The 57,671-nt window shown below is 45.6% G+C and carries 34 protein-coding genes, 14 pseudogenes and 1 other annotated feature (1 of these 49 running past the window's edge); of the genes and pseudogenes, 17 read left to right on the forward strand and 31 right to left on the reverse strand.

The window, feature by feature from the left end; all coding sequences use genetic code 11:
- Positions 1-41 precede the first annotated feature (41 nt).
- The 5 genes and pseudogenes from UA76_RS20715 to rppH all read right to left on the reverse strand — a co-directional run bounded on the left by UA76_RS20715 (position 42) and on the right by rppH (position 5,343).
- Positions 42-892 (reverse strand): annotated as a pseudogene (locus tag UA76_RS20715) (thymidylate synthase).
- Between the two features lie 9 nt (positions 893-901).
- Positions 902-1,736: pseudogene (lgt, locus tag UA76_RS20720) on the reverse strand (prolipoprotein diacylglyceryl transferase).
- Positions 1,737-1,777: 41 nt separating this feature from the next.
- Positions 1,778-2,568: pseudogene (locus UA76_RS20725) on the reverse strand (sulfite exporter TauE/SafE family protein).
- A 7-nt stretch (positions 2,569-2,575) separates the two neighbouring features.
- Positions 2,576-4,822 (reverse strand): annotated as a pseudogene (gene ptsP / locus UA76_RS20730) (phosphoenolpyruvate--protein phosphotransferase).
- Between the two features lie 2 nt (positions 4,823-4,824).
- A complete protein-coding gene (rppH, locus tag UA76_RS20735) occupies positions 4,825-5,343 on the reverse strand; it encodes an RNA pyrophosphohydrolase (protein ID WP_047049767.1) in 519 nt (172 codons plus the stop codon).
- Between the two features lie 626 nt (positions 5,344-5,969).
- Here rppH and mutH point away from each other — a divergent pair.
- Entirely contained in the window at positions 5,970-6,635 is a 666-nt protein-coding gene (gene mutH, locus UA76_RS20740; protein WP_047049844.1) for a DNA mismatch repair endonuclease MutH, read from the forward strand.
- Between the two features lie 21 nt (positions 6,636-6,656).
- Here the strand turns inward: mutH and UA76_RS20745 are convergent.
- Positions 6,657-6,967 (reverse strand): annotated as a pseudogene (locus tag UA76_RS20745) (DUF6482 family protein).
- Positions 6,968-7,084: 117 nt separating this feature from the next.
- On the opposite strand from UA76_RS20745, the gene UA76_RS20750 reads away from it, so the two are divergent.
- Positions 7,085-8,119, forward strand: coding sequence for an NADP(H)-dependent aldo-keto reductase (locus UA76_RS20750; RefSeq protein ID WP_047049768.1), 1,035 nt, complete (start codon positions 7,085-7,087; stop codon positions 8,117-8,119).
- Positions 8,120-8,190: 71 nt separating this feature from the next.
- On the opposite strand, the gene UA76_RS20755 is transcribed toward UA76_RS20750, so the two are convergent.
- From UA76_RS20755 to brnQ, 6 genes and pseudogenes are all read right to left on the reverse strand, one after another.
- Positions 8,191-8,442, reverse strand: coding sequence for a hypothetical protein (locus tag UA76_RS20755; RefSeq protein WP_047049769.1), 252 nt, complete (start codon positions 8,440-8,442; stop codon positions 8,191-8,193).
- Between the two features lie 117 nt (positions 8,443-8,559).
- Positions 8,560-8,682, reverse strand: a complete 123-nt coding sequence (locus tag UA76_RS25315) for a hypothetical protein (RefSeq protein WP_272946042.1) — start codon at positions 8,680-8,682, stop codon at positions 8,560-8,562.
- 285 nt (positions 8,683-8,967) lie between these two features.
- A pseudogene (gene vpsR / locus UA76_RS20760) lies at positions 8,968-10,301 on the reverse strand (cyclic-di-GMP-binding transcriptional regulator VpsR).
- A 267-nt stretch (positions 10,302-10,568) separates the two neighbouring features.
- A complete protein-coding gene (gene lysS / locus UA76_RS20765) occupies positions 10,569-12,086 on the reverse strand; it encodes a lysine--tRNA ligase (RefSeq protein ID WP_047049770.1) in 1,518 nt (505 codons plus the stop codon).
- Positions 12,087-12,137: 51 nt separating this feature from the next.
- Positions 12,138-13,236 (reverse strand): peptide chain release factor 2 gene (prfB, locus tag UA76_RS20770; protein WP_157617703.1). Its coding sequence is split into 2 segments (ribosomal slippage): positions 12,138-13,160 and positions 13,162-13,236, totalling 1,098 coding nucleotides; the frame shifts between segments, so codons are not numbered across the junction.
- Between the two features lie 136 nt (positions 13,237-13,372).
- A pseudogene (brnQ, locus tag UA76_RS20775) lies at positions 13,373-14,681 on the reverse strand (branched-chain amino acid transport system II carrier protein).
- Between the two features lie 300 nt (positions 14,682-14,981).
- Between brnQ and UA76_RS20780 the strand changes: the two are divergent.
- On the forward strand, positions 14,982-15,701 hold the full coding sequence (locus tag UA76_RS20780; RefSeq protein ID WP_047049771.1) for a tRNA1(Val) (adenine(37)-N6)-methyltransferase: 720 nt from the start codon (positions 14,982-14,984) through the stop codon (positions 15,699-15,701).
- 89 nt (positions 15,702-15,790) lie between these two features.
- Positions 15,791-17,017, forward strand: a complete 1,227-nt coding sequence (gene srmB / locus UA76_RS20785) for an ATP-dependent RNA helicase SrmB (RefSeq protein WP_047049772.1) — start codon at positions 15,791-15,793, stop codon at positions 17,015-17,017.
- Positions 17,018-17,206: 189 nt separating this feature from the next.
- Here srmB and prfC read toward each other — a convergent pair whose 3' ends face one another.
- Positions 17,207-18,796 (reverse strand): peptide chain release factor 3, encoded by a 1,590-nt coding sequence (gene prfC / locus UA76_RS20790; RefSeq protein WP_047049773.1) that lies wholly within the window; start codon positions 18,794-18,796, stop codon positions 17,207-17,209.
- Between the two features lie 220 nt (positions 18,797-19,016).
- Between prfC and UA76_RS20795 the strand changes: the two genes are divergently transcribed.
- Entirely contained in the window at positions 19,017-21,068 is a 2,052-nt protein-coding gene (locus tag UA76_RS20795; RefSeq protein ID WP_047049774.1) for a putative bifunctional diguanylate cyclase/phosphodiesterase, read from the forward strand.
- Positions 21,069-21,096: 28 nt separating this feature from the next.
- On the opposite strand, the gene rimI is transcribed toward UA76_RS20795, so the two are convergent.
- The 4 genes from rimI to ubiT all read right to left on the reverse strand — a co-directional run bounded on the left by rimI (position 21,097) and on the right by ubiT (position 23,201).
- A complete protein-coding gene (gene rimI, locus UA76_RS20800; protein ID WP_047049846.1) occupies positions 21,097-21,543 on the reverse strand; it encodes a ribosomal protein S18-alanine N-acetyltransferase in 447 nt (148 codons plus the stop codon).
- A gap of 36 nt (positions 21,544-21,579) precedes the next feature.
- Positions 21,580-22,008: a DNA polymerase III subunit psi gene (locus tag UA76_RS20805; RefSeq protein ID WP_238322373.1), complete on the reverse strand. Its 429-nt coding sequence runs from the start codon at positions 22,006-22,008 to the stop codon at positions 21,580-21,582.
- A 178-nt stretch (positions 22,009-22,186) separates the two neighbouring features.
- Positions 22,187-22,690 (reverse strand): GNAT family N-acetyltransferase, encoded by a 504-nt coding sequence (locus tag UA76_RS20810; protein WP_047049775.1) that lies wholly within the window; start codon positions 22,688-22,690, stop codon positions 22,187-22,189.
- Positions 22,674-23,201 carry a ubiquinone anaerobic biosynthesis accessory factor UbiT gene (ubiT, locus tag UA76_RS20815; RefSeq protein ID WP_047049776.1) on the reverse strand — a complete coding sequence of 176 codons (528 nt, stop codon included), beginning with the start codon at positions 23,199-23,201 and terminating at the stop codon, positions 22,674-22,676. The genes UA76_RS20810 and ubiT overlap by 17 nt, the downstream gene beginning before the upstream one ends.
- Positions 23,202-23,398: 197 nt before the next feature.
- On the opposite strand from ubiT, the pseudogene UA76_RS20820 reads away from it, so the two are divergent.
- From UA76_RS20820 to UA76_RS20830, 3 genes and pseudogenes are all read left to right on the forward strand, one after another.
- Positions 23,399-25,434: pseudogene (locus tag UA76_RS20820) on the forward strand (EAL domain-containing protein).
- 137 nt (positions 25,435-25,571) lie between these two features.
- A complete protein-coding gene (gene ubiU / locus UA76_RS20825; RefSeq protein WP_047049777.1) occupies positions 25,572-26,585 on the forward strand; it encodes a ubiquinone anaerobic biosynthesis protein UbiU in 1,014 nt (337 codons plus the stop codon).
- Between the two features lie 34 nt (positions 26,586-26,619).
- Positions 26,620-27,498 carry a U32 family peptidase gene (locus UA76_RS20830; protein ID WP_047049778.1) on the forward strand — a complete coding sequence of 293 codons (879 nt, stop codon included), beginning with the start codon at positions 26,620-26,622 and terminating at the stop codon, positions 27,496-27,498.
- 128 nt (positions 27,499-27,626) lie between these two features.
- On the opposite strand, the gene UA76_RS20835 is transcribed toward UA76_RS20830, so the two are convergent.
- From UA76_RS20835 to rpsO, 5 genes and pseudogenes are all read right to left on the reverse strand, one after another.
- Positions 27,627-28,964: an MATE family efflux transporter gene (locus tag UA76_RS20835; protein WP_047049779.1), complete on the reverse strand. Its 1,338-nt coding sequence runs from the start codon at positions 28,962-28,964 to the stop codon at positions 27,627-27,629.
- 47 nt (positions 28,965-29,011) lie between these two features.
- A pseudogene (locus tag UA76_RS20840) lies at positions 29,012-29,421 on the reverse strand (MarR family winged helix-turn-helix transcriptional regulator).
- Positions 29,422-29,623: 202 nt separating this feature from the next.
- Entirely contained in the window at positions 29,624-30,547 is a 924-nt protein-coding gene (gene nlpI, locus UA76_RS20845) for a lipoprotein NlpI (RefSeq protein WP_047049780.1), read from the reverse strand.
- A 136-nt stretch (positions 30,548-30,683) separates the two neighbouring features.
- A complete protein-coding gene (pnp, locus tag UA76_RS20850; protein ID WP_047049781.1) occupies positions 30,684-32,810 on the reverse strand; it encodes a polyribonucleotide nucleotidyltransferase in 2,127 nt (708 codons plus the stop codon).
- A 326-nt stretch (positions 32,811-33,136) separates the two neighbouring features.
- Positions 33,137-33,406, reverse strand: a complete 270-nt coding sequence (gene rpsO, locus UA76_RS20855) for a 30S ribosomal protein S15 (protein ID WP_032551549.1) — start codon at positions 33,404-33,406, stop codon at positions 33,137-33,139.
- 322 nt (positions 33,407-33,728) lie between these two features.
- Between rpsO and mtnN the strand changes: the two genes are divergently transcribed.
- The 4 genes from mtnN to UA76_RS20875 all read left to right on the forward strand — a co-directional run bounded on the left by mtnN (position 33,729) and on the right by UA76_RS20875 (position 36,910).
- The gene (gene mtnN / locus UA76_RS20860; protein ID WP_047049782.1) at positions 33,729-34,424 is read left to right on the forward strand and encodes a 5'-methylthioadenosine/S-adenosylhomocysteine nucleosidase; all 696 of its coding nucleotides are present in this window, start codon (positions 33,729-33,731) and stop codon (positions 34,422-34,424) included.
- Between the two features lie 12 nt (positions 34,425-34,436).
- The gene (locus UA76_RS20865; protein ID WP_047049783.1) at positions 34,437-35,390 is read left to right on the forward strand and encodes a cobalamin biosynthesis family protein; all 954 of its coding nucleotides are present in this window, start codon (positions 34,437-34,439) and stop codon (positions 35,388-35,390) included.
- The gene (btuF, locus tag UA76_RS20870; RefSeq protein WP_047049784.1) at positions 35,391-36,212 is read left to right on the forward strand and encodes a vitamin B12 ABC transporter substrate-binding protein BtuF; all 822 of its coding nucleotides are present in this window, start codon (positions 35,391-35,393) and stop codon (positions 36,210-36,212) included.
- Positions 36,213-36,286: 74 nt separating this feature from the next.
- Positions 36,287-36,910, forward strand: coding sequence for a TRIC cation channel family protein (locus UA76_RS20875; protein ID WP_047049785.1), 624 nt, complete (start codon positions 36,287-36,289; stop codon positions 36,908-36,910).
- A gap of 95 nt (positions 36,911-37,005) precedes the next feature.
- Here the strand turns inward: UA76_RS20875 and thrC are convergent, their stop codons facing one another.
- The 3 genes from thrC to thrA are packed head-to-tail and all read right to left on the reverse strand — an operon-like array spanning position 37,006 to position 41,715.
- Complete coding sequence (gene thrC / locus UA76_RS20880) at positions 37,006-38,289, reverse strand: threonine synthase (RefSeq protein ID WP_047049786.1); 1,284 nt, start codon at positions 38,287-38,289, stop codon at positions 37,006-37,008.
- On the reverse strand, positions 38,286-39,242 hold the full coding sequence (thrB, locus tag UA76_RS20885; RefSeq protein ID WP_047049848.1) for a homoserine kinase: 957 nt from the start codon (positions 39,240-39,242) through the stop codon (positions 38,286-38,288). The genes thrC and thrB overlap by 4 nt, the downstream gene beginning before the upstream one ends.
- Before the next feature lie 13 nt (positions 39,243-39,255).
- Positions 39,256-41,715, reverse strand: coding sequence for a bifunctional aspartate kinase/homoserine dehydrogenase I (thrA, locus tag UA76_RS20890; RefSeq protein WP_047049787.1), 2,460 nt, complete (start codon positions 41,713-41,715; stop codon positions 39,256-39,258).
- Between the two features lie 32 nt (positions 41,716-41,747).
- Positions 41,748-41,867 (reverse strand) — a sequence feature (Thr leader region).
- A gap of 283 nt (positions 41,868-42,150) precedes the next feature.
- Here thrA and UA76_RS20895 point away from each other — a divergent pair.
- Entirely contained in the window at positions 42,151-42,609 is a 459-nt protein-coding gene (locus UA76_RS20895; RefSeq protein WP_047049788.1) for a hypothetical protein, read from the forward strand.
- Here UA76_RS20895 and UA76_RS20900 read toward each other — a convergent pair.
- Both UA76_RS20900 and UA76_RS25755 read right to left on the reverse strand, forming a co-directional pair.
- Positions 42,606-43,090 (reverse strand): annotated as a pseudogene (locus tag UA76_RS20900) (putative 4-hydroxy-4-methyl-2-oxoglutarate aldolase). The gene UA76_RS20895 and the pseudogene UA76_RS20900 overlap by 4 nt on opposite strands.
- Positions 43,091-43,117: 27 nt before the next feature.
- Positions 43,118-43,381 (reverse strand): annotated as a pseudogene (locus UA76_RS25755) (DUF3293 domain-containing protein); the annotation flags it as partial.
- A gap of 454 nt (positions 43,382-43,835) precedes the next feature.
- Between UA76_RS25755 and arcA the strand changes: the two are divergent.
- Complete coding sequence (gene arcA, locus UA76_RS20910; protein WP_047049789.1) at positions 43,836-44,552, forward strand: two-component system response regulator ArcA; 717 nt, start codon at positions 43,836-43,838, stop codon at positions 44,550-44,552.
- Between the two features lie 105 nt (positions 44,553-44,657).
- Here the strand turns inward: arcA and UA76_RS20915 are convergent, their stop codons facing one another.
- From UA76_RS20915 to mnmL, 4 genes and pseudogenes are all read right to left on the reverse strand, one after another.
- Positions 44,658-45,107 (reverse strand): hypothetical protein, encoded by a 450-nt coding sequence (locus UA76_RS20915; protein ID WP_047049790.1) that lies wholly within the window; start codon positions 45,105-45,107, stop codon positions 44,658-44,660.
- 4 nt (positions 45,108-45,111) lie between these two features.
- On the reverse strand, positions 45,112-47,448 hold the full coding sequence (gene arcB / locus UA76_RS20920) for an aerobic respiration two-component sensor histidine kinase ArcB (protein ID WP_047049791.1): 2,337 nt from the start codon (positions 47,446-47,448) through the stop codon (positions 45,112-45,114).
- Between the two features lie 97 nt (positions 47,449-47,545).
- Positions 47,546-49,293, reverse strand: a pseudogene (locus tag UA76_RS20925) (diguanylate cyclase domain-containing protein).
- A gap of 36 nt (positions 49,294-49,329) precedes the next feature.
- Positions 49,330-50,289: a tRNA modification radical SAM protein MnmL/YtqA gene (gene mnmL / locus UA76_RS20930; RefSeq protein ID WP_047049792.1), complete on the reverse strand. Its 960-nt coding sequence runs from the start codon at positions 50,287-50,289 to the stop codon at positions 49,330-49,332.
- Positions 50,290-50,822: 533 nt separating this feature from the next.
- Here mnmL and gltB point away from each other — a divergent pair.
- The 3 genes and pseudogenes from gltB to UA76_RS25320 form a co-directional block, all read left to right on the forward strand.
- Positions 50,823-55,369: pseudogene (gene gltB, locus UA76_RS20935) on the forward strand (glutamate synthase large subunit).
- On the forward strand, positions 55,369-56,838 hold the full coding sequence (locus UA76_RS20940) for a glutamate synthase subunit beta (protein ID WP_047049793.1): 1,470 nt from the start codon (positions 55,369-55,371) through the stop codon (positions 56,836-56,838). Before gltB ends, UA76_RS20940 begins: the two are co-directional and overlap by 1 nt.
- Before the next feature lie 504 nt (positions 56,839-57,342).
- Positions 57,343-57,671, forward strand: a pseudogene (locus tag UA76_RS25320) (glutamate synthase central domain-containing protein); its annotated part runs 1,794 nt beyond the window's last position; the annotation flags it as partial.

Genomic DNA, 57,671 nt, shown 5'->3' on the forward strand with positions numbered 1-57,671 from the left:
AAGAGACAGGCCCTAAGGCAGCCTTTCTAAAATTGGGAATTCTAAACTGAGAACGGATATTTGATCGCTTCGTGGCACTCATACCCTTCAACCCAAAAGTCATCCAACGAGACCCATGTTTCAAGATCTTCTAGGCTCTTGATCTCTGGGTTGATATGGAAAGTCGGTGACTTTAACGGTTCACGCTTTAATTGCACATCTCTCATAAGCTCTAGTTGGTCTTCATAGATATGAGCATTAACGATCTTATGATAAGCCACACCCGCCTTCTTGCCCGTAATCTGAGCCATGATCGCCAAGAATACATACACTTGAACCATGTTGAAATTCAGCCCCAGAGGAACATCGCAAGAGCGCTGAGTACTGTTCAGATACAAGGTGTCGCCCAACAGAGAGAAGTGATGACTGTACATACATGGACGCAGGCATCCCATGTGGAACTCACCTGGGTTATAGAAATTCAAGATTTCACCGCGATCATCAACGCCTTTGGTTAAGTCATCAACAATCTTACGCAGTTGATCAATATGACCGCCATCTGGCTTTGCCCATGCTCGACCTTGAACGCCGTACACGCGACCCATGTCGTCCTCACCTTTACGGTAAGGGTTGTTTAACCATGCATCGTTCAGGTTTGCATTCGCATCCCATGTTTTTGTGCCTAATTTGCGAAAGTCTTCTGCATTGTCGTAACCGCGGATGTACCTAATAGCTCAGCAACCGCAGCCTTCCAAAAGCTTTTTCGTGTGGTTACCAAAGGAAATTGGTTACTCGCTACGTCGTAAGTCAAATCCGCATTAATGACAGTTAAACAACGCTTACCCGTACGCTCATTTTCAACCCAAGTGCCATGATCAACAATTCGCTGGCACAAGTCTAAATATTGTTTCACACCAATTCCTTACTTCGCTTTTTTCTTCTTTGAAACAGTCTTCACTTCATCAGTAAACTGGCCGCGCTTGTATGCCCAAACCATCATGAGGATACCTCCGATGATCATAGGTAGTGACAAGATCTGTCCCATCGAGATGAAGCCACCGTACAACCCTAAATGGGCATCAGGCTCTCGAACATATTCTACCAAGAAACGGAAGGTACCATAACCCGCTAGGAATAAACCTGATACAGACCCTAATGGGCGAGGTTTTTTAATAAACCAGTTCAAGATTAAGAAGAGAGCAATGCCTTCCAGCGCCATTTGGTAAAGTTGAGATGGGTGTCTTGCAAGTGGTCCTGCGCCCGGAAATACAATGCCCCATGGCACTTCAGTTACACGGCCCCATAGTTCGCCGTTCATAAAGTTACCTAAACGACCAACACCGAGTCCGAATGGCACAAGCGGCGCAATGAAATCGGCAACGCCAAAGAAAGTACGACCGTTTCGTTTGGCATACCAGAACATCGCCGTAATCACACCCAACAGACCACCGTGGAACGACATTCCGCCCGTCCACACTTTGAAAAGATAAGTTGGATCTTGAATAAACAGATCAAAGTTATAGAAGATCACGTACCAACTCGGCCACCAACTACCACACCAAGAAAACCAGCAAACAGCAAATCAGAGACTTGCTCACGTGTCCAACACTACCGGGCTTATCTGCTCTACGATTGGCCAACCAAAGGGCGAATGCAAATCCAACAAGATACATTAGGCCATACCAACGAACGGACAGTGGGCCTATAGAAAATAGAACAGGATCGATATTTGGAAACTCAATAAATCCCTGAGACATAGATACTTTCTCTTAAAAATAGTAATAGATATGAGATGGCTTTAAAGCAACATAGTTCCTGCAACCACCATTAAAAACAGTGCAAAGATTTTCTTTAAAGAGGAGGTGGGTAAGGTTGAGGCCATTCGTGCGCCCACTTTTGTCGTTAGCATAGACGTCATGGCAATCGCTAATAGTGCTGGTATATACACATACCCCACCGTGTAAGAGGGCATCCCTTCTGCGTGATAACCATTCAAGATAAAGCCAATCATGCCAGAAAGTGCGAGTACACTGCCACAAACCGACGAAGAACCCACCGCCTTTCGCATTTCAACACCATGACGATTCAAAAATGGCACCGACAGTGAACCTCCCCCGATGCCTGCTAAGCTAGAGACCACGCCGATCCCCGTACCCCAACCTACCGTAACAGTTGGGCTAGGCATGCTTTTCTGTTTTGTCGATTTAATGGAGAACAGCATTTGAATCGAAAGCAGTAGTACAATGACACCAAACACTTTCGGTAAATACTCACTTGGGATCCACTCAGCGATGTAAGCACCAGCAAAGCCGCCGACCACTATTCCCGGCATCATCCACTTAATCGCATATGGTTCAACATTGCCCAACTTAGCGTGATTCAGCGCAGAAGAGCCCGATGTCACAATGATGGATGCAAGTGACGTTGCCAGTGCAACGTTCATTGAAAAGTCGAGGGGAATATCTGCCAATGGAAGTAGATAAAGTAGCGCCGGAACAATCACCAGCCACCACCAATACCCAGTAATCCGGCTAAGACACCCACTAGAGCACCCAGTGCTAACAGTACAGCAAAAAGTTCGATTGTCACGTTACGCCTATCTTTTACCTGCCCGGATAAATCCAGCAAACCCTTTCTGTTCGAAGTAGTCAGCCATCATAGTATAAATCGCGTCACCATAGGGCATTATCAAGGCTTTGTCAGCAAGTGCTTTCAAATCATCGGAGTCAGAGTGGCGCAGAAGGTATTTCACTTTCGCAACATTCGAAGTGTTCATGCTTAGCGTATCGTAGCCGAGCCCTACCAGCAGTAAAGCTCCCATAGGATCGCCAGCAAGCTCACCGCAAATACAAACCGGAATATTTAGCTGCGAACAAGTTTGCTCAATCTGTTTAAGTGCATTCACCACCGCAGGGTGCATCGACTCATACACTTCGGAAACGCGAGCGTTGTTACGATCCACCGCCAGCAAGTACTGAGTAAGGTCATTGGTACCGACAGAAACAAAATCAATTCGACCCGCGACCAGTGGCAGCAAGTAGAGCATGGATGGCACTTCTACCATCACACCTATCTGCGGTCGCTGAATATCTTCGTCCAACAAGGAAACTTCTTCATAGGCTTGATTAATGAAGTCGATAGCGTCATCGAGTTCTTGAACGCTTGATACCATTGGCAGAAGAATACTCAGGTTTTTATGCTTGCTGCTAGCACGTAACATGGCACGAATCTGAATCAAGAAAATATCCGGATGATCCAACGTGAAACGAATCCCGCGCCAGCCGAGGAATGGGTTATCTTCTTCAATAGGCAGATAAGGCAGAGCTTTATCGCCACCGACATCCAGAGTGCGCATCACAACGCGTTTGTCAGGGTAGCTCCCAAGTACAGTCGCATACTGATGCATCTGCTCGTCTTCTGATGGAAAGCGATGCTGTAATAAGAAGGATATTTCAGTCCGGTAAAGACCTACACCATCAACACCTTGGTTAATCGCAATGTTAGTATCTGCACTCAAACCCGCATTAAGCAACACTTCAATTCGCTTGCCATCTTTGGTGTGAGCGGGCTCTTTGCTGCCCTTATCAACCATCAAAGAAAGCTCGCGCTCTTCATTCGCAAGCGAACGGTAAACTCTCAGCAGTTGCGCCGTTGGCGACACCAATACTTTACCGCTGTAGCCATCTACAATACCTAACTTGCCGTTAAGTTTGGATGGATTAAGCTCACGCCCATAACCGCAGGAATGCCTAATGCTCGAGATAAAATGGCGGCATGGGAGTTCGCAGCGCCCTCTAAAGAGACCACGGCAAGCAACTTATCTTTAGGAATGGAAGCTAGAATAGAAGCCGTAAGCTCACGAACAACAAGAATCACCGGTGATTCAAATGCTGCGCTGCTCGGTTTCTGTATTGTAGAGAAAGAAAAGCAGCCTTTGACCAAGCTCACGGACATCTTGTGCGCGCTCGCGAAGGTAGCTGTCTGACATGCGAGCGAATCGGCTCGAGTAAGCTTCAACCACCTGCCTTAATGCCCAGTCTGCACGATCACCTTTCTGGATCTGTGCTTTCAGGTCGCTACGAAGCATGGGATCGTTCAGCAAGTGAGTAAACAGATCGAAAATCGCCAATGCGTCTTTATTGATCTCACGATCAAGTTTCTTGCGCATGCGGCGAAAGTCAGCAAGCGCCTCTTCGATCGCAACGAGTAGCCACTCTTGTTCTTTATCAACATCTAATGCTGACGCCGGTGACACGCTGGAAAGATCTGGATGAGTATCGTCCCACCAGAAGTGACCAATGGAAACACCTGATGAAGCGGGAATACCGACTATGGAGTGCTGCTTTTTCGAGATCTGCCAATGCCCTTGAGTTTGAGCATGAGCAATGATCACCGCGAGCTGCGCAGCGAGAGTAACAAGAAAAGACTCTTCCATCTCATCGAACAGTCGCGGTGTTTTTTGCTGAACCACAAGAACGCCGAGAACTTTTTTTCGATGAATGATTGGCGTGCCTAGAAAGCCTTGATAGACCTCTTCGCCTAACTCTGGAAAGTATTTAAAATTGGAATGTTTAGATGCTTCCGCCACATTAATGGGTTCAGCAGAACGTTTCACTAAGCCAACCAGGCCTTCATCAAAACGGATATGAATTTTGTCGCCTTCAAACTTAAGGCCTTGGGTGGCCATCAGCTCTAAGCGACTTGCATCTTCATTAGCAAGATAGACAGTGCAACACTCCGTACTCATCGCGCTGCACGTTTGCTTAACAAGAATAGACAATGCCTGGTGGACATCGTCTACTTTAGAGACCTGTTCAACTATTTCCCTTAGTTGAGAAAGCATGTCTATCCTCTTCTATGTTTGCGCTTACCTTTTACTTTTCGATCTTTAAAAGGCATCGCCATAGAGGCAAACTCTTTCATCGCCCGACGATAGACGTCACGCTTGAAAGAGACCACCTGTCTCACTGGGTACCAATAGCTTACCCATCGCCAACCATCAAATTCAGGTGAACTTCCACGCTGCATGTTGATACGAGATTCATCGCAATCCAAACGCAGCAAGAACCACTTCTGTTTCTGTCCGATACAAACAGGTTTAGAATCCCAACGCACCAAACGTTTTGGTAGTTTATACCTTAACCAATGACGACTTGTTGCGACGATTTTTACATCTTTCTTTGTAAGACCAACCTCTTCATACAGCTCTCGGAACATGGCTTGTTCGGGGGTTTCGCCCTCATCTATGCCACCTTGTGGAAATTGCCAAGAGTGTTGTCCGTATCGTTTTGCCCAGAAGACCTGACCATGGCTGTTGCAGATTACTATACCGACGTTTAAACGGTAACCATCGCCATCTATCACTGGCCAACCTCAAATTAAATCTTTAATAACAGTGATTTTTCCACATATCCCCAATATGAGCAAACTTACTAGTGTGATTAGCACGTGATTTATGGCCTATATTCCTTCAACTGGATAAGTTTGCAGCAAAAACGGGGTTATACACATAGAGATGAGACCTACTCCACATTTATTCACCTTTTCTGTGCATAAGTTTGTGAAGAATTCACTTAAACATGATCATCAAATGAACAACTTTACTCGTGAGCTTCAAAGTCACCTCATGAAACTCAAGCAATGTTATTTAAAATCAATACATTAGATAAAAAAAAGAACTAATCATAAAACTTAAATAGTCACAAATAATAAACCAAACTCAGATCGGTCAAAGATCCACCAAGTTGAGTTTTATCCACATTAATGGACAAAAAACACGCTACATTCACGTCAACTCTAACAAAAACCAGTAACAAACCTACTGTATATCCATCCATAATCACAATTTTAGCCTTATTCGACATTGCAGCTGTGGATAAGTTGTAAACTGAAGATCTTTTGATCAACTTGCGCAAGGGCTATGCACCTCAAATAAGAAATATGATCATTAATTTGATAAGATTTTGCTTTTGCAGCTACTAAAAGTCGTCATGAAACCTGAACCTAAATCCGAGCAAGAACTGATTGAACGCGCCATAGAAATCGCGGGAGTGACCTTCCAAGAGCTGGCAGATGAAGCAGAGATGGCTGTCCCGAAAGATTTGAAGCGAGACAAAGGCTGGGTGGGTCAACTGATCGAATGGCACCTTGGAGCAACAGCAGGCAGCAAACCTCAACAAGATTTCGAATCTTTAGGGATTGAGCTTAAAACCATCCCTATCGGTTATAACGGTAAACCTTTGGAAACCACTTTCGTGAGCGTGGCTCCCTTGATCGGTGTTCAGGGTTTAACCTGGGAAACCAGTCACGTAAAACATAAACTATCACGTGTTCTTTGGGTTCCAGTTCAAGGTGAGCGAGAGATTCCGCTTGCGGAGCGCCGCGTGGGCTCTCCATTAATATGGAGCCCAAGTATAGAGGAAGAACAGCAGCTTAAAGCTGACTGGGAAGAGTTGATGGAAATGATCGTTTTGGGGCAGGTTGGGCAAATTACCGCTAAACATGGCGAAGTACTGCAACTGCGTCCAAAGGCCGCCAATAGCAAAGTGCTCACTGAGGCCTATGGTGCCAGCGGTAAACCCATAAAAACCCTGCCGCGTGGGTTTTATCTCCGAACCCAGTTCACGGCAGCCTTGCTTGAACGGTATTACGCCTAACGAAAAACTGCCAACGTCTGGCTAATGCGTGACCAAAGGCAATTCCACATCACAAGTCATCGCACTACCGGGGGCACCACATTCATCATAAGCATTTTGAAGACGAAGATAAGCGCGCTCTACACCCAAACGGACGAGCGCCTCTTTGACCTGCTCTAGCGACTCAAAGTTCATCACCTCATCTTTTACTTTCAAAGGTTCCACTTGGTGTTTGTACTCCACCGCTAGCAGGTACTGATTTAGCTCTGAGCAACCAATAACAAACACTTTAGGGGTTGGTAAGTGTCTTTATGTATTCCATGAATCCACTTATCAAGTTGATGTTTCTGCATATTTGCACCTCCAATCTACAGTCTAGTCAATCACCACCGGTTTGCTAAATCTCTTCCCTTTTACCGTCGGATTCTCATATAGTGGATTAACAATCAAAACGACAATCAGGATGTGCGATGCAATATACAAAGCTACCTCACTCAACGTTAGAGCTAAGTAAGATATGTCTAGGGACAATGACCTTTGGTGCACAGAACTCTCAAGCCGAAGCGTTTGAACAACTTGATTACGCTCTCGAGCGCGGCGTTAACTTTATCGATACGGCAGAGATGTATCCGGTACCACCGACTGCCGAAACTCAAGGCCTAACGGAAACTTACATCGGTAATTGGCTGAAAAAATCTGGGAAAAGAGAAAAAGTCGTTCTCGCGACAAAAGTGGCGGGCCCACGTAATTTACCGTACATCAGGGACAATATGCGCCTTGATAGACGAAACATACACCTTGCAATTGATGACAGCCTTAGCAGGCTGAATACAGATTACGTCGATCTCTATCAACTTCATTGGCCACAACGTCAAACCAACTGCTTTGGCCAGCTAAACTACCCATATCCAGACGAGCAAGAAGAAGTATCGCTAGTAGAGACGTTAGATGCTTTGAGCGAACTGGTCAAAGCAGGGAAGATCCGTTACATCGGGGTATCGAATGAAACACCTTGGGGAGTCATGAGCCTACTCAAACTGGCAGAAAAACATGAACTTCCACGTATTGTATCGATTCAAAATCCATATAACCTGCTCAACCGAAGCTTCGAAGTCGGACTATCTGAAATCAGTCATTATGAAGGCGTACAGCTTCTCGCTTACTCGCCTTTAGCATTCGGTTGTTTGAGTGGTAAGTATCTCAATGGTGCTCGTCCAAAAGGTGCTCGTTGCACATTGTTTGAAAGGTTCGCTCGCTACTTTACACCACAAGGCATTTTAGCCACGCAAGCTTATGTCGATGTCGCCAATAAGCATGGGTTGGATCCTGCTCAAATGGCCCTTGCGTTCGTAAATCAAAGGCCATTTGTTGCTTCAAACATCATCGGAGCAACCAATCTTGAGCAGTTAAAATCCAATATCGACAGTTTGGATGTTGTTCTCACTGAAGAGTTATTGAGAGACCTGCAAGAGGTTGGGACAACTTACTCCAACCCTTGCCCTTAGTACTGAGATATCAGTAACAAAATATCTAGGGTGACGTTTCAGGGGTGAGCAAACTCACTCACCCCTTACTGTCACGTTGTTATTCGAGAGCTTAAGACACGACGTAAGTGGCGAACTCGACGTTCTACTTTGATGTGTTCAGGCATGGTGTGACCGATTGCTCGACCATCTGACTCCAAACCGATATCACGTAGAAGGTGTGGGTTATCCCATGGGATATCGTAAGCACTTCGACGCACTTTTCGTTTCCATTCGCGTTCTTCATGTCGCAAATCGGCACGTACTAATAGAGTGGCTAGTTTTAGGTATATTGAGTGACGCATAACATTTCTCCAGTCGCGTTGTATGCTGGGAAAGTGGTCAACAAAAGATAGGCTTGATATGGATTTGCTCTAAATTTGCTGCCAATTTCCGCAGCCTATTTAGAGGTTACGGATTAATTACTTTTTGGTTGCTGTAGGTTTTCGATCGGCCGAAATGGTTGAGGCGCCAAAAGCACCCGCCATAGCAGAGGCAGAATCGACAGAAGCACAAACGGTTTGATTCACGATGAAATGTTTCATTTGCGCCTCCTAGCAATGTTTCACAATGGATGTGTGAACGTAATTAATCCTAAAATTTGGGGTTGTTGAGCTTTAGCTCATGGTTAAATTCTATGCATGTAAGATTATATTTCAACCAATAAATCACCTACAAAATCAAAACAATTTTTTTACCTAAAAATAACTGTACGTGACACTAAATAACCATACATTTAGCTGTTGAATCAATCTATATAGCTATTTAATCTATCTTAGAAACAAAAAGCCGCATAACAATATGCGGCTTTCTGCTTTTTAATCAGTGAATTAGACAGCGCCCTCTGCAATGAGGTTATGTTTATTCAACAATCGATACATAGTTGCACGCGAGACGCCTAACTCTTTTGCTGCCATAGAAACTTGACCAGAGTGCGATTCAAGCACGAGTAGCAAAGCATCTCGCTCACTGCGTTCTCGAATACTCTTCAAACTTCGTTTACTGTCGCTACGCTTTGGTAAATCAAGTTGCTGCTCATCAATCATGACTGACTCTGACATCAGCACGATCCGTTTCACTTGATTCATCAGTTCGCGAACATTACCCGGCCAGTGATAACGAGTGAGATCTCGAATTGCCGTATCCGTGTAGCTTCTTGCCTGCGCATTAAACTCTTTTGAATACACCAACAAGAAATGACGAGCTAAAATCGCAATATCGCCCGCACGCTCTTTCAAGCTTGGTACATTGATTCTCAAGACATTAATGTAGTGATAGAGCTCTTCATTGAAGTCGCCGTTAATCAACGCTTTTTCAATATCAGAAGAGTTCGCAGCTAAAACACGAACATCGACACTCTTACGGCCTTCCGATGTTTCCACCATACCTTCTTGCAGGAATCTAAGCAGATTCAGCTGTTGAGATTTAGGCAGGGTAAGAATATCGTTGAGTAAGATGGTGCCGCCATCTGCGCGTTCAAGCATCGAGATTTGGTTGGAATCTTCTCGGTCGATACCAAATAAATCACATTCTAAGCGACGCTCCGACATCGCACGGCAGTTCACTGAGATAAACTCATTTTGCGCTCGCGCAGAGGTTTTATGCACTGCACGGGCCACTGTCTCTTTGCCTGTGCCGCTTTCACCATAAATCAGTATGCTTACATCGGTTGGACCAATGCGCTTTACCTGATCACGAAGGCGCTTCATTGGTACAGATTCACCAATAAGCCCCATATCATTTGTTGAGCCATAATGTGGCCAAACTTTTTTCTCTAACTTAAGCATCCCAAGCTGATGACCTATGGTGCTAAGTAACTGTGCATCTGGAATTGGAGCGGTGAAGAAATCGATGCAGAAATTCACAATAAACTGGCAGATAGTATCTGAGCTTAGTTGTGATTCTCTGATAAAGGCTAGCCAACGAACTTGCTTATGGTTGTCACTAAGTTCGCAATACCATTCAAACTAAATTCGTCATGACTTAGGTCGACAATCCCAATACACGGGCCTGTTTCAGCAAAAAGAACGTCTGCTTTACGTAAATCTGCACACTGAGTGCAACGCCAACCCACTTGCTCTAACACGTTGAGCCAAGGTTCGTATGTCCCACCAACAACGACAAGTGAACCAGGGACAGAATCCATTCGGAATTGAGTACCCATCTAAATGTTCCTTATATTGATTTTTTTGTACATGGAATTGGCTACATGAGAAGAATTACCAACTCCAATAACCAAACTATCCCAAAACCATTGTCTCAATACTAAGATTAGGCCGTGAATAATCTGTTTACCACACGTTTTAATGATCTACATTCATCAAATCAATGCAACAAATCAATCATTATTCAAGCTGGCACTCGGTAACTTCGAATTAGGCAACAAAAAAGCCACCCTAAGGTGGCTTTGCAATCATTTGTGCGAGGCAGATTACGCTTGAGGGCGCATTGCTGGGAACAAAATCACGTCACGGATGGTGTGAGTGTTAGTAAACAGCATTGCTAGGCGGTCAATACCGATACCTTGACCCGCTGTTGGCGGTAGGCCGTGTTCAAGTGCCGTGATGTAGTCTGCATCGTAGTACATTGCTTCATCATCACCTGCATCTTTCGCGTCAACCTGAGCTTTAAAGCGTGCATCTTGGTCTTCTGCATCGTTAAGCTCAGAGAAGCCGTTTGCAACTTCACGACCACCGATAAAGAACTCGAAACGGTCTGTGAAGAACGGGTTGTCATCGCTACGACGAGCTAGCGGCGAGATGTCTGCTGGGTAGCCGGTGATGAACGTTGGTTGGATTAGCTGTGGTTCAGCTGTCTCACCAAAGATCTCTTCTAGTAGCTGGCCGCATGTCCAGAATGTCTCAACTTCAACGTGTACCGATTTCGCGATAGCAACCATCTTATCACGGTCAGTTAGGTCCGCTTCAGTCAGTGCTTGGATCTCTGCGTGGTCCGGGTTGTAGTGCTTGATAGCTTCAAACATGCTCATGCGAGCGTACTTACCACCAAACTCAACAGTCTCTTCACCGTAAGGCATAGAGGTTGAACCTAGAACATCCATCGCAACCGTGCTTAGCATCTCTTCTGTCAGATCCATCAGATCTTTGTAGTCTGCGTAAGCTTGGTAGAACTCCATCATTGTGAATTCTGGGTTGTGACGTGGCGAAAGACCTTCGTTACGGAAGTTACGGTTGATCTCGAATACGCGGTCAAAACCACCAACCACTAGACGCTTCAGGTAAAGCTCCGGCGCAACACGTAGGTACATGTCGATGTCTAGTGCATTGTGGTGAGTGATGAATGGACGAGCCGTTGCACCACCTGGGATCACGTGCATCATTGGCGTTTCAACTTCTAGGTAGCCTTTTGAGCTCATGAAGTTACGGATTGCCGATACAAGCTTCGAGCGAATGATGAACGCTTCACGTGAATCTTGGTTCACGATTAGGTCAACGTAACGCTGACGGTAACGCATCTCTTGGTCCGTTAGGCCGTGGAACTTCTCTGGAAGTGGACGAAGTGCTTTGGTTAACAGCTCGTAAGACTCCATGTTCACGTAAAGGTCGCCTTTACCTGACTTATGAAGTGCACCTTTAACACCGATGATGTCACCAATATCTAGGCCTTGGTACTTCTCTTTAAGCTCTTTTTGAACATCTTTTGCAGCGTATGCTTGGATACGACCAGATGTTTCTTGGATAGCTAGGAATGGACCACGCTTAGCCATAACACGGCCAGCGATTGCAACCACGTGGTTTAGCTCTTCTAGCTCTTCCTTCGTCTTTTCACCGAATTCCGCTTGAAGATCGCCAGCTAGGTGCTCACGACGGAAATCATTTGGGTGACCGTTTGCTTTGCACGACTGGCGAATATGATCCAGTTTCGCACGACGCTCAGCGATCAGCTTATTTTCTTCTTGTTGGTTCTCGTTTTGAACAGCATCAGTCATTTTCGATGTATCCTGTTTTCGTTAGTAACGATAGTTTTTTCGGTGAAAAGCTTACAGACCTGATTTCAGGCTAGCTTCGATAAATTTGTCTAGGTCGCCATCTAGAACCGCTTGAGTGTTGCGGTTTTCTACGCCAGTACGCAGGTCTTTGATGCGCGAGTCATCTAGTACGTACGAGCGGATTTGGCTACCCCAGCCGATGTCAGATTTCGCATCTTCGTTCGCTTGCTTCTCTGCATTTTGCTTTTGAAGCTCATGTTCGAACAGTTTTGCGCGAAGCTGTTTCATCGCCTGATCTTTGTTTTTGTGCTGAGAACGGTCGTTCTGGCACTGAACCACAATATTGGTTGGAACGTGAGTAATACGTACCGCCGATTCCGTGGTGTTAACGTGCTGACCACCCGCACCCGATGCACGGTATACATCGATACGCAGGTCAGCAGGGTTAATGTCGATCTGAATGTTGTCATCAATCTCTGGGTAGATAAACGCAGAAGCAAATGACGTATGACGACGGCCGCTTGAATCGAATGGCGATTTACGAACGAGACGGTGAACACCTGTCTCAGTACGCAGCCAACCGTAAGCGTATTCGCCAGAGATCTTAACCGTTGCGCCTTTCAAGCCTGCAACTTCGCCTTCAGATACTTCGATAACCTCAGTTTTGAAGCCCTTAGCTTCCGCCCAACGTAGGTACATGCGTAGCATCATGTTGGTCCAGTCTTGTGCCTCTGTACCACCTGAACCTGATTGAAGGTCGATGTAACAGTCTGAAGCATCGTGGTCACCAGAGAACATACGACGGAACTCTAGTTTCTCAAGTTTGGCTTCTAAGTCAGCAAGTTCTGGTTCGATCTCGTCAAACGTTTCTTGATCTTCTTCTTCAACTGCAAGCTCTAGAAGACCATCTACATCTTCTACACCTTGGTCAAGTTGGTCGATCGTTTCTACAACCGCTTCAAGTGATGCACGCTCTTTACCCAACGCTTGTGCACGCTCAGGTTCGTTCCATACATCCGGTTGTTCTAGCTCTGCATTAACTTCTTCTAGACGCTCTTTCTTAGCGTCATAGTCAAAGGTACCCCCTAAGGACATCAGTACGCTCTGATACATCCTTCAGACGGTTTTTAATAGGATTGATTTCAAACATGTTTGCTCAACATTTTAGAATAGAATTTAACCGCAGAAGTTTACTCAAAAATGTGACGAAGATACAGAAAAAATTTGGTCCATAAAAAAGGCCAGTACCCCGTACTAGCCTTTATGAAGTCAGTATTTTGTACTGATTATGACTGCTCTTGAACCAGAACCGATTCTTCCTTGCCAATGAACATGACACAAATCATCGCGCTAATGTTGCAATGCCCAACCCATGCCGTACTCGTACAGAGGAAGCACTTCAAATGCAGACATATTGACGCCCATTACTTTTAACGCATCGATCAATGCAAATAGCAGCGATACCAAGATAACTGAGCGATAAGCCACTTTTGGATTTGGCAATTTACTGCGGATAAACGTCAAGACCACTAAGGCAATAGCCACCGGGTATAGAGCAAACAGAACAGGCACAGACAGAGTAATCAACTGAGCAAGTCCAACGTTAGCAACAACCGCACAAGCGATACCATTGATCACCACCCACTGCTTGTATGAAAGTGAAGTCAATGAAGCGAAATAATCAGAACACGCTGAAATCAGGCCAATTGCCGTCGTTAAGCAAGCCAGCAAAACTATGATAGACAGTACTAACTGACCATTTGCACCAAACAAAGCTTGAACGTAAGCACTTAATACTGCACCGCCGTTATCCGCGCCAGCAGCAACAGTCGCGCTAGTTGAACCTAAATAGAATAGCGAGATGTAAACAAACGCAAGACCCGCTGCGGCAATGAAAGCCGCACAGATAAGGTATTTCGTTTTGGCTTTTTGCTCAGTAATACCTTTACCACGCAGTGCATCAATGATCAGCATACCGAACATCAATGAACCAAAGGTATCCATTGTGTTGTAGCCTTCAAGAAACCCAGTAGTAAGCGGTTGAGTTAGGTAGTCACCTTGAGCCGCCATTAGCTCACCTTGCGGGTTTACCACGACAGCAATCGCCAATACGATTAACGCAAGAAACAGAGCTGGCGTTAAGAACTTACCAATCACATCAATCAACTTACCTTGAGACCAAGCAAAGAACATAGCAACTGCAAAGAAGAGGATAGAGAATAGGGTCAGTTGAAGTTGGCCAGCATCCACTAAAAATGGTCGAATCGCCATTTCATACGCTACTAAACCGGTACGAGGTGCTGCGAAGGCAGGGCCGATAATGACGAAGATTAGCACTGCAATCAAAGTGGCGGCTTTTACTGGAAGATCTTTCGTCAAGTGATTCCAAGTACCACCCGCAACTGCAACTGCAATAATCGTCACCAGAGGCAAACCTACTGCAGTGAGCAAAAATCCTGTCATTGCTGGCAGAACGTTTTCACCCGCAAGTTGACCGGCTAAAGGTGGGAAGATGATATTCCCGGCTCCTAAAAAGAATGCGAAAAGCATAAAGCCTACCGCGAGAATGTCTGTTATTTTTAAAGTTTGCTTCACAGCTAACCCTTTTTATCGTTGTGTAAATGTTGTATTTGCTTTGCCGCGCAGTGTGATCTGCGTAGTAAAATTGAGCGGATAATGGCGAAGATCACACAAACGTGCAACCTTTGAATACAAAACGCTATATAAATTTATTACACAAGCAAAAAAGCAGCATAATCCACTAGCTTGAATAAAAACATAAGATTAATTGACGTCATAAATAATCAACATATTGAGAACATAACAGAACAAATAACCAAACCAGACTTTAACAGCAATAAAAAATACAGACAGATGAGCATTTAATAGACAATTATGGCAAGTAGCACGTTGAACACTAAAGACTTTCGATTCAAGCAGTTCTCTGTTAGAGGTGGGCACTCTGGCATGCCAGTCAGCACAGATGGTGTGTTACTCGGCGCATGGGCAAACATTACCCACAGAGAGTCTATTTTAGACATTGGTACAGGTACTGGTCTACTAAGCTTGATGGCCGCCCAACGATCCAAATCTTCGCAAATCATCGCAATCGACATTGAACCCAATGCGATTGAGGCCGCTCAGTTCAACTTTGAGCAATCTCCTTGGGGCGACAGACTCAAGCTTGTTGACGGTGATGTTCTCACTCATGATTTCAAAGCAACTTTCCAACACATCATCTGCAATCCGCCCTACTTTACCTCTGGTGAGCAAACCAAAGCTCATCAACGAGCGATTGCTCGTCATTGCGATACTTTGGATCACCGCTCACTTATTCAAAAATGTCATACCTTGCTGACTGATAACGGCAAAGCGAGCTTTGTTCTTCCGATTACCGAGGGCGAAACCTTTATTCAAATTGCGTTAGAAGAAGGCTTTTTCCTTAGCCGCAATTGCAAGGTGAAACCGACCGAGCGTAAACCATGCCATCGACTCCTGTTCGAACTGTCTAAAACACCGAGCGACACACAGACAAGCGAGCTGGTTATCCATCAAAATGGTGTGTATAGCGAAGCATTCGTCGAACTGACCCAAGATTTTTATCTCAAGATGTAGAAATAACATGTGATCCTTGTCACCGATCACTTTATAATGTGCGACCTTATTTTGCCCTTAACTGCCAATAGGCTTGTGGAGATACTACTGTGATCAAAACTTTTGCTGATCTTGATCTAGACCATAACCTTCTTACTGCTATCAAAGAGATGGGATTTGATCGTCCAACTCAAGTGCAAGCGGAAGCCATTCCTCAAGCTTTAGACGGTAAAGATATTCTTGCTTCAGCGCCTACTGGTACGGGAAAAACGGCAGCATTTGCCATTCCTGCTCTGCAGTATTTGCAAGATTTTCCGCGTAAGAAAGCGGGTCCAGCACGCGTGCTGATCCTAACGCCTACCCGTGAGCTGGCGATGCAAGTTGCTGATCAAACCCGCGCTTTAGCCAAGAATACCAAGTTAAATGTATTTACGATTACGGGCGGTGTTCAATACGAAGAGCACGCTGATATTCTTAAGACAACCCAAGACATCGTGGTAGCAACGCCAGGCCGTCTCATGGAATACATTGAAGCAGAACGTTTTGATTGCCGAGCGATCGAGTGGCTAATTCTGGATGAAGCCGACCGCATGCTCGACATGGGCTTTGGCCCAACCGTAGATCGCCTATCTGCAGAATGTCGCTGGCGCAAGCAAACCCTACTTTTCTCTGCAACGCTTGAAGGCCGAGGTGTTGAAGGCTTCACCGCGGATCTATTAAAAGAGCCAGCCGAGATTGATGCAGAACCATCGCGTCGCGAGCGTAAGAAGATCACTCAGTGGTATCACCGTGCCGATGATATGGAACATAAGCTTGCACTGCTCAAACACATCATCACAGAGCAAGCAAAGCGCTCAATTGTGTTCTTAAAAACCCGTGAACGTCTTGGAGATCTGCGTGCCGAGTTAGAGAAAGCGCAAATCCCATGTGCTTGGATCCAAGGTGAAATGCCACAAGATCGCCGTAACAACGCGATCGAGCGTTTCCGCGATGGCACAGTAAACGTGCTATTGGCAACCGACGTCGCCGCTCGTGGTATCGACTTACCTGACGTTTCTCATGTCATCAACTACGACATGCCACGCACCGCAGATGTATACCTGCACCGAATCGGCCGTACGGCTCGCGCAGGCAAAAAAGGTAACGCTTTGTCATTAGTAGAAGCACACGATCAGCCAATGCTGGATCGCGTAGCACGCTACATTAAAGAAGACATTAAAGAGCGGTTTGTTAAAGAGATGCGCCCAAAACACAAAAAGCCTGTGTTTAAGAAAAAGAACAAGAAGAAAGTAGAGAAGAAAAACGCCAAGAAAAAAGTGGCTAAGAAGAAAAAATAAATTCTTTTGCCAATTCAGATCCAAAAATGCCACTTCATACGAAGTGGCATTTTTATATCCAGCAGATACTCAAAATAGTTGGAGCTCTAGCAAGGCAGCAATCGAATCCGACCCTAGGAGCATAGTCCACTATGTGACTAGGGCGGATGAGTGCAGCTAACGCTGCTAGAGATTCAAATATGAGGAGTATTAGTGTTCGCGAGTCGCTCGGAACTCCACATCAGGAAAACGCTCTGACGCTAGGTTTAAGTTAACCATGGTTGGTGCGATGTAAGACAGGTTATCACCGCCATCTAACGCTAGGTTCGCTTGGTTCTTACGCTTAAACTCTTCCAGCTTCTTCGCATCACTACACTCGACCCAACGCGCTGTTGCAACGTTTACGCTTTCGTAAATCGCTTCTACGTTGTATTCCGCTTTCAAGCGAGCCACTACCACATCAAACTGTAGGACACCGACAGCACCAACGATAAGATCGTTGTTTTGAAGTGGACGGAAAACCTGTACTGCACCCTCTTCTGAAAGCTGAACAAGGCCTTTTAGTAGCTGCTTCTGCTTCAATGGATCTTTTAGTCGAATGCGACGGAACAGTTCCGGTGCAAAGTTTGGAATACCAGAGAATTTCAGCGCTTCACCTTGAGTGAAAGTGTCACCGATTTGAATCGTACCGTGATTATGCAGGCCAATAATGTCACCTGCGTACGCATTTTCAGCACGAGAACGGTCACCCGCCATGAAGGTAACCGCATCTGAAATGCTCACCTTCTTACCCGTACGCACGTGATTCATCTTCATACCTTGCTTGTAGGTGCCCGATACAATACGCATAAAAGCAATACGGTCGCGGTGCTTAGGATCCATATTGGCTTGGATCTTAAAGACGAAACCAGAGAACTCTTCCTCTGTTGCTTCTACATCACGCTCAACCGCTTGACGCGTTTTTGGCGCAGGCGCCCACTTAGTCAGACCATCAAGCATATGGTCAACACCAAAGTTACCCAGTGCCGTACCGAAATAAACTGGTGTTAACTCGCCTGCTAGGAACAGCTCTAAATCAAACTCTGGACAAGCGCCCATGACAAGCTCTAGCTCTTCACGTACACTTTCAGCAAGATCTGCACCGACTTTCTCATCAAGCTCTGGGTTATCTAAGCCCTTGATGATACGTACTTCTTGAATCTCATGACCGTGGCCAGACTCATACAAAATCGTCTCATCTCGGTGAATGTGATAAACACCCTTGAACTCTTTACCACAACCTATCGGCCAAGAGATTGGCGCACACGCCATGCCAAGCTCGCTTTCGACTTCGTCTAGTACTTCCATTGGGTCGCGAACATCACGGTCCAATTTGTTCATGAAAGTCACGATTGGCGTGTCACGCAAACGCGTTACTTCCATCAGCTTACGAGTACGATCCTCGACACCTTTCGCAGCGTCGATCACCATTAGACATGAATCTACCGCAGTTAGTGTGCGGTACGTATCTTCCGAGAAATCTTCGTGTCCAGGAGTATCTAGTAGGTTTACTAGGCAGTCGTTGTATGGGAACTGCATTACGGAAGTTGTTACCGAGATACCACGCTCTTTTTCCATTTCCATCCAGTCGGATTTAGCGTGTTGCGCTGAGCCACGACCTTTTACCGTACCCGCCTTTTGAATAGCGTTTCCGAATAAAAGTACTTTTTCAGTAATGGTGGTCTTACCCGCATCCGGGTGAGAAATGATCGCGAATGTTCTACGTTTTGACACTTCGCTCATAAATGGACTATTTGACATGAAATTCGTCTTCTATTGGGCTAGCGTTACAGTCGGCGACAAAAAACTCACACTTCGCTAGCAGTTCGATTCAATTTTGCGCGGTATTCTCGCCTATATCGAAGCGTTCGGCAACTGAACTCAGTATATAGAGTCATAAAATAGACACATTGAAGTGAGAAATTAATAAATCGATCAATTTGAGCTATAACTAAAGAAGGAAAAAGTAACGAAGTTGACTATGCCAACAACCAATCGAATTAACTCTTTAGCCTTTCGCCAAGCGAAAACCGTATTCCTTGTATCTGTGATACTGGGTATCTGTTTTAGTTTCTATCATATCGTGGTCGACTTAACTCAAGAGCAAGAACGCATCGAGGAGCACTACAAATTTAAGCTCCTGCAAAACTACGCCAATGCCAGTCAGGCGGCGTATCACCTAAATCATCTTTTGGCAGAACAAGTCGCTTCCAGTCTGATGATGGATACAGCTATCTACAAAGTAAAAATCATTGATGACTTTGGGGATGTCCTTACCATGCAAGAGCGTAGCATTTCCCTTGATGAATCATTCGCTCAATCTCTTGCCCACTACTTAACTCCAGAATCGCCGATTTACCAGACGCCTTTGCATCAGCCCAACTCGGAAGTTGTGGTGGGTACAATGAGCTTTTACGTCAATGCCACTAGCATTGCCGAAACCTTCATCGCGAAAACCAGCAAAATTCTCTTTTTTGACTTGATCCGAAACATCTTACTCACGTCTATCTTGCTGTTCTTTTTCTACCACAAGTTATCAAAACCTCTGGTTACCTTGATTGAATGGGTTCGCTCACTGCAAGACAATCAGAAATCTCTACCAATACCAAAACTCAATCAACAAGACGAACTTGGCCATCTTGCATCTACGTTCCAATCACTTTGGAAAGACAGAGAAGAAGCCGAGGCTAAGCTCAATCAATTAGCTTATTACGACACGTTAACTGGCCTTGCCAATCGAAGCCTGCTACTTCAATCGCTTTCTGAAGCCATTGACCATGCGAGTAAACACTCGCAATCGGGCGCACTCTTCTATATCGATTTGGACCGATTTAAGACCATCAATGATTCATTAGGCCACACCATTGGTGACAATCTCATTAAAGCCATTGCTAAGCGCATCGATTCTTGGCAAAAAGAGGAGTACATCGTATCTCGAATCGGTGGCGACGAGTTTGCCGTCTTGCTAGCAAACCTGAAACCTGAAGACGCCAATGACGTAGCCCAGCAACTGCTTGCGCTGATTTCAAACCCCTACTCAATTGACGACCACCAGCTCTACTGTACGGCCAGTGTCGGTATCGCCATATTCCCGTCAGTCGGCAGCACCAATATTGATGTATTAAGACAAGCCGACACCGCGCTGTATCGCGCCAAAGTGGCTGGTCGCAATAAATACATGTTCTATGAGCCAGAGATGCAAGCTCAGGTGGAATCTGTACTGGAAATTGAAAAAGGCCTTCACGAAGCACTCAACAACAATCACCTTGAGCTTTACTATCAACCTCAGGTTAACTCAGACAATCAAATCATTGGGGTTGAGGCTCTGATTCGCTGGAATCACCCAGAAAAAGGCATTCTTCCTCCCGGGATCTTTATGCCTGTCGCCGAAGAAACGGGGCAAATTCTCCAAATCGGTAATTGGATTATTGAGCAAGCCTTCTACCAATACTCTAATTGGCTAAAAGATGGTTGCTTACCAGAAACGTTTCGTCGCTTAGCTATCAACATCAGTCCGCTGCAGTTTTCGCAAGATTCATTCGTTGATCACATCACTCAATCGCTCCAACAGGCTGGGATTACCGGTGACAACATTGAACTGGAAATCACCGAAAGCCTTCTTCTAGAGAATGTCGAAGGGGCGATCCAAAAAATGGCTCAGTTAAAGACGCATAATCTACAAATTTCCATCGATGATTTTGGCACAGGCTACTCTTCACTTCGCTACTTAAAACATTTGGCGATTGATGTGTTGAAAATAGACCGCTCTTTTGTCACCCAACTACACATGGATGAGAGTGACCAAGCTTTGGTTGATACCATCATCATGACGGCAAATAGATTGAACTTAGAAGTGATTGCTGAAGGTGTTGAGGATTGCAATGAACTCGCTGCGCTGAAGGAACTGGGGTGTAAACAATTCCAAGGATACTTATTCGATAAGCCGCTTCCGGAACAGGATTTGCGCCTACGATTTGCGGAGCCCGAATACGTTATCGAAAATAAAGCTCCTATCAAAATCGCCAACAAATAAAATCGTTGGCGATATCTTTACTCTGTTTTTAAAAGAACAGATAACTCATGATGATGGCATCTTCTTTGCCCGTTTCAGTTGGGTAATAATAGCGTCGCCTATCCACTTCATTAAAACCCGCCAGCTCATAAAGTGCATACGCGCCGACATTGCTCTCGCGCACTTCTAACCAAGCACTCTCCGCTTTAGCCTCTTCACAAACCTTTAAGAAGCCTTCGAGCAAGGCTTTACCGAAACCTTTTCGTTGATGATCTGGGTCTACCGCGATGTTTAACAGGGTGACTTCCCCAACAATGTTCTGAGCATAAAAGTAGCCCACCACGGCATCATTCTCTAATAAAGCGTAGTGACACGCACCGCGACTCGACAAATTGAGTAATAATGATTCTGCCCAAGGGTGACTATGTGCTCGTTGTTCTATTGAGATCACTTCATCAAGCAGGGCGTGGGTTAATGGGGTCAGTTGTATACTCATCATCTATTATTCAATTCGTTTGTTTAAATGCACAAATCACTTGTACGAGCAGATTTGCTGCCAGAGCTTACGCTTTTCATCGTTGTTACCATCCACCTTAGTCAAGATTGGCGACGTTAAGGTTTTGGCGTTCTTGATTTCAAGAGGGTCACAACCTGCGAACCACACCCACTCTAGTTGATGATGCATATCGGGTTCTAAGTCTTGCGCCGAAACATGCAGAGCGTCTTGTAAAGTCAAATCGATACTCTTTAATACACGTTCAAACATCACCGCTATCTCTCCCTGCGGACAGGCAGAAGAGACCAATAGCAAACGACAGGAACTGTCCAGTTCAGAAGCTTGATGTTGATAGCCCTGCAATCGCTCTGGATGAGCCAATTTCCATTGCTCAATGCCCATCTCTTGCAAATAGAGTGCGCTTAATTGAGGTGAGTTTGTAACCTTCATGGATTGATGTGACATTGCGATTTACCTGTAAATAGGCTGAGTATCGTAACAAACTTCATGCTCCCTCGCATTCAAAAAGCACGGTTACCCATATACCATCGAGAAGTGTAGGTATAAAAAAGCGAGTGGGAGGATATCCTCTCACTCGCTTTATACATATCTAAGTTAGAGTGGCTGCTAAATGAGTAGCGCTTTATAGCTCACTAAACTCAGAGCTGTACTCGATAAGGCCAAAACGCCCTTCGAATTGTCCGTCAACCAGTTCAACCATTTGGAATGCTCCCTCGGGTACTTCCCAAGGGCAACGGAATTGATAGTCGCTCGCTGGCTTAAAACCAAAGCGTCCGTAATAACTAGGATCGCCTAATACAGCACAAGCTGGATAGCCAAAATCCGCTAATGACGAGAACGCTTCTTTAACAAGCTCAGCGGCAATACCCTGATTGCGATGCCCTTCGGCTACAGCCAGTGGTGCCAGTCCTTGCCAGTTAAGATCTTCACCATCGAGCGTTACTGGACTAAACATCACATGCCCAATGACTTCGCCTTCGTCACTGCACGCCACTAACGACAGCGTCAATCGGCTGTTTTCTCGAAGTCGCATCACCAGATTGGCTTCAGCCTCTGTTTCGAAGGTCGATTTTAATAGTCGATCAATCGCTAAAATGTCAGCCGGAGCTTCAGTTCGAATAAGCATTACTTACCTCTATTTCTTCCTGCTGAGACTGTACGCCTTTTTGCACGAAGTCGGCAAGCTGATTAAGTAATATTTGCAATGGCTTGGGCAAAAGTTCGAGATCAACACTGTCCATTAGGTTTTTGACTTCCAAACCAAGCTCGGTGTCACCTTCAATCGACAATCGGCGCTGGAAGAACAAAGTGTCAGGATCTTCTTTACGACCAGCGATCAACACAAGGTCATTGAGATTCCCACTAAAGCTGACATCCTCTGCGATAGGCTTATCGGCAACCACCAGCTTTTCATCTTCGTAGCTGATGAGCCAACTTAACGCTAGGTCTTTCACCTCGACTTTTAGCCACTTCCCTTCTAAGAACTCAAAATCACCATCTTCCAATGCTTCTTTGAAGACCGATTTGAGCGCTTCGAGCAAGGCTTTTTTTTGTACAGCCTGAGGCAATAAGTGGATTGGAGATCGCAAAATTGATGCTGCATTGAGGACTAATTGAGTGCGAATCTTGTTAATCACGCGCGTTATCCGTTACTTTGTCATTAAGAATTGTTCATCATAATGGATGTGATCACAACGATTCCTGTTATGCATCAAAAAACTACGACTTCTGCACAAACCTTTAATCTCTTAGAGAACGCGGTTATAGTTATTGTATCGTCCTTTTTCACATCCTATGTGAACAGCTAAATTCAATGGAGAGTTGGTAGTCACGAATGGCACTACAGCTGCAAGATTGCTTCACAAAAATTACGGCTAACAGCCCGTTCTTTTTTGCTATTTTGGATGATCAGCACAAGTACAGTATGGTCAATGAGCGTTACTGCGACATTGCCGGACTGAGCGTTCAAGAACTGGTTGGCATGAGTGATTCGCAAGTGCTTGGCGAGCACTTCTACAACCACCTAAAACCCTACTACGAACGCGCCTTTAAAGGTGAATCTCTAGAAGCTGAAATTACGCTTAATGAGATCGATCTCGAGACGAGTCTTCACTTTAGCCTCTCTCCTATTGAATCTGGTAACAAGATTCAGCAAATCGTCTTTCACGCTATTGATACATCAGAGAAGCAGATTCTTATTCGCTCATTAGAAGAGTCAGAAGGTAAGTTTTCGACTCTGACCTCGCTCTTACCTGATGGTTTAATGCTAGTGGAAGAAGATTGCATTATCTCTGCAAACCCTTCTGCGGCTCGTCTGCTTGGTTTTAACTCTCCATCAGAGTTACTTGGCGAAGACTTAACTCGCTTATTCGTTGATGAACAGAGTAAAACGGTGTTTAAGACGCCACTCGGCGCTTTAATTGCAGATGAACCCATGACCTGCTTAACCGGCCCTCGCTGCGGTTTTGAACGTAAGGTACAGCTCAGCGCTGATGTCGCTATGGTATTAGGCAGTGAATCTCAGATTGTGCTGATTCAAGATGCCGAATCTGCTAGCAAAACGTTATCAACGAAATCCCACGAAGATGCTCATATTGATCAGTTAACAGGTCACTATAATCGCTGTGGCTTCACCAAGCGTTTAGAGCAATTCATTCACAATGAAACACCATTGCTGATGCTGTATCTGGATATCGATAACTTTAAGAACATCAACGACTCTTTAGGCCATCACATCGGTGATAAAGTCATTAAAGAGGTATCGTCACGTCTTAAGCGTCTTTTGCCGCAAGATGCGGTTTTAGGGCATTTAGGAGGGGATGAATTTGGTCTAATCGTACCGAAACCAGACAACCTTCGAATGGCAGAGATGCTTGCCGAACGTATCATCTCACTAATTAATCAGCCGTTCGACCTTCACCACTTCAGCAAGCGCCTCGCCTGCTCGATTGGTAGTGTAGTTTATCCAGGCGATGGTAACGATGCGCGTATATTGCTGCAAAATGCCGATACGGCTATGTATGAAGCCAAAGATCGCGGCCGTAACCGATTGATTAAATTCAACGATCAAATGAACAAAGAAGCGCGCATGCGCCTTTGGTTGGAGATCGAGCTACAAAAAGCACTGCAGCAAAACGGCTTGGAGGTTTGGTATCAACCTAAGGTGAACGCTCGCGATTTCAGCATTAACGGTGCAGAGGCTCTGATTCGTTGGAAGCACCCTGTTGAAGGTTACATTAGCCCAGCGGCTTTCATTCCCGTTGCAGAAAAAGCCGGCTTGATTGAGCATCTTGGCCGCGTGGTTATGCGTGAAGTCTTTGCCACGGTTAAACGTTGGAAGCTGCAAGGTATCTTGCCTGGACGCGTCGCCATTAACCTTTCTCCAGAACAGTTCGGTAACCCGAAGCTTATCGACTATATGGAGAAACTGCTGCGCACGACCGACTTAGACCCGAGCTGTATTACCTTTGAGCTAACAGAGAGCGCGGTGATGAGCGATAGCGAGCACACACTGCAGATGCTCAATGCGATTAAGAAACTCGGCTTTGCTTTGTCGATTGACGACTTTGGTACGGGCTACTCTTCGCTCTCTTACCTTGCTCGCTTCCCAATTGATGAACTTAAAATAGACCGTGCGTTTATCAGCGATATCGATACGTTACCTAAGCAAGTGACGGTTATCGAAAACATCATTAACCTTGGTAAGTCTCTTAACCTGACCGTGGTTGCGGAAGGTGTGGAAACGCAGCAGCAAGCGACCTTGCTCTCTAACCTAAACTGTAACTCAATCCAAGCTTCCACTTCTATCGCCCTCAACCAAAGCAAGAGGTCGAAGAGCTTTTTGCGCAAAATCGCCGTCACAAAAGCTAGTCCTATCCCCAAGTAACGGCTAACCCCAAAAGGTTAAATCCAAGCTTAACTCACCCAAACCTGCCTTACATCAAATTAGCCGTTCACAATTCTTCATAAAATGCCCGTCACTTTCGGTTTTATATTGGTACAGAGCAATGGAACTCTTATGCCCAGCAGGTAACTTACCTGCTCTAAAAACAGCGATTGATTGCGGTGCGGATGCTGTCTACATCGGCTTCAAAGACGATACCAATGCACGCCATTTTGCTGGCCTAAACTTTACTGGAAAAAAGCTCGATAAAGCGGTCCAGTATGTTCATAACCACGGAAAGAAAATTCACGTTGCTCTGAACACATTTGCTCATCCTGATGGTTTTCAGCGTTGGACAGATGCGGTCGACAATGCCGCTGCTCTAGGGGTTGATGCGCTTATCGTTGCTGACATCGCCGTGCTCGAGTACGCAGCAAGAAAATACCCAGAAATGGAGCTGCACTTATCAGTGCAAGCCTCTGCCACCAACGTTGCAGCCATTGATTTCTACAAGAAGAACTTCAATGTAAAGCGCGTGGTACTACCTCGCGTACTTTCGATTCACCAAGTGAAACAGCTTTCTCGCAACATCACCAGTGATGTTGAGTTGGAAGTATTTGCCTTTGGCAGCCTATGTATTATGGCAGAAGGCCGTTGTTACCTTTCCTCCTACATGACGGGCGAATCTCCAAACACAGTCGGTGCTTGTTCTCCTGCGAAATACGTTCGCTGGCAAGAAACAGAAAATGGTTTAGAGTCTCGCCTTAACGATATTCTAATCGATCGCTATAGTGCAGGCGAAAACGCGGGCTACCCAACTCTGTGTAAAGGTCGTTTCGAGGCCGAGATTGAAGGTGAACACAAACGCTATCACGCACTGGAAGAGCCAACGAGCTTGAACACTCTGTCTATGCTGCCTGAACTTTTCGCCGCCAGTGTTGCTTCTGTGAAAATCGAAGGTCGCCAACGCAGCCCTGCTTATGTCGAGCAAGTTACTCGTACTTGGCGTGCGGCCATTGATCGCTACCTTGCCAATCCTGAAGGCTACCATGTAGAGCCAGCTTGGAATGCGGCACTGGCCAATGTATCTGAAGGCACCCAAACCACCCTTGGTGCGTACCATCGTAAATGGCAGTAAAGCTTCAGTTGTGGAGAACAGCATGGAAAACAATATGAAATATGCACTTGGCCCGCTTCTGTACTTCTGGCCAAAACAAGATGTAGAAAGCTTCTACCAACAAGCAAAAGATAGCTCAGCCGACATTATCTATTTGGGTGAGGCAGTTTGCTCTAAGCGTAGAGAGATGAAGCCTGCTCACTGGTTTGAAATTGCAAAAGATCTCAGCGCTAGCGGCAAACAAGTGGTGCTTTCCACTATGGCATTATTGGAAGCGCCGAGTGAAGTCAATGTCATGAAGAAGTACATTGATAACGGCGATTTCGCGATTGAAGCTAACGATGTTTCTGCTATTCAGCTTGCGGCTGAAAATAAAGTCCCTTTTGTGGTTGGCCCTGCGGTAAACACCTACAACGCTCACACCTTAAATCTGTTTTTAAAGCAAGGTATGACTCGCTGGTGTATGCCGGTTGAGCTGTCTCGAGACTGGCTCACTAACGTAGCTGAACAATGTGAAGATTTGGGTATTCGCAATCAATTTGAAGTGGAAGTGTTCAGTCACGGTTATCTTCCTCTTGCTTACTCTGCACGCTGTTTTACGGCTCGCGCAGAGAACAAAGCCAAAGATGACTGCGAAACCTGCTGCATCAAATACCCAACGGGTTTACAGGTTCATAGCCAAGAAGGCCAAGCGGTGTTTAACCTCAATGGTATTCAAACTCAGTCTGGCTACTGCTACAACTTGATCAATGATTTACCTAGCATGCAAGGTCTAGTGGATGTGGTTCGACTCAGCCCACTTGGTGTCGATACTTTCAGTCAAATTGAGCAGTTCCGAGCCAATGAGCAAGGCGGAAATCCTATCATTATTGAAGATAGACAATGTAATGGCTACTGGCATCAGTTAGCGGGATTAGAAGTGAAAAACATCTAAGCGTCATCAAGCAGAAAATAAACCAAGCAAACAACCAAACTAAAAAAGCCAAGCACTCGATACTATCGTGCTTGGCTTTTTACTATCTACTGCTTGTGTTAATGGTATATGTTCACAACATTGCAGCGTTAGGCGGTTACCACTTCCCGACGCTCTTGCTCAAGTTTACTTAAGTCGCGCCAAAGTAGTAGGGCGACCACCAAACTCAAAGCAACATTAGAGATTGGGAAAGCTAACCATATGCCATTTACGCCCCAAATTTTCGGCAGTAAGTACAGGAATGGCAATTGGACAGCCATGTTGCCAATCGTGACAAACATCGCTCGGCTACCGCGATTAACCGCTTGATAGTAAGCAGCGGCGACCACTAAGAAACCGTCTAGGAACAAAGCAAACATGTGAAGGCGAATACCCAAGATAGCTCCGTCCATCAATGCTTGGTCTGTATCGTTAAACACTGAAACAAACTGCTGCGGGAATAGGTTAAGTACAACCACAAAGACCACACCTACTAACACAGAACTAAACATGGCAACTCGCAGTAACTTACGAATGTTTTCGTAGTGCTTGGCGCCATGGTTGAAGCTCACCAAGGGCTGCATACCATTAGCAATACCTTCAGCCGTGAGATAATAAACCGTGACGATATAGCCCAAGATCGCATACGCACCAATCAACACCGCACTGCCATACTCAGCAAACAAGGCGTTGTGCAGTGCAACCATAACGGAGCCGTAGGCGTACATGAAAAAGCTCGAAGCACCAATCATCAAGATCTGTGGTACATAGCTGATTCGAGCGGTAATCGATCTTAGGCTCAATTTTAATTTGGCTCGAGAGCTAAAGAAGTACGCGATACCTAAAACGGTCACCACCATCTGAGCAATCGCCGTTGCTAATGCAGCGCCTGTTAACTCCCATTGCAACGACACGATAAACACATAATCCAACCCGATATTGATAACCGCACCAATGATCATCAGTATGGTCGCTAAGTTCGGACTGTCGTCATTTCTCAATAAGAACGGTACAGCGATTGATCCCAGCATAAAGATCGAAGCAAAGATCAAGATTTGCAAGTACTGCATACCAAGCTCAAATACTTTCCCTTCAGCCCCTTGCCACAATAAGAAATCGTCAGCAAAGAAATAGAGGATAGTCGCCACCACTGGCGCAAGAGCGATCAGCAGTAACAAACCCGTTGTAAGTATGCCTTTAGCGGATTGCTGGTCTCCCTCACCTTGCTTAATTGATGCTAATGCTCCAGTACCAACGCCCACCAGCATACCAATACCCAATATGGTACCGATGACTGGCCAAGCGACATTAATACCCGCTAAACCTTCAGCTCCAACAAATCGCCCAATAAAAATGCCATCCACCACTTGATACAAGCCGTTGACCAGCATGGCAGCAACAGTAGGAATGGTATAACGCCAAAATTGGCGGTAAATCGATACGTTCATTATTCACACTCTCCAATTAGTTAGCCAAGCTAACTAATTGCATAAATTTATTTTAAAGCTTTGTTTAATAAATGATTAAGCAACTCTGCTTCGTTGCTATCTAACTGTGCGGTCAACTCACTGGCCATCTGCTGATACACTTCGATTTCTTTAATCAATAGTTTGTTCGCATGCTCAGTTAGCTGTACTCGCTTAGATCGGGCATCTTCAAGACATACCTTACGCTCTACAAGATTCTTGCGCTCCAAGCGTTGTACCATGCGAGTTGCCGAAGCTTAGTGACCAACATTTTGTCAGCCAAATCCGTCAACCTAATTGGCTCATCCGCCATTTGAATTTCTTTTAGATAGTCATACTCGTTGAAGCTAAGTGTCGAAATTGGATCTTCTAAACTGTGTGTTCTCCAAATGCGCGATGCATAGCGTTCAACTTTTTCTAAGTTTGTTATTAGATCCACACTAACCCCACTTCTAAATTTCGGACTCTCTGGTTATTATTTTAGTTAGCCAAGCTAACTAAATTCCAATTAGTCTAACCACATACTTTCCAACAAGCAATATTTTTTATCATGCCGTCTCTTTCAGTAAGCACTATCTTTCATCAAGCAATAAAAAACCGCAGTATCAAACTGCGGTTTATAGCTTTAAATCTGTAGCCCTTTACTCAGAAGGCAACGCTTGCTCTTTTTCTAGCTTAGCTTGAGCAAGATGTTCAGCCTTCACTTGCTGATAAATTCGGCTCAACTCTAAGAAAGAGTATCTGTGTTCAACGTATTCAAACACATTAAATGACACGGCAAGTTTATACAGAGATACAGCACTGGCAAAATCACCTTCTTGCTGATAACGCTTAGCAAGGTAAAAATAGGCTTCAGTCAGGCGCTCTGCTAACAAGGTGTTCTCGCGAGTTGCTGCTAAGATTGCTTTAAACGCTTGTTCTTCTGAGACTTCATTTAACGTAATCGCTACCAGAACCCATCCCCAATCTTCATCACGCTGATTGTAGCTTGCGATGAGTTCTTCACGCGCTGCTTCTGGTTCTACTTCAGACTTGATGATGTATAACCACAACGCTCGGAATGGGTCGCTCGGATCTTCTTGATAGTGCTTAGTAATGTCTTCCAGAGCCAGCTCAATGCGGTCACCGTAATACAGTGCAATCGCTCGATTTCGCGCTGCGTAGGAGTTAGCAGGATCAAGCTCTAATGTTGAGTCGAAGGCTTCATAAGCGGCGTCAAACTCACCAACTTGCGTGTAGTAGACACCTAGAAGATTGAAGATATCAGGTTGCGCCGGATTCAAGCTCAACGACTGATTGAAATCGAGCCTCGCTAAGTCACGTAAGCCCACGCTGTCGTAGTAGTTACCACGCTCAAATAGCATTTTAGCACGAACGTCATCACTAAGATCAGGTCGAGCAAGCAGTTGACTCAAACGTGCAATTTGCACTTCTTGCTGAACACTGGCTTGAAGAGGGATCGCCATTGGTGGGTAGATCCAATGTTCTTGCTCATCGGCTGTTGTTGCACAGCCCGCCGCCATTAAAATCGTTAAGCCTAACGTTGCAGCTCGAAACCATTTCACAAATACATACTCCTGTATTCCAACTAAGCTCTGCTGAGGGTGAGGTCAATAAAAAAGGGAGCTAAGTGCTCCCTTTATAACATGCTTTATGCATAAGGGGAATCTTACCCCCTTTAACATAGCAGTATTTGCTCGCTTATTCTGCGTCAGCAGCTGGTGCTGCATCTTCAGCTGGCTTTTCTACCGCTTCTTTCATGCTTAGACGTACACGGCCTTGACGGTCAATTTCAAGAACCTTAACAGGTACTTCTTGACCTTCAGTTAGGTAGTCAGACACTTTTTCTACACGCTTGTCTGCGATTTGAGAAATGTGTACTAGACCATCTTTACCAGGAAGGATTGTCACGAATGCACCGAAGTCTGCTAGACGCGCAACTTTACCTTGGTAAATACGGCCAACTTCAACTTCTGCAGTGATCTCTTCAATACGACGAATCGCTTCTTTAGCAGCAGCGCCTTCAGCAGAAGCAATCTTAATTGTACCGTCGTCTTCGATTTCGATCGTTGTGCCCGTCTCTTCAGTTAGAGCACGGATAACTGCACCACCTTTACCGATAACGTCTTTGATCTTCTCAGCGCTGATCTTCATTGTGTGAATACGCGGAGCGAACTCAGAGATATCTTCACGAGCACCAGAGATAGCTTCATCCATTACAGAAAGGATGTGCTTACGTGCACCTTGCGCTTGGTTAAGAGCAATTTGCATGATCTCTTTAGTGATACCTTCGATCTTGATGTCCATTTGAAGTGCAGTGATACCAGTGTTAGTACCTGCTACTTTAAAGTCCATGTCGCCTAGGTGGTCTTCGTCACCAAGGATGTCAGAAAGAACCACGAAATCGTCACCTTCTTTAACAAGACCCATTGCGATACCTGCAACAGAAGACTTGATTGGAACACCCGCATCCATAAGCGCTAGAGATGTACCACATACAGAAGCCATTGAAGAAGAACCGTTAGATTCAGTGATTTCTGATACTACACGTACTGTGTATGGGAACTCGTCTACAGATGGCATTACTGCAGCAATACCACGCTTAGCAAGTTTACCGTGGCCGATTTCACGACGCTTAGGAGAGCCTACAAAACCAGTTTCGCCAACACAGTATGGAGGGAAGTTGTAGTGTAGTAGGAAGTGATCTTTACGCTCACCTGTTAGCTCGTCGATGATTTGAGCATCGCGCTGCGTACCTAGAGTCGCAGTTACTAGAGCCTGAGTTTCACCACGAGTGAATAGTGAAGAACCGTGAGTACGTGGAAGAACGCCAGTACGTACATCTAGAGCGCGAACCATGTCTTTCTCACGACCATCAATACGTGGGTTACCCGCGATAATGCTGCGACGTACTACTGTCTTCTCTAGATCGTGGAAGATAGTGTGGATTTCTTTCGTGTTTGCTTCTGGATCTTCAGCAAGAAGAACTTCGTTTACTTCACCAGCAATCTCGTGGATGCGGTCGTAACGAGCCATCTTCTCAGTGATTTGGTAAGCTTCTACTAGCTTAGCCTCTGCCAGTTCAGCAATCTTGTTTACAAGCGTTGTGTTCTCTTCTGGAGCAACCCAATCCCAAGCAGGAGTAGCAACTTCAGCTTTGAATTCGTTGATCGCATTGATCACAACTTGCTGTTGATCGTGACCGTAAACAACTGCAGATAACATCTCTTCTTCAGTTAGGTTGTCAGCTTCTGACTCAACCATTAGAACTGCGCCTTCAGTACCAGCAACCACTAGGTCTAGCTTAGACATTTCGAGCTCAGTGTTGCTTGGGTTAAGCACTAGTTGACCATCTACGTGACCAACACGCGCTGCACCGATAGGACCGTTGAACGGGATACCAGAGATAGCAAGAGCTGCAGACGTACCAATCATTGTTGGGATGTCTGGTTGAACGTCTGGGTTCACAGATACTACAGTTGCGATAACTTGTACTTCGTTTTTGAATGCATCTGGGAATAGAGGACGGATTGGACGGTCGATTAGACGAGCCGTTAGCGTTTCGCCTTCAGAAGGACGACCTTCACGCTTGAAGAAACCACCAGGGATTTTACCCGCTGCGTAAGTACGCTCTTGGTAGTTTACTGTTAGTGGGAAGAAGTCTTGACCTTCTACCGCTTCTTTTTTACCTACTACAGAAACGAATACGGCTGTATCGTCCATAGTCACCATTACTGCTGCCGTCGCTTGACGTGCGATAACGCCAGTTTCTAGAGTAACCGTGTGGTTACCGTACTGGAACGTTTTAACAACTGGTTTTTCAAACATTGTTATTCCTTTATCTAAGATAATTCTTAGTGAGTATATTGGGACTCAAGGCATTACAAGTTAAACAGACTAGAGTTTAGTTTCTAGAGCCCTACTGGTATGGCTTATTTGCCACGAGGGCAGGACGCTAGAAACTAAATTCTATGACTGCATAAATTTGTGATTTGTAATGCAATGAGCAAATCTGCCATCTCAGGATGAGATTAGCGCCCGTAGTATAACGGTATAAATGGATTTTGGCTAAGCATACCAATTAAAATAAGTAACGGGCAACAAAAAAGGGGCTAGAAGCCCCTTTTAAACAAACTGTTCTATGCAGACGCTGATTAGCGACGTAGACCTAGACGTTTGATTAGCTCTTGGTAGCGACCTAGATCTTTACCTTTTAGGTAGTCTAGTAGCTTACGACGGCTAGAAACCATACGTAGAAGACCACGACGGCTGTGGTGATCGCCTTTGTGAGCTTTGAAGTGACCTTGTAGGTGATTGATAGAAGCAGTCAGTAGAGCTACTTGTACTTCTGGTGAACCAGTGTCGCCTTCAGAGCGCGCGTATTCTGCAACGATTGCTGCTTTAGTTTCTGCATTCAGAGACATAATTCTCTCCTAATAAAGAGTAGGTTAATATTTGTGCCAGCCAATCTCTGATTCAGCCGACACGAGGAGCGCGAATTATAGGGGATGTACAAGTGTTAAGCAACCGCTATTTCCTGCCCTTGTCACTCACCTTTCTCACACAGCCCAACCCAACAACCCAATAGGTCAATGCGAAACCCCAGATATTTGGCGCACTCTGTGAACCATCCATTGACTAATGCCAACCAAATAGCCGTTCTTGCTTTATCTCTTTCCTTTTTAGCGCAGCGATTTCTGTTACAATCAGCCCCATTATTTGAAAAATAAATCAAAGAGATTAACTATGAAAATCGGCATCATCGGCGCAATGGAGCAAGAAGTCTCTATTCTAAAAGCTGCGCTTGAAAACTGCACACAAGAAGTCAAAGCAGGCTGTACATTTTTTTCAGGCCAACTGAATGGCGTTGATGTGGTTCTACTTCAGTCGGGCATCGGTAAAGTTGCCGCTGCAGTGGGCACAAGTTTACTACTAAGTGAGCATCAACCTGACGTTGTGATTAACACAGGTTCTGCTGGCGGTTTCGACTCAACCTTAAACCTAGGTGATGTGGTTATTTCAACAGAGGTTCGCCATCACGATGCTGATGTGACGGCATTCGGGTATGAAATGGGCCAAATGGCTGGCCAACCTGCGGCATTCATCGCCGATGAGAAACTGATGGATGTGGCTGAGAAAGCGCTTGCTCAAATGGACGACAAACATGCGGTTCGCGGCCTAATCTGTACAGGTGATGCGTTCGTTTGTACGGCGGAGCGCCAAGCGTTTATTCGCCAACACTTCCCTTCGGTTATCGCAGTAGAGATGGAAGCGTCTGCTATTGCTCAAACTTGTCAGCAGTTCAAAGTGCCTTTCGTTGTTGTTCGCGCAATTTCAGATGTCGCAGACAAAGAGTCACCAATGAGCTTTGAAGAGTTTTTGCCACTTGCGGCACAGAGTTCTTCTGAAATGGTTATTAAAATGGTTGAACTACTTAAATAACCATCGAGCATCATGGACGATCTGTTTAACCAGCTCTATTCAAACGGCGCTCTCCTCGTAATGTGGGGAGCGCTGCTGTTTCATCTCATTATTCCGTTCCCAAGAGACGCGCATCCGGCCATTTTATGGCACAAGTTTGCCGAGCTACTCTCATCAAAAGTTAACATCAACAGCAGCTACAATCAGAGCCTAATCTCAGGTACGCTCGCTTGGCTACTCATGTGTATCCCTGCTTACTTGGTACTTTGGGCACTTCAACCTTTGGTATGGCAGCCTCAGTTATTTGAACTGGCCTTGTTGCTAATTGCATTAGATTGGAAGAACAATGAGAAGTTAGCGGGTGATCTTATTCATGCTCTCGCTAAAGAAGACAAACTAAAAGCACGTAGGTTACTTGATCCACTTTTGAATCGAGACACTGAACGGCTATCGCCTCTTGGTTTGGGTAAAGCTGGGGCTGAAACCTTAATCATGGGCTATGGACGCAACGTTATTTGCGTCTTGTTTTGGTATGGCATCGGAGGCGGAATTGCCGCTCTCATGTATCGATTAACAGCCGAACTGGCTCGCGCCTGGTCTCCATCCAGACAAAGTTACTCACCTTTTGGTTTACCGGTGACTCGAGCTGTCGCGGTATTAGATTACATCCCATTAAAGCTTTTTGCTCTCATCATAGCGTTAGGCCATCGTACTCAAGCAGTCTTTTCCCTGTTTAAGACTCAAGGTGCAACTTGGCCTCTTCCCGGGCCAAGCTGGTTATTAATCGCGGTAGGCGGAAAGCTTGAGCTATCACTGGGCGGTCCGGCAATCTATGAAAAGCGCAAAGCCGTACGCGCTAAAATTGGTGGACGCATTGCCCCATCAGCTATCCACTTAGCACAAATTCACAGACTAATGGCTTGGCGCATTTGCGTATGGCTTCTTCTTCAAAGCTGCATTCTTGCAGTTGTTCATCAAGGTATTTAGATGTTCCGTTTCCTTGCTCTTTGTATCGTTTTTTGTTCCTTTTCTACTTTTGCTAAATCCGTTGAACGAGTAGTTTCACTCGCCCCACATGCCACTGAAATTACCTTTGCCGCTGGGTTAGGCGAGCAATTGGTTGGCGTCAGCTCTCACAGTGATTATCCAGAAGAGGCAAAAAACATTGAGTTGGTCGCCGACTACCAGAGCATTAATCTAGAACGTATCATTACTCTTCAACCAGATTTGATCATCGCTTGGCCAGGCGGTAACCCTGCGAAAGAGTTAGAAAAACTCGAACAGTTTGGTTTTGAAATTTTCTACTCAAAAGTGAGCGAACTTGACGATATCGCCAAAAATATTCTAACTCTCAGTAAACTCAGCCCAGATCCATCGATTGGCCAAAACAACGCCAAGATGTTTCGCGACACGCTATCTGAGCTAAACGAAAAGTACCAAACCCATGTACCTATCAGTTACTTCTATCAATTAAGTGAAAGCCCAATTATCACGGTTGCGAAAGGCAATTGGCCAAGCGAAGTATTTGAGTTTTGCGGTGGAAGAAATGTGTTTGAAGATAGTCTAACGCCCTACCCTCAAGTAGGTATCGAACAAGTGCTCATCGCCCAGCCGGACGTCATTTTTAGTTCAGAACACGCCATGCGTGATGGCAGCATGTGGCTGAATTGGAAAGATCAACTGCCTGCCGTACAAAACGGGCATATGTGGTCACTGACTTCTGACTGGTTGAACCGACCAACAATACGAACATTAAAAGCCGTGGAGCAAGTTTGCCAACACTTTGAAACAGTCCGTCAAAAGCGCTAACGTTTTTTGGTGGTTTGCCGTACAATTCGAAGCCTGTTTCTGTTCCACAACTTTAATAAAGAGTACTTAGTATCATGGATTCCATGCTGCTTTATATTATCGACTTGTTCGGTACTGCAATCTTTGCCATCTCTGGTGTTCTGCTCGCAGGCCGCTTAAAGATGGATCCTTTTGGTGTTGCTGTATTAGGCAGTGTGACTGCTATAGGTGGCGGTACCATTCGAGATATGGCACTTGGCGCCACTCCCGTATTTTGGATCACCGACACTACATACCTTTGGGTGATCTTTATCACCTGCCTACTCACTATGATTGTGGTACGTCGACCTAAGCGCATTGCTTGGTGGATCCTGCCAGTATGTGACGCAATTGGTTTGGCAGTTTTCGTTGGAATCGGTGTCGAAAAAGCCCTACTGTTCCAAGATTCTGCCATGGTGGCAGTCATCATGGGTGTGATCACTGGCTGTGGTGGCGGTATTATTCGCGATGTGCTTGCTCGAGAAGTGCCAATGGTACTGAGAAGTGAAGTGTATGCGACCGCCTGTATTCTAGGTGGTGTGGTACACACAAGCGCACTATCACTGGGATATGATAACTCAACCGCCTTCTTGGCATGTGTATTCTCGACGCTGGTTATTAGATTAGCCGCGATTCGCTGGCACTTGTCATTGCCTACTTTTGCGCTTAATCGACCTTGATCAGATATCAACTCACCATTACGTCCAATAAAACCATTACGCACAAAAAAAGGCCACTTCGCAGTGGCCTTTTGAATTTTTGATACTGGGTCGCCCTATGGCTGAACGCGGCGTAGTACCACTTTCAACGCTTCGAAGTCATTCGCTAGATCTTCAGACAGAAGCTCCATCGCCGCATGTTTAGCAAGCGGGCCAGGCAGGTCGATGTCTGATTCTAGGATCTCATCAACGACTTCTTTGAACTTCGCTGGATGCGCAGTACACAGGAACAGACCAGTTTCACCTTCTTGCAGCTGATCTTCTAGTACACGGTAAGCAATCGCACCATGTGGCTCACATAGGTAGCCTAAGCTGTTTAGGTCGCGAACTGACTCAGCACTTTGCTCGTCGCTCACTGCACCTTTACCCAGTGTATCTAAGCCCCAGCCTTTCAGCTGGCATAGTTCTTCGATACGTGGCCAGTTATTTGGTTGACTTACGTCCATCGCGTTTGAAGTCGTCGCAACAGTTGGTTTCGGATCCCACTTGCCTGTTTCAAGGTAGCGTGGCACCGTATCGTTAGCGTTGGTTGCTGCGATAAAGCGTTTAATTGGAAGGCCCATTGCCTTAGCTAGCAAACCCGCAGTCAAGTTACCGAAGTTACCACTTGGTACGGACACAACTAGGTTCTCGCGTTGTGCTTTCGTTAGCTGAGAGGCTGCTTCAAAGTAGTAACAGATTTGCGCCATTAAACGGCTGATGTTGATTGAGTTCGCCGAGTTTAAGCCAATCTCTTCACGCAGTGCTGCGTCATCAAACGCTTGCTTAACGAGTGCCTGACAAGCATCAAAGTCACCGTCGATTGCGACTGTGTGGATGTTCTTACCTAGCGTACAGAATAGCTTCTCTTGCAGCGGGCTGATTTTACCTTTCGGGTATAGGATAACTACGTTGATATCTTCCATACCGTAGAAAGCGTGGGCAACCGCAGCACCTGTGTCACCAGAGGTCGCTGTAAGAATAGTGATCTTACCGCCGTTTGATACCGCAGCAAGCGATTGAGCCATGAAGCGGCCACCAAAGTCTTTAAACGCCAGTGTTGGGCCGTGGAACAGCTCTAGTGCGTAAACGCCATCCTTAACTTGCTTGATTGGAGCTGGGAACTGGAACGCAGCATCAACCATTGAGTTCACTTTCTCTTCTGCCAACTCTTCTCCGATCAGTGCAGAAAGAATTTTAGTGCTGCGACTAACGAAATCTTGCTCTAGCAGCGCGTCGATATCATCGAATTTCGGTAACTGCTCTGGGAAAAATAGACCTTGATTGCGCCCTAAACCTTGGCGAACGGCTTGGCCAAAGGAGACTTGCTCATCATTTTCTTTGATGTTGTAAAGCTTCATAGTGAACTTCCTGTAACGATCGAACCTTGTTTATCTAGGCGACAAACATGGACGAATCCTTCTTCATTTTGTACATAATTTTGTTCTAGCCAACGAGCAACGCGCTCGGCGACTTCTTTATCATTGCAGATAGTAAATAACGTTGGGCCACTACCCGAAATACCTGTCGCTAGTGCGCCAGCAGACAATGCGTATTTGCGAGCTTCTGCAAAACCAGGGAGCAGTTTCTCACGATATGGTTCAGCGATCACGTCTTTGATCATTTTTGCGGCTAATTCAGGCTGCCCCGAGTGACATGCGTGAATGAAGCCAGCCAGATGACGACCGTGTGCAATGATGTCTTGACGGCGATATTGAGACGGCAAAATCTCACGCGCTTCTGCTGTTGAAACCTTGATGCCAGGGTAAGCCATTACCCAGTACCATTCATCAAAACATGGCACTTCTTGGCTAATAATACCCAGCTCTTCAAGCATAAGCTGAACACCGCCTAAATAACACGGCGCCACATTATCGTAATGAATCCCGCCCGAGATCTTACCTTCCATCTCACCCATTAGCGCAAGAAGTTCAGTTTCATTCAGCGGCTGTCCGTGGAAGCGGTTCAACGCATCAAGGGCTGCGACAATAGAGCAAGCACTTGAACCCAGACCTGAACCAATTGGCATGTTCTTTTCTAGAGTCATTTCAAGAGGCAGAAGCTCTACCCCTTTTTTGTCTAGCTCACGAGCAAACACCACCCAGCAATCATAAACAATGTTCTCTTTCGGTTCGGTAGGCAACTTTGAAACAAAGTCACCTGCCGTTTTCAAGCTGAATGCTTCCGAGTCCGCTTTGACCATGACTCGGTCGCCTAGTAGCGTTCCATCCACTGGAGATACCGCAGCGCCAAGTACATCAAAGCCAACGCTAACGTTACCGATAGAAGCAGGAGCGTAAACAACAACGTCCATTCCTTTGCTCATCTTAAACTCCTAATTTCCAACCTAAAGTACGCATTACGTCTGCAAACACACCAGCAGCGGTCACTTCAGTACCTGCACCGTAACCACGAAGTACCAGTGGGATTGGTTGGTAGTAGCGGCTGTAGAAGGCTAGTGCATTCTCGCCATCTTTGATCTTGTACATAGGATCGTTTTCATCAACGGCTGCAATGCGAACTTTACATTTACCATCAAGGATTTCCCCAACGTAGCGAAGCACTTTTCCTTCTTTGCCTGCGTCTTCTGCAAGCTGCTTAAAGTATGCATCCGCTTCAGGTAAGCGAGCCATAAACTCTTCAACACTGCCCGAGTCATCGAAACCTGGTGGAAGCGCTTGGTCCACTTCAACGTCTTCAAGCTCAAGGTTCATGCCTGCTTCACGAGCAAGAATTAACAGCTTACGCGCCACATCCATGCCTGACAGGTCATCACGAGGGTCAGGTTCAGTGAAACCATTATCTTTCGCGATGTTTGTCGCTTGGCTCAAAGTCATACCTTCATCAAGCTTGCCGAAGATGTAAGACAGAGATCCAGAAAGGATGCCATTAAATTTCTCTAACTCGTCACCTGCTGAGATTAGGTTCTGTAGGTTTTCGATAACCGGTAGGCCTGCACCAACCGTTGTTTCATACATTAGTTTACGGCGAGAGCTACGCGCAACCTCGCGAAGCTGATGGTAGTAAGCCATGCTCGCTGTATTGGCTTTCTTGTTTGGTGTTACAACGTGGAAACCCGCAGCAAGGAACTCTGCATACTGATTAGCAATTGACTCGCTTGATGTACAGTCGACTAATACAGGGTTAATGATGTGGTTGCGCTGAACTAAAGAGATTAGACGCGGTAGGCTGAACTCTTCTGTAGAGCTCGCCATGCGATCACGCCAGTGCTCAAGCGGCAGGCCGTTACTATCAAGCAGTAAGCCTTTGCTGTTTGCCAGACCACACACGCGAATCACGATGCCTTTTTCCGCCAGTTTCGCTTGCTGACGCTGAATTTGGTCTACCAATTCACCACCAACGCCGCCAACACCAACAACAAACACATCTAGGAAGTGTTTAGAGTTAAATAGGTTCTCGTGACACGCTTTAATTGCTTCCGAGATTTTATCTTCAGGGATTACCGCGGAAATTGCGCGCTCAGAAGAGCCCTGTGCGATAGCAACAATGTTGACATTCACTTCCGCCAATGAAGCAAAGAACTGAGATGCAACGCCGCGAGATGTTCTCATGCCATCACCAACCAGCGTGACAATAGAAACATTATCAATGAACTCTACTGGCTCAAGCAGGCCATCTTTAAGTTCAAGTTCAAAGGCTTCACTCAGTACTTGCTGAGCTTTTGCTTTGTCAGCCGCTTCGATACAGAAGCTGATGCTGTACTCAGAAGAAGATTGGGTGATAAGGACAATAGAGACACCCGCTGAAGACATCGCTCCAAATACGCGGCTAGCCATGCCAACCATACCTTTCATGCCCGGGCCTGAAACGTTCACCATAGTCAGATCGTTTAACGTAGTAATACCTTTGATGGCAAGATTATCTTCACCAGTATCTTGACCAATCAGTGTACCTGCACCTTGCGGGTTAAAGCTGTTCTTGATTAAGCATGGGATGTGGAATTGAGCAATCGGTGCGATAGTTTTCGGATGCAGAACGGAAGCACCGAAGTAAGAAAGCTCCATCGCTTCTTGGTAGCTCAGAGATTTTAACAGACGAGCATCGTCGACTAAACGAGGGTCACAGTTGTAGACGCCATCAACGTCAGTCCAGATTTCACAACAATCTGCGCGCAGACACGCTGCTAGTACTGCTGCTGAATAGTCGGAACCATTACGTCCAAGCGTGACTAACTCACCTTTATCATTACCAGCAGTGAAACCAGGCATGATGTTGACGTGGCCTTGTGGTAGTGGGTTCTGTTTGAAGTTCTGAGTCGACACCTCAACATCGACCATAGCTTCAAGGTGGTCACCTTGTGCATACAAGTATTGAACCGGGTCGATCAAGCTCGCAGGTTGGCCTTTCGCTTCCAATACGGCTTTCATCAATTGAATCGAGATACGCTCGCCTTTACTGATGATTCGAGCGTTGACATTGTTTGGGCACATGCCTAACAGATCGATGCCATGAACGAATTGGCGTAGCTGAGACAATGATGTTTTTACTTGGTTATCGAAGCCGCTACCATCAACGTTAGGTAGAACCGCTTTGATATCGCTAAATAGTGATTTAAATGAAGATTCAAGTTCCGCAATTTGCAGCTCAGCTTCCCCATTACGCAGCGCACCTTCAATTACCGCTACCAACTTGTTGGTTGTTTTACCCGGTGCCGATAGTACGACTGCTACCTCTTCTTGTTGAGCATTGTTAGCAATGATATCTGCCGCTCTTAAAAAACGATCTGCATCTGCTAACGATGAGCCTCCAAACTTTAATACTCGCATCCCTTCCTCTCCAAAATGGTCAATTTTTTACATAAAAAAAGGCCTGTATCTTCATGGGATACAGGCCTTTTTTTGAATTTCTTTCGCTTAGCAGCCTGCCCCAACAATGCGAATGTCGGTAATAATAATGGTTGTGGTCATTACTGTGTTATGGCTGCAAAACATAAATAAGTCGTCGTTGTGTTTACTTGCTTACCCTACGTGTACCTTATTTGGTGGCCGAGAGTCAATTAAAAGTTAAAAATAATTGCGAATTAAGAAAATATCGTCATCAAAACAATCCAAAATCAACTGGATAAACTAACAAAATCATTAATTGCAACATGTGACATATAATAATAACAAAAAGCTATATAAAAGTTTCAACTTTTAAACGGGAAATGTGCTTTAATTAGTGAACGTATAAAAATAAACAACAAATCCAAGGAGTGGTTCATGAAAACGTTCGTGTTTTTTTTCACGCTTTGGTTTAGTTGCTTAAGTTTTGCCTCTAATCTACCAGCCTTACCTTCCCAGCAAAAGCAGTCTCCTCACGGCTTATACTTGTCGAGTGAACATGCCAACAGCCAGTTCGATAGTTGGAAGATTGATGGTGGTTACTCTTACAACCTGTTCAAGAAAATCGATCTTTATGTCGGGGCACGAATCGATAATTCCGACAACGTGAATGAGAGCGGTATTGTGAGTGGTGTGAATTACCAAGTTAACCATCGCGTATCGGTAAAAAGTACGCTTCACAGTTATTCAGAAGTGACCAACGAAACACGAAACAACGCCATGTCGGCAGAGCTGTCGAGCCGTTTAAGATTAACGGAGAATCTCGACTTGCATGCCACTCTTGATTATCAAGAATGGCAGCAAGGTGTAGAATTTGGACTAGGCTTTCGCTTTTAGTCCCAAGTTAACGCTTCTTTCGACATCAACACGCCATTCCAATCCGCGTAGATGTAATCCCCAGGTTGAACCATCTGTCTGTGCATAGTGAGTGTCACGTTCACTTCACCAGCCCCACGCTTCTCTGTTTTGAATGGACAAGCCGCTAACGCTTTAATCCCCAGATCCATCTCTGCCATCATGCGACATCACGAACAGCGCCATTAATAATGATCCCTTCCCATCCATTTTCGATGGCTTTAATGGCCAGTTGGTCTCCCAATAAAGCTCTCTGACAAGAGCCATTTCCATCAACAACTAAGACTTTACCTTTACCATCCGTTGCGACTAACTCTTTGACTTTGGAATTGTCGTGATAGCAACGCACTGTCACAATTTGACCCCAGAAGGCATTTCTTGCTCCAAAGTTCTGCAACGGCAAGTTTAACAAAGTCACTTTGTCTTCATGCTGATCGCATATATCCGGCGTAATATCTTCCATCATTCCTCCATGACAAGTTTTATAAATCTAGTTTTGGCAGCGTTGTTCCATGCTACCAATCAATATTTCTGTTTCATCTTTTAAACATGAGAGCAAAAAAATTTGTCCTTTCTCAACAAAATAGATCGCATTTTGATGGTATTTGCGGCCGAGCTCGACTGCAGTTTGCCTATCAAGTTCACACGCAAAGCTCTCTTCTGACCATGCAAACAATACGTCTCCGACACACACATTCACCCAGCGGCAAGACAATAACTCACCTTCCAACCGGTCATTTTCAATTAAGTTATCTTGGTCACTAGCCTTATACTACGAGGGTTCCAAGCGGTTACTACGGCATAACTTTCGAAAGATGGTAACGTTGAGAATCGAAAATAAGGATCACAATAAGCATCCCAAAGTTTTTTATCAATCACCCTGATTTACCACCGTTCTATATCTGACTACTACTATTAGTATTTGTTACATTTCAACTATTGATGTAAATCAACAAAATGTATGGAATTAACATTATGCCGTTGTTAGCATGCTGTTAACATTATAGAATCCGCGTCAACGACTAACGGAATCATAGAAGGCTGTTGTTACTTTTAGTCTCTTCAGTACACCAAGGAAGGCGGGCAAACCAAAAGCAGTGTTTTTTTAACAACTTTGGTTTATTATCAAGATTACATTACCTGTATGTTATTTTTTGCCTAGAATTTATTCTGTTAGCACAAATTTTTCACAAGTTTAGGTACCGCCAATGCAAACCCCGCAGATTCTCATCGTAGAAGATGAGCAAGTAACTCGTAACACTCTAAAGAGTATTTTTGAAGCAGAGGGATACGCTGTTTTTGAGGCCAGCGATGGTGAAGAGATGCACCAAGTTCTGTCTGATAACCAAGTAAACTTAGTTATCATGGATATCAACTTACCTGGTAAAAATGGCCTGTTGCTCGCTCGTGAGCTTCGTGAGCAAGCAAACGTTGCACTTATGTTCTTAACAGGTCGTGACAACGAAGTAGACAAAATCCTAGGTCTTGAGATCGGTGCAGATGACTACATCACTAAGCCGTTCAACCCTCGCGAATTAACAATTCGTGCACGTAACCTACTTAGCCGCTCAATGAACGCTTCAGCAGTGACAGAAGAAAAACGTTCAGTAGAGAAATACGAGTTCAACGGTTGGGTTCTAGACATCAACAGCCGCTCTCTAGTGAGTCCAAGTGGCGATGGTTACAAACTACCTCGTTCAGAATTCCGTGCTCTACTGCACTTCTGTGAGAATCCAGGCAAAATCCAAACTCGCGCAGACCTTCTTAAGAAGATGACTGGCCGTGAGCTTAAGCCTCATGACCGTACTGTAGATGTGACAATCCGTCGTATCCGTAAGCATTTCGAGTCTGTATCTGGTACACCAGAAATCATCGCGACCATTCACGGTGAAGGCTACCGTTTCTGTGGCGAACTTGAAGAGTAATCGACTCGATAAGATTTGCGTGTAGGTGTTGTAACTCCTACGCCAGAAAAATTGAAAAGGGCTGATATTTATCAGCCCTTTTTTGTACTTGTGAATCGAACTCGCTTAATAAACCGTGTCGATTTCGACGTCCGACTCTACCAATAAGTAGTTTTGCTCGAGATCAGTAAGCTCAACCGCTATATCCACGGTTTCCTCACTATTTACATCCATGACCCATTTGAACGCCACTTCCCACTGAGTGTCACTATGGGCGCGCAGCTCAGCAGATTCCGCGTCGATCAGCCAAATTTGTTCTCCTTGGCGTATCGTAATGTCAGTCACATTAAGATCGGCAGGTAACGTACTGCTTGATTCTAAGTAAATGGCACCATGAAGGTTAGTCTCTTCAGGCTCACCAATTTTGGGCATCATATCCACCCAAAGATTACTCTTAATGGCAATGTCGCTGCCTTGAATAGAAGCCTGATTATTTGCCTGCCAATTAATATCATTAACTGACGCACACCCTGTTAACGCTGCAGCAAGTAATGTTAGTGACGCTAGTTTTTTCATACAGTTACCTTTGTGCTAACCATTGTTTTAATAATTGAATATCATTTTGATAGCTATTCTTGATCTCTTCAACCCAATCACCAATATTTTCCCACCAAGCAGGAAGATCTGGCGACTGAGACTTTTGAGCCAATCCCTGAATATGCTTCAGACCAATCGAACCCGCCGCGCCTTTCATTTTATGCGCTTCAGACACGATTCCAGCTTGATCTTTTGCCGTCATGTTTGAGTCCAGCACTTCGATATAATCTGGCATCATCTGCTCAAACATCTCAATGCTATCTAAGACCGGCTGAGTACCGACAATATCAACGTAGGACTCCAACATGTCTAAATCAAGAAGCTGATCAAACATCTCATTGTGTACTTTTGACGGCGCTTCTTTCACTACAGAAACCGATGGCACGTGGTGATCCGTTACTTGATCGATGACTTTTGCTATCGCTTCCACAGACAATGGCTTGCTGATCGCTTCATCCATACCTTTTTCAAAGTACTCTGATTTGTCTTTCAGTACATTCGCCGTTAGTGCCACCAGCGGAGGCAGATCATCATAGTTCTCACGGTAAGACTGGGCTACATCAAAACCAGTCATATCAGGGAGCTGGATATCAAGCAGCACTAAGTCATAAAGCTTAGGATCGAAGTTTACTATCGCTTGCTCACCAGTCATGGCAACGCTCACTTGGTGACCCAAGCTTTCCAGCAAAGATTTTGCGACCGTTATATTCAGTTCGATATCTTCAACCATGAAAATGTTTAGTCGACGATCAGATTGAGGTTTTGGCTTATCCAGAGAGTCCATCGCTGCAAGCGGAACGTAGATTGATACCGTAAATGTGCTGCCGAACCCCTCTTCACTGGATACAGTAATATCGCCATCCATCATATTGATGAGCTGTTTAGACACCGCTAGACCAATCCCCGTTCCCACTGCATGAAGATTATCTTTACCGGATTTAACTTGGTAATACATCGCAAAGATTTTATTCAGTTCAGACTCAGGAATGCCGATACCCGTATCTTCAACCTCCATCACAATCGATGCGTAATCATCCTCAACGTCGGCTGACACGTTCATCACGACGCCGCCCTCTTTGGTAAACTTCATCGCGTTACTGATTAAGTTCCAAAGCACCTGTCTCAGTCGAGTGGCGTCGACTTGGATTGCTTCTGGTAAATCGGTCAGTCGTTCTAAATCAAATCTCAGCCCTTTCTGCTCGGCCATCAGAGCAGAAATACTCTCAATTTCAGAAATGAACGCATCAAAATCCAATGGCGTTGGCAGCAGTTCAAGCTTACGACGATCGAACTTATCCATATCAATAATATCGTTAAAGATATTACCTAAAGTGATCGCACTGACATTGATGGTTTGCATGTGTTTGCGCTGCTCATCTGACAACTGGCTGTCGAGCAGCATTCGGCTCAAGCCCACGATACCGTTCAGTGGTGTACGCAGTTCATGGCTGATGGTTGAAATGAAGGTGGTTTTGTCTCGGCTCGCTTTCTCTAAAGACTCTTCATGGCGTTTGCGTTCGGTGATATCACGGCCAAATCCAACCAACCCAAGGTGGCGTCCTTCTTTGCTGTAAAAAGGGACCTTACGCAGCTCAAAGTAACTCTTACGACCATCGGGATACTCCAACCACTGCTCATAGGTCAGCGCTTGATTATCATTAAAGACTTGCTGGTCGGTATCAACCACCTGAGTGGCGACCTCTTTGCTATAGACATCCCAAGGTGTGAGCCCTACTAAGTCCGCTTCGCGCTTGCCCGTGAGCTCTTCCATCGCTCGGTTACAGCCTGAGAAAACCCCCTCCGCATTGCGGTAATAAATGAGGTCAGGTGACGCGTCAATGAAGGAGCGCAGCAAGGCCGTTCGTTCGGCTAGCTCTACCTGCGTTTTTTCACGCTGATACACCTCATTTTCCAGATCGCGCATCGCTTCTTCACGAGCTTCTTCCGCTTTGATCCTATCTTCGATCTCTTTATTGAGCTTTTCAATATTGCTTTGCAGTTTGGCGTTCAGATCTTGATCTCGTGAGCGCATGTCTTTGAGTTTAGAAACCAACTTCGATAAGCGTTGACGAGATTCCTCTAGCTGATCAACCACTACAGAAAGAAAATAGACAGCCCAAGGCGTGATAAGTAGGCCAAAGAATACCGAACGTACAATATCAATATCATCGACGTGACCATTGAGTACGAGTGTGATGCCCACTTGGACGATAACAGCTAATGCGACAAGCGCTAAAGCCAAAAGAATTGAGAATCGTAATATGCCGAGTCGAACCAGAAGATCGACATAGTACTGAGCTAAATTTTTGATAGGTTTCATTTAGCGCTCCATGCAAGAACAGTGGCGCTAGTTTACCTCGTTTCCTTAATAGGAGTAAGAAATGCGGTCATTCAAATGAATAAAGCGAGATTGGGCGCTAATTACTTGAGGTATGGTGCAAACAAGTTTGATTTCTACCATTCGCTTTTGCTTGATACAACGCGCTGTCAGCCCATGCGACGATGGACTCTGGCGTATCATCCTGCAACGGGATATAACTGGCGACACCGATACTTACGGTAATGGAGTCCGATATTTGCGACTTCTTGTGTTCAATGGCAAGCTCAGCAATGCGTTGGTGTACTTTGTCTGCCACGGCTTTTGCTCCATCCCCACTGGTGTTTGGCAAGATAAAGGCAAACTCTTCCCCACCATAGCGAGCAACGCAATCGCTAGAGCGGCTCAGTACCTCCTCAAACGCCTTCGCCACATTAATCAGAGCTTCATCACCTTGTTGGTGTCCGTAAAAGTCGTTGTAGCCTTTAAAATAGTCAATGTCACACAGCATGACAGTCAGCACTTTCTTCTCACGCGCATGCAAATGCCACAATGTATCCAGGCGTTCATCAAATTTTCGACGGTTCGCCACTTGGGTCAGGCTGTCGACAAAACTCAAGCGTTCCAACTCTTCATTCACTTCTTGCAGCTTTTGCGCAGCGATATAACGTTCCGACACATCCCGTGCCATTACAAGGACACCATTGGTACCCGAGGCGATATCTCTAAACGGCGACTTTACAACATCGTACCAAGTGTCTTCTCCAGAAATGTTGTATACCCTATCGATATAGCGCATCGATTTACCTTCATGAAGCACTTTGCTATCAGACTCCGACAATCGTGTGTAAATCTCACTGGCGACAACATCTTGAATTCGTTTCCCAATAAGATCATCCACGTGGCGATGCCAAGCGCTTCAACAAAAGGTTGATTACACGCCTGATACACCATGTTTTCATCAAAAATACCTATGGAGTCAGGGCTGGCTTCTAAGATGTTTTGCAAGATGGTGTCACGTTGAGCCAGTGCCACCTCGGTATCTTTTCGCTTCTCCATCTCATCACGGAGGTTCTTCTGTACATTGTGCCAATCGGTCACATCATGGCTGATGCTTAGCAAACCAAGAGGTTCACCTTTTGGCGACATCAAAATGCTCTGATAGGTTTCTAGCAGGCAGCTTCGGCCATCTGGTGTCACTGTCCAACGCCGTTGACTGGCGCGACCTTTCATTACCCCTTCAAACGTTGCTGCCCCTTCTTCTCGTCGGCCCGCCCAAAACCGGTCGAAAGCTCGGTTAGTCGAGATGAGAGCACCGTCGTTGTCTTTTATAAAAATAAGTTCCGAGAGGGAATCAAACGCGCTTTTCGCAATTGAAAGAGAGCTGAGCTCTCGTTGGTACTCTTCATCAGTACTTTGGTGCAACGTCGCATAGATAAGCCAAACTTTGCGACCTTTATATAGGGTGCGACGCCCAGTTAACTCGACGGGGATATGTTGAAACGGCGTAGTCGGCCAATCGAGATTGACACCTTTAAACGGCGTGTAATCTTGCTGTTCAAGCAGGCTAGCGATTAATTGGCTGTCAATGTGATTGGGGAAACGGTACTGCTCACCAATCAAGCGAATGCCCAACAACTCCATTGCCGGGCGATTTGATAACAAGAGAGAGTGATTTTGCTGATCGACCACCAGCAATGCAGATGGGCTCGCACTGACTAAAGCTTCAATATGAGTCACAAGCGCTCGGTATAGAGCCGCGACCAAACCGATACATAGCAGGATGACAACAAAATCAAACCCATGACCTGTTGAGGTGTCCCATAACCAATTTAGCAGCTTGTCCATGCCCGACTCTTACATTCTGAAAACCAATCAAAGATATCAGTTTATTGACTCGATTTCTCTATTTAGCGTTGGTTTACAGTAGATAAAAGGCTGCTCAAGCAACGAGCCTTGTGCGCCATCTCGGTTGAGTGCTCGGCCAATTTCGGTCATGGCAAGCCAGCGATTTTCACACCAAAGGGGCGATAAAAGCGTTGGTCGCCTCGCAGCGGAGCTCACTCGATGGTATACAACATCGGGCGGCGTTCTTCGAATCATTTCACTGGCAATATCCACATAACCTTCTAACGTCGGCGCTTCTAATTTTCCCGCTTTCCATGCCTTTGCCATAGTGCTCCCTTCTACTATATGTAGACCATGCAACTTGATTCCGTCGGTTCCAACTTTCAATACTTGCTCAAGCGTATCCAAATTGTCTTCTTTCGTCTCTTTCGGTAAGCCTACGATAAGATGAGTACATACTTTTATACCAAGTGATCGAGCACGTTGGGTGATTTGAGCATAACATTCGAAATCATGCCCACGATTAATGTGCTTTAGCGTCTTATTATTCGCCGTTTGCAAGCCTAACTCGAGCCAAACTTCATAGCCTTGCTGAACATAGCCACTCAGTAACTCAAGGACACTATCCGGTACACAGTCAGGACGAGTGCCGACACACAAGCCAACTATCTCTGCACTTTGCAATGCCTGCTCATACATGCTTTTCAGTACTTGAACTTCCGCATAAGTGCTGGTGTAGGCCTGAAAATACGCTAAGTACTTTTTCGCTCGATGAATTTCACCTGCGCGATCCGTTAACTGCTCTTGAATACTCTTGATTTGAGTTTGCTCATCAGCAAACGATGCCACATTACAAAATGTGCACCCACCTCGCCCAATTGTGCCATCCCTGTTTGGGCAACTAAATCCACCATGAAGGGTCAGCTTGTGAACCTTTTCACCATAACGACGCTGTAAATCCTGGCCGATGGTATTAACGAGTTCATGCAATTGCACAGAAAACCACCAATGAGAATAAAAATAAATATCATTACCATTTAAGTAATAAAATTACAAAATAGCAAAGAGAAAACAGAATATGATATCTGAGTGTTTGGGGCTCTATATATGCGTAAAATCAATAAATATTCATAAAAACAACGAAAAGGGACGTAAAAAAGCCAAATCTGGTAGTCTTTAATTCAATTTATTACAAATTTTTTTTTGATCTGAATGCAGTTTTCGTTGCATTTATTGACCACAAAATTGTAGGATACTTACACAAATCATCTATTTTTTGGATTTCACTTACAAACAAAAACGATGATTTATCGGTGAATTCCCACTCCCACCACATAAGTCACTACAAAAGTGGCAAAGAAACTAGGGATATCACCAAGGATTGTTTTTTTCGCAAACGATTTCTGCGAAAGACGGAAAGGAAGCGGCCTGTTCAACCTCGAACAGTGACGAATTCATTATATAAGGATGAGACGCGTGATTAAGTTCGCTTAGCACTCTTGCGTCCAATGAACTGGAAGGATGTATCTATGGTAGATAGAGAGCAAAGTACGCAGGGTCTGTATACTCCAGAACTGGAGCATGACGCCTGTGGTATCGGTTTTGTTGCTCACCTAAAAAACCGTAAATCACACGAAGTAGTAACACAAGCACTCGACATGCTAGCTCGAATGGAGCACCGTGGCGGTCAGGGTTGTGATCCATGCAGCGGTGACGGCGCAGGTATCTTACTTCAGAAGCCCCATGAATTTCTTTTGGAAGAAGCAGTAAAGCTTGGCATTAAACTGCCTTCTTTTGAAAAATACGGCGTTGGTGTCGTACTGTTCCCTAAAGATGAACACAAACGCGCGCAATGTCGTGACATTCTTGAGCGTAATGCTAAACGCCTAGAATTAGATGTTGTTGGCTACCGTGTGTTGCCTACCGATAACTCAATGATCGGTGCAGACCCACTAAGCACAGAGCCTCAGTTCGAGCACGTCTTCATTTCTGGTGGCCCAGCTATCACACCTGAAGAGCTAGAGCGCAAACTGTACGTACTTCGTAACTACACTGTACGCGTATGTCTAGAAAGCGTGTCTAACATCGGTGATGACTTCTACATCAACTCAATGTCTTACAAGACAGTTGTGTACAAAGGTCAGCTGACAACAGAGCAAGTTCCTCAGTACTTCCTTGATCTGCAAAACCCAACGATGGTGAGTGCACTTGCACTGGTTCACTCTCGTTTCTCTACCAATACATTCCCAAGATGGCGCCTAGCGCAGCCTTTCCGTTACATTGCCCATAACGGTGAAATCAATACAGTTCGCGGTAACTTGAACTGGATGAAGGCTCGTGAAGCAATCATTGAATCGGATCTGTTTACTCAAGCAGAGATCGACATGCTACTGCCTATCTGTCAGGAAGGCAGTTCGGATTCATCTAACTTCGACATGGCACTTGAGCTCCTAGTTCTATCTGGTCGCAGCCTGCCACATGCGTTGATGATGATGATCCCTGAAGCATGGCAAGAAAACAAAAACATGGACCCAACACGTCGCGCGTTCTACCAGTACCACGCGAACGTAATGGAACCATGGGATGGCCCAGCATCTGTATGTTTCACCGACGGTGTTCAAGTAGGTGCGACGCTTGACCGTAACGGTCTGCGCCCTTCTCGCTACACTGTGACTAAAGATGACTTCCTAGTCATGGCTTCTGAGTCTGGCGTGGTTGAAATTGAACCAGAGAACGTTGAGTTCCGCGGTCGTCTACAACCAGGTCGTATCTTCGTAGCTGATCTAGAGCAAGGTCGCATCATTTCTGATGAAGAAGTGAAAGACGGCATTGCATCAGCGCAGCCATACGAAAAGTGGGTACAAGAGAACCTACTAAGTCTGAAGAAACTGCCAGATGCGAGCAACGAATTCAGCCAGCCATCACCAGAAAAACTACTGCACAAGCAGCAAGCATTCGGTGTGAGCTCTGAAGAAGTAAACGAAATCATCGTGCCGATGGCGAAAGATGGCAAAGAGCCACTTTCTGCAATGGGTGCTGACTGGCCACTGGCTGTACTGTCACACCAGTCTCAACATCTTTCAAACTACTTTAAGCAGCTATTTGCTCAGGTAACTAACCCGCCAATCGACCCAATTCGTGAGCGCATGGTTATGTCTCTGAACACTTACCTAGGTAAAGATCAGAACCTACTAGCTGAGTCGCCAGAGCACTGTCAAAAAGTTGAGCTTGAATCTCCAGTTCTCTCTAACTCTGAACTTGAGAAACTGCGTGCTATCGATAACGAGCACCTTCAAGCGAAAACACTAGACATCGTTTTCCAAGCAAGCGAAGACGAAGGCAAGCTAGAGCGTGCCCTGAAACGTATCTGTCAGTACGCAGAAGACGCGGTTGTCGACGGTTACTCAATCATCCTTCTAACTGACCGTGCAGTGAACTCTAACCACGCTGCTATCCCAGCAATGCTGGCGGTTGGCGCTGTTCACCACCACCTAATCCGTAAAGGTTTGCGTGCGAAGTGTGACATCGTTGTAGAAACAGGTGATGCACGTGAAACGCACCACTTCGCAACGCTAGTAGCTACGGTGCAAACGCAGTAAACCCATACCTAGTTATTGAAACGATGGTTGAGCTACAGCGTACTAAGAAGCTGGATCCAAACACAGATATTCGTGAGCTATTCGAGAACTACCGTAAGTCAATCAACGGCGGTCTTCTTAAGATCTTCTCGAAGATGGGTATCTCAACACTTCAGTCTTACCACGGTGCACAAATCTTTGAAGCATTGGGTATCAGCAAGTCTGTTGTTGATAAGTACTTCACTGGTACGGTTTCACGTATCGAAGGTCTAACGATTGATGACATCGCAAAAGAAGTGATTGTTCGTCACCGAGTTGGCTTCCCTTCACGTGAAATCCCAGTTCAAGTTCTTGATGTTGGCGGTGTTTACCAGTGGAAACAACGTGGTGAAAAACACCTATTTAACCCAGAGACAATTTCTCTGCTTCAACAGTCTACGCGCGAGAAGAACTACTCACAGTTCAAGCAATACGCGAAAGCCGTTGATGACCAAGGCGACAACGCAGCAACGCTACGTAGCCAACTAGATTTCGTTAAGAACCCAGCAGGTTCTATCCCGCTAGAAGAAGTTGAGCCAATCGAGAGCATCCTTAAGCGTTTCGCAACCGGTGCAATGTCATTTGGTTCGATCTCTTACGAAGCTCACTCAACACTTGCAGTTGCGATGAACCGCATTGGCGCGAAATCGAACTCAGGTGAAGGTGGTGAAGACCCAGCACGTTTCGAGCGTAAAGAGAACGGTGATTGGGAACGCTCTGCTATCAAGCAGGTTGCGTCAGGCCGCTTTGGTGTAACGTCTTACTACCTAACTAACTCTGACGAAATTCAGATCAAGATGGCGCAGGGTGCGAAGCCAGGCGAAGGTGGTCAGCTACCAGGTGATAAAGTTGATGATTGGATCGGTGCAACACGTCACTCGACTCCAGGTGTTGGCCTAATCTCACCACCACCACACCACGATATCTACTCAATCGAAGATTTGGCACAGCTAATCTACGACTTGAAGAACGCTAACCGCGCTGGCCGCGTTAACGTGAAGCTGGTATCGGAAGCAGGTGTAGGTACGATCGCATCAGGAGTAGCGAAAGCGAAAGCTGACGTCGTTCTTATCGCAGGTTTTGATGGTGGTACGGGTGCATCTCCAATGTCATCTATCCGCCACACAGGTCTACCTTGGGAGCTTGGTCTAGCTGAAACGCACCAAACGCTACTGAAGAACGGCCTACGTAACCGTATCGTCGTTCAGTCTGACGGTCAGATGAAAACGCCTCGTGACCTTGCAGTCGCAACACTACTAGGTGCTGAGGAATGGGGTGTCGCAACAGCAGCATTGGTTGTTGAAGGCTGTATCATGATGCGTAAGTGTCATAAGAACACCTGTCCTGTTGGTATCGCAACTCAGAACAAGACGCTACGTGAGCGCTTTGATGGCCGCGTAGAAGACGTTGTGACGTTCTTCCAGTACATGGCAGAAGGTCTACGTGAAATCATGGCTGAGCTAGGTTTCCGCTCTATTGATGAGATGGTTGGTCAATCACAGAAACTGAAAGTCCGTGATGACATCAAACACTGGAAATACAAGAACCTAGACCTATCACCGGTTCTACACATCGAGCAAGCTCGTGAAGAAGATGGTGTTTACAACCAAACACAGCAAAACCATAACCTAGAAGAAGTTCTAGACCGCAAGTTGATTCAAGCCGCGATTCCTGCGCTTGAGAAAGGTGAAGCAGTGAATGCTGAATTCCCTATCATCAACACAGACCGCTCTGCGGGTACTATGCTGTCGAACGAAATCTCTAAGGTCTACAAAGACCAAGGTCTACCACAGCCAATGAACGTGAAGTTCACAGGCTCTGCAGGTCAATCTTTCGGTGCTTTCCTTGCTAAGGGCGTGAAGTTCGAAGTAGAAGGTGATGCGAACGATTACTGGGGTAAAGGTCTATCTGGCGGTACTTTGGTGCTTTACCCAGATGCGAAATCGACCATTGTGGCAGAAGACAACATTGTTGTTGGTAACGTATGTTTCTACGGTGCAACTTCAGGTGAGTCTTTCATTCGCGGTATGGCGGGTGAGCGTTTCTGTGTACGTAACTCAGGCGCGAAAGTGGTTGTTGAAGGTGTGGGTGACCACGGTTGTGAATACATGACTGGCGGTGTTGCCGTTATCCTTGGCTCAACAGGCCGTAACTTTGCTGCGGGTATGAGCGGCGGTGTGGCTTATGTTTGGGATAAAGCAGGCGACTTCGAAACCAAGCTTAACCCAGAGCTCGTCGACCTAGATCCAATCGAGCAAGAAGATAGAGACCTTCTGCTTGATATGCTAACGAAACAAGTAGAGTTCACAGGAAGTGAAGTCGCTCAGTCTTTCCTAGACAACTTTGAAGAGAGCTTGAAGTCACTGGTTAAAGTCATGCCACGTGATTACAAAGCAGTACTTCAAAAGCGTAAAGCAGAAGCTGAGCAAGCACAAACGGAAGAAGTGGAGGCAGTATAATGGGTAAGCCTACTGGATTTTTAGAGCACGGTCGTGAGCTTCCTCAGAAGCTCGATCCTGCTGTTCGAATTGAGAACAACAAAGAGTTTGTCCTAAACGAAGAGTTTGGTGACAAAATCAATACTCAAGCATCACGTTGTATGGATTGTGGCGTACCGTTTTGTCATAACGGTTGTCCGATCGGTAACATCATTCCTGAGTTTAACGATGCGGTATATCGTGATAGCTGGGAAGAAGCTTGGAACATCTTGAGCTCGACCAACAACTTCCCTGAATTTACTGGCCGAGTATGTCCTGCTCCATGTGAAAGTTCGTGTGTTCTTGGTATCAACCAAGACCCAATCACTATCTGTAACATCGAGAAAACCATCGTGGAAACTGCGTACCGTGAAGGGTACGCAAAACCTAAAACGCCTCGCTCTCGCACAGGTAAGACAATTGCCATCATCGGTTCGGGTCCTGCTGGGCTTGCAGCTGCTGAACAGCTCAACAGCGCTGGTCACTCAGTGACTGTCTTTGAACGTGACGAGAAAGTTGGTGGCCTACTACGCTTCGGTATTCCAGACTTCAAACTAGGTATGGATATTATCGATCGTAAAATCAACCTAATGGCAGAAGCTGGCGTCGAGTTCAAAGTAAACCAACACATTGGTGTTGATGTGAATGCTCAACAGCTTCGTCAAGAGTTTGATGTTGTTCTACTTACTGGTGGTTCAACAGTGCCGCGCGACCTGCCTGTTCCAGGCCGTGAGCTAAAAGGTGTTCATTTCGCAATGGAATTCCTAGGTCAAAACAACCGCCGCGCTAACAACATGGACCTTAAAACTGAAGAGATTCACGCAAAAGGTAAGCACGTTGTGGTTATCGGTGGTGGTGACACGGGCTCTGACTGTGTAGGTACATCAAACCGTCACAAAGCGGCGAGCGTAACTCAAGTAGAGATCATGCCGATCCCACCAGAGAAGCGTCCTGCAAACATGCCTTGGCCTCAGTACCCAATGATTCTGCGTACTTCAACATCTCATGAAGAAGGTGTGGATCGTCATTGGAACATCTTAACTAAAGAGTTCATCGGTAATGACAAGGGCGAAGTGACTGGCCTACGCCTAGCTGACATCGTTTGGGAAGATGCAAAACCAGGCGAGCGTCCAAGCTTTAAAGAAGTTGAAGGCAGTGAGCGTGTTATCCCATGTGATATGGCATTCTTGGCAATGGGTTTCCTACACCCAGAACCAACAGGCGTGCTGGCTCAATTGGATATTAAACTAGACGACCGTGGTAACGTTGCAACCGAAGGCTTTGCAACTAACCAAGAAGGCGTGTTTGCTGCCGGTGATATGCGTACGGGCCAATCATTGGTTGTACGTTGTATCAACGAAGGCCGCGAATGTGCTATCGCTATTGATGATTACCTAATGGGTAACTCAAACTTAGAAGCTAAAGCTAACTCGCTGATGCTTTCTGCATAAATATAAAAACTAGGCTGCACAGCAGCCTTCCTTCCAGACTTTAGCCAGCTTAACAGCTGGCTTTTTTTGTGCCTAACAAACCTGAGAAAGCTCAACATTCCACCACTCCTATCTATTAACAATTGCTCCTACTTTCATAACAAGATTGATCTCTTAATGCCCCGCCCTGCTTGGGCTCAAGCTAATCAGCTCAGCCATCCTGAAGCATCAGGGTTATTAATAAGCATTATCATTTGAAGTAAATTACTAGCTTCTATTTAGATAGAGACTAGATGCGATATATCACCCTAAAAATTAGGGTTTTCCCGAAGAATTATAATGATATTCCACTTTTTAGTTTTTCCTTGGGACTTGCTATCAATCTTCGCCCGTGATAATTATTGAGGTCGCATATTAGGAACGAATAGGAATCGTTCAATAAAAATAGGCGAAGGATTCGGCACTGTAGTGATACATGCCAAAGGAACCCGCAGGCAAACTGCAAGCAATCAAGGAAATGATCCAATGAATCAGGAATACCGCTCGCTGTATGATCGCGAGCATGAGCACTCGAGTTGCGGGGTGGGCTTCATCACGGATAAAAGTGGTGAGCAAACTCATCAACTGCTCACTTTAGCCCATCAAGCTCTCTGCACTATTCCGCATCGTGGCGGGATGAACTCTGAAGGAATCGGAGACGGTGCAGGTGTGAATATCGATTTGTCTGTTCACTTTTACCGCTCTTTGATTGGACAACCAGAACTTGCGAAAGGTGAGTTTGGCGTTGCTAACTTCTTCTTTCCATTTGATCAAAATGAGTACTCAACCGCAAAATCGTTAGTTGAATCATCATT

Source organism: Vibrio mexicanus (genome assembly GCF_001012815.1).
Taxonomy (GTDB): domain Bacteria; phylum Pseudomonadota; class Gammaproteobacteria; order Enterobacterales; family Vibrionaceae; genus Vibrio; species Vibrio mexicanus.

Coding starts and splice junctions, on each gene's coding strand:
- mutH (WP_047049844.1), top strand. CDS start 5,970: ATGAAACCTGAACCTAAATCCGAGCAAGAACTGATTGAACGCGCCATA.
- UA76_RS20750 (WP_047049768.1), top strand. CDS start 7,085: ATGCAATATACAAAGCTACCTCACTCAACGTTAGAGCTAAGTAAGATA.
- UA76_RS20755 (WP_047049769.1), bottom strand. CDS start 8,442: ATGCGTCACTCAATATACCTAAAACTAGCCACTCTATTAGTACGTGCC.
- UA76_RS25315 (WP_272946042.1), bottom strand. CDS start 8,682: ATGAAACATTTCATCGTGAATCAAACCGTTTGTGCTTCTGTCGATTCT.
- lysS (WP_047049770.1), bottom strand. CDS start 12,086: ATGACTGATGCTGTTCAAAACGAGAACCAACAAGAAGAAAATAAGCTG.
- UA76_RS20780 (WP_047049771.1), top strand. CDS start 14,982: ATGGCAAGTAGCACGTTGAACACTAAAGACTTTCGATTCAAGCAGTTC.
- prfC (WP_047049773.1), bottom strand. CDS start 18,796: ATGTCAAATAGTCCATTTATGAGCGAAGTGTCAAAACGTAGAACATTC.
- UA76_RS20795 (WP_047049774.1), top strand. CDS start 19,017: ATGCCAACAACCAATCGAATTAACTCTTTAGCCTTTCGCCAAGCGAAA.
- rimI (WP_047049846.1), bottom strand. CDS start 21,543: ATGAGTATACAACTGACCCCATTAACCCACGCCCTGCTTGATGAAGTG.
- UA76_RS20805 (WP_238322373.1), bottom strand. CDS start 22,008: ATGTCACATCAATCCATGAAGGTTACAAACTCACCTCAATTAAGCGCA.
- UA76_RS20810 (WP_047049775.1), bottom strand. CDS start 22,690: ATGCTTATTCGAACTGAAGCTCCGGCTGACATTTTAGCGATTGATCGA.
- ubiU (WP_047049777.1), top strand. CDS start 25,572: ATGGAACTCTTATGCCCAGCAGGTAACTTACCTGCTCTAAAAACAGCG.
- UA76_RS20830 (WP_047049778.1), top strand. CDS start 26,620: ATGAAATATGCACTTGGCCCGCTTCTGTACTTCTGGCCAAAACAAGAT.
- UA76_RS20835 (WP_047049779.1), bottom strand. CDS start 28,964: ATGAACGTATCGATTTACCGCCAATTTTGGCGTTATACCATTCCTACT.
- pnp (WP_047049781.1), bottom strand. CDS start 32,810: ATGTTTGAAAAACCAGTTGTTAAAACGTTCCAGTACGGTAACCACACG.
- rpsO (WP_032551549.1), bottom strand. CDS start 33,406: ATGTCTCTGAATGCAGAAACTAAAGCAGCAATCGTTGCAGAATACGCG.
- mtnN (WP_047049782.1), top strand. CDS start 33,729: ATGAAAATCGGCATCATCGGCGCAATGGAGCAAGAAGTCTCTATTCTA.
- UA76_RS20865 (WP_047049783.1), top strand. CDS start 34,437: ATGGACGATCTGTTTAACCAGCTCTATTCAAACGGCGCTCTCCTCGTA.
- btuF (WP_047049784.1), top strand. CDS start 35,391: ATGTTCCGTTTCCTTGCTCTTTGTATCGTTTTTTGTTCCTTTTCTACT.
- UA76_RS20875 (WP_047049785.1), top strand. CDS start 36,287: ATGGATTCCATGCTGCTTTATATTATCGACTTGTTCGGTACTGCAATC.
- thrC (WP_047049786.1), bottom strand. CDS start 38,289: ATGAAGCTTTACAACATCAAAGAAAATGATGAGCAAGTCTCCTTTGGC.
- thrB (WP_047049848.1), bottom strand. CDS start 39,242: ATGGACGTTGTTGTTTACGCTCCTGCTTCTATCGGTAACGTTAGCGTT.
- thrA (WP_047049787.1), bottom strand. CDS start 41,715: ATGCGAGTATTAAAGTTTGGAGGCTCATCGTTAGCAGATGCAGATCGT.
- UA76_RS20895 (WP_047049788.1), top strand. CDS start 42,151: ATGAAAACGTTCGTGTTTTTTTTCACGCTTTGGTTTAGTTGCTTAAGT.
- arcA (WP_047049789.1), top strand. CDS start 43,836: ATGCAAACCCCGCAGATTCTCATCGTAGAAGATGAGCAAGTAACTCGT.
- UA76_RS20915 (WP_047049790.1), bottom strand. CDS start 45,107: ATGAAAAAACTAGCGTCACTAACATTACTTGCTGCAGCGTTAACAGGG.
- arcB (WP_047049791.1), bottom strand. CDS start 47,448: ATGAAACCTATCAAAAATTTAGCTCAGTACTATGTCGATCTTCTGGTT.
- UA76_RS20940 (WP_047049793.1), top strand. CDS start 55,369: ATGGGTAAGCCTACTGGATTTTTAGAGCACGGTCGTGAGCTTCCTCAG.